Source organism: Formosa haliotis (assembly GCF_001685485.1).
Classification (GTDB): domain Bacteria; phylum Bacteroidota; class Bacteroidia; order Flavobacteriales; family Flavobacteriaceae; genus Formosa; species Formosa haliotis.
Genome location: NZ_BDEL01000001.1, coordinates 1,042,843 through 1,100,513 on the forward strand (window position 1 = coordinate 1,042,843; position 57,671 = coordinate 1,100,513).

Sequence of the window (57,671 nt, forward strand, 5' to 3'; positions counted from 1 at the left end):
GGTATTCTGGTTTTATGCATTTTTTTATGGCATTTAAAAACGTATTAAATGTTCATTTTCAGGAAGTTATAAATGTTGTTTATATCTTAAAATTGTTAATAAGTAACGGTAATTTGTTAAAAAACTTTGTATTGTGGTTTAAATGTTTGTACATTTGCAGTAACAGTACCCATTCTGCTTCCCGTAAGAACAGCAAGTGGGTCTTCTTTTTTTTAGGGCAATCCCTAACATACAGTACACCTCCTTCGCTTGGCTACCAGGCACGTTCGGGAGGTTTTTTCTTTTTTACTAAGCCGTATGCATTAATCCCTAACACTGCGTATTAATGGCAAAACCGGCTAAAACCATACAAGAGCAAATACAACTCCTCCAAGACAGAGGAATGCTGTTTCATAACGTGGCAGATGCCCCTCACTTTTTAGGTAATATAAGCTATTACCGCCTTAAAGGCTATTGGTGGGAAATGCAGTCCGATAAGGTCAATCATAAGTTCCATCCCAACAATTATTTCGAAGATATTATAGACCTCTATAATTTCGATAGGCACTTCCGTCTTATTGTGTTCAATGCCATAGAGCGTATAGAAATAGCCTTACGTACAAAGCTAATCTACCATATGTCTTTAGCCTATGGTCCGCATTGGCATAATGAAACCCAATATTTTGAGAAGTATAAAAATCATTTAGGGTTTAAGAGTAAATTAACCAGAGACCTTGCTAATAGCAGTGAAGAGTTCATTATTAAGCATTACGACAATCACGTTACAGAAAATCCAGAATCTTGGAAGGCTTTAGAAATTCTAACTTTAGGTTCACTTTCTAAACTATATCAGAACTTAAATCACCAACTACCCGAAAAGGCTAAAATCGCTACAGAATTTGGTCTAAATAATCAAAAGTATTTAGCCAGTTGGTTGTTAAGTACTACGTATATAAGAAACATAATTGCGCATCACGGTCGATTATGGAATCGGGTAATCATCAATAAATACGATTGGCCTAAAAGTACTAAAGATCCGCTTTTAAGCTATACACCTAACCAATACCAAAGAAGAAAAATATTTCCACTGGTATCAGCTATTCTATATATGAATAACAGAATTAGTCCAGGGCATCATATAAAAGATGAGCTGTTAGACTTGTTTCAACAATTCCCTAACACACCTTTGTATAAAATGGGCTTCCCTAAAAATTGGCAAAACGAACCACTATGGAAATAATAAGAACAATTAATAAACGAATACTATAAAGAATATGGCAGGCTTTTCAGAAATACCAGCAGTTGAGGTCCCAATGTCTAAATGGATAAGCGATTTAGGTTGGACATATAGAGACAACGATTTTTTAAAACGTTACAAACGTCCTTTGGCAAACCCCATTATCGATGAGATTTTAATTGATAAGATTGCCCAGATCAACAGCATTTCTAAAGCAGATGCTGCAAGAGTATTGCCTATTCTTACGCAACATTTCAACAATCCCAATGCCTTAGAAGCTAACGAGCTGTTTTTAGAACGTCTGGTAAAAGGGGTAAATGTTAGAATTGGAGAAGAAGATAAAACCATTCGTATTATCGATTTTAAAAAGCCCTGGAACAACGATTTTATAGTAACACGCCAATATTGGGTACAAGGGTTTGAGCTGGTTAAACCCGATATCGCTTTATTGATAAATGGTATTCCTATCATTTGCGTAGAAGCCAAACAAAGAGCCAAATCCAATTCTAATTATTTTAAAGGTATTCAAGATTTAAGCCTGTACGAAAGTAAAGTGCCTAAACTCTTTATTTCAAACTTTTTTGGTATTGCTGCCAATGGGAAGTTCTCTAAATATGGAGTATTGGGAGCTTCGGCATCCTACTTTTTTGAATGGAAAGATTTAAGTGTAGAATCACCTGAAAATAACCCGGCCATAAAAAATAAGGTCATTACAACGGTACAGAATGCCGATACGGGTTTGTTGGATATGGACATTCCTGCTTACGAGCAAATGAGACGTTCGGTATGCAGCTTATTACAACCTGAACGTATTTTGGATATGCTTCAAAACTTTATGGTATTTGAGCGTTCTCCAGAATCAGGCTTAGTTAAAAAAATAGCACGTTACCAACAGTACAGAGCAGCAAATAAAATTGTACGTAGAGCTGAAAAAGGAGATTTTAAACAAGGTGTGATTTGGCATACACAAGGTTCTGGTAAATCATTAACCATTCTCTTTACATCCTATAAATTACGCCACCATAAAAACTTAGGAGATCCGGTTGTTTACATCATTGTAGATAGAAAAGACCTTAGGGAGCAAATTGGTGACACTTTCGAAGAATCCGACTTTCCAAATACCTTTAAGCCCATAAATGCAGGGCAATTAAAACATAAAATAAAGTCTCAGACCAGTGAAGTAATTATCACTAACATCCAAAAGTTCCGCGAACTGGATGGCGTTACTGACCCACGTGAAAATGTATTTGTCCTAATTGACGAAGCACACCGTACACAATATGGTGATTTTCATTCCGAGCTTAAGGCAGCGCTTCCTAATGCAGGTCGCTACGCGTTTACAGGAACACCAATTCCAAAAACGATAAAGGAATTTGGTAAAATAAGTACTACCGAAGTAGAAAAATATTTAGACCGATATAGCATTCAAGATGCTATTGATGATGGAGCGACAAGAGAAATCATTTACACCTATGGTCCTACAGAATTACAAGTAGATAAAGACACTCTGAAAAAAGGTTGGGATGAACTCACAGAAAGCTTAGAAGATGATGAGAAGCAAGAGGTACAACGCAGAGTAAGACCTTGGAAAACAATTATAAAGAAACCCGAACGTATAGCTGAAATAGCCAAAGATATTACCAAAGATTTCAGAGAAAAGGTTGAGCCTAATGGGTTTAAAGCTCAGTTGGTTGGTATAGATAAAGAGGCTTGTGTTTTGTACTACAACGAACTGCTAAAGAATGGTTTCGACCCTTCTGAAGTTCAAGTTGTGTTTTCAAAAACTGCGAAGGAAAGTGAAGAGCGGTATAAACTTTTTAAAGACCACTATTTAAATGAAGGTGAATTAAAAAAGGTAATTAAGAAATTTAAAAAGCGTATAACTCCTGAAGAATTGCGCAATGGAAATAATCTTAAAATTTTAATTGTTTGCAATATGCTTCTTACGGGCTTCGATGCTCCTATTGAGCAGACAATGTATTTAGATAGTCCTTTAAAGGAACACACCTTATTACAGGCCATCGCACGTACTAATAGACCCTATGACGATAAAGTTTCTGGAGTAAGTAAAAATAATGGACGCATTGTAGATTATATTGGTATAGACCTCAATAAAGCTTTGAGTTACGACCCTACAGATGTTGGAACTTTTAAAGATGAAGAAGCTCTATTCAAAGATTTTCCTAAAGCTATTGATAAAGCAATGGGACACTTCGATGATATAACGCTTCAGGATACCTATGAGTGTTCCATAGCAATTGTTAGAAGGTTATCTGAAATAGACCATACCGAGTTTGAAAAAGAATTTAGAGCAGTTTATCAATTATATGAAGCCATTTCACCAAGTGCGTTATTAGTGCCTTATCGAGATCAATACAGGTGGTTGATTGCTATATATCAAGTTTACTTATCAGAATACAAACGTTTAGATTTTGATGCAGAGTTTTATGCAGCTAAAACAAGACAGTTAGTAAATGAAGCCACTGAAATTTTAGGCTTTAAAGGTCACTTGCCAGAAGTTAAGATTGACAGCAGCTACATTGATGTACTGAATGGCTCTAAACTTAATCCAGATGATAAGGCTGAGAAAATTATACGTGATATCGAAACGGTAATCCGTCAAAGTGAAGTAGCAAACCCTATTTATGTAGACTTCCTTAAACGTTTAGAAGAGATCATTAAACAAAAACAAAACAAGTCTAAAAAGATAGAGGATACTCTTAAAGATTTAGAAAAACTCTTTACTGAAGTAGAAGAAACCGAAAGCTTACCTGAAAAGATGGGCTTTACAGATATGGGTGAGTTCTATTTCTATCAGGAAATGAAAAACAAGTTTGGTGAAAGTCTCGAAGAAGAAACTGCAAAAGCATTAGCGATGAAACTTGGTAATATAATTAGAGAAAAACGCTATGTAGGTTGGGCTGATAGCGAGAGAGAAAAGAAGTCGATCAAGAATCATATTGAATTTTGGCTTTGTTCAGATGAATTTGAATCATTAGAACTATGTGATGACGATGCCTTGGTAGAGCAATTTTTAGAACATATGGTAAACCAGTATAAATTATAATGACCATTCCACAGGGATACATAATTGAAAGAAAACCAGTTCGTCACGCCAGAATTAATGTGAACGAAAAGCAGGAGGTAAAATTAATTATTCCTAATAGTTTTTCTGATGATGAAATTGAAAGGCTAATCGAACAAAAAGCAAATTGGATTAAAGAGAAACTGGCAGTATTTCAGGAAGAAGAAATGTTGTCTATCCACATTCCACCTGCTAATATTTTGTATTTGGGAGAGCCACACCCAAAACCTAAAAACAATTTAGAAAAGTGGTATCGTAAAGAGGCCAAAAATTACCTATCAAAAAGGATAGATTTCTTGGCTAAAAAACACAATTTTAAATTTAACAAACTATTTATTCGAGACTCTTTTAATAAGTGGGGTAATTGTTCAAAAGATAAGAACATTTCATTGAATTGGCGTTTAATTAAAGCTCCGGTTGAGGTAATCGACTACGTTATCTTACACGAGCTTTGTCATACGGTTATTTTGAAACACTCCCACGCATTTTGGCTTAAGCTCTCTACTATAAGTCCAACTTATGATGAACAGGCCAATTGGTTGAAGAAATATGGTAAATCTTTGTTTTAATAAAAATTTCAAGATCATTAATAGATGTAATATGAACCGATAAAACCAACTAAACCAATGCAAAATCACTGTTTCAACATCCTAACCTTTAACCATCCGCAGGAAGAACTAACACTCTACTTTACTAACGTAGAAGATGAATCTCTTACAAGAGTAAATTATAGGATTGTACCTGATGAGGTTATTGAGGAGTTTGGGGAACAGGAGCATTATTACACATCATTCACAAAAGAAGTAGAAGGTTTTTATCTAGTAACCAAAGCGGTAAATCCACGCTATGAGATTAAAGAAGATGAAAACGGAGGAGAACGTTCATACTTTATACATAATTCGGCTTTATCGGTTTCCATATTAAAACGATATTACAATTACTTAATACACGAATATTTCAAAGCTCAGGGCTTTTTGGTCAAACCTAATTTTATCAGCGATACAGAAATTTGGCTACCAAGTAAAAAATCAGATAGAACAGGTCAATTTAATTTATTCGACCGCTATTCACTAAAAGTACAATTCAAGACAGTAACCAAACAACTGGAGTTACTCGTAACCTATGAAGGTATTTCCAAAGTCTATAAACAATCAGTAGAAGTATTACAAGAGTCCGTTTCACCAACAGCGTTTAATTGGGTAATCTTTGATAATGGTCTGTATCGGTTTGATGAATTGCCAAATACAGGTAAAAGAGCTTACGACCAAGTGTTTCCTGTATGGAACTTCAATACGCGTGATGCTTTAGGAGAAACTACAGAAGCACCCGATAAATCCAACAAATACAAAAAGTTCAAAGATGCTATCGACTTATTTTATAATACCTATCTAAATACCGAAGATTTTAAAAAACTTATCCCTATCAATTCCAATGGTTTTATACCAGTAGAGGAAATCAAAATGGGGAGAGTTAAAAGCAATAGCAATCAATTATTGTTTGGAGAAGGTAATACCGACATTGTTCCAATGAACGGTATGAAAAATCACGGCCCTTTTGATTTTAGCGATACTTCCAATATTCATTTCTTTTTCATTTTTCATAAAGATGATTATCAAGTGGCTAAGAAAATGGACGGCTTCTTTAAAGGTACGGAAAGAGGATTTGGTGGCTTATCAAAATTCATTCATACGCCTTATCATACTGAAAAAGGCTTTAGTATAATGTTTGAGGATAAAGAAAATCCTTGGTCTGAAATCTACCATAAGGTAACAGAAAAGTACTTTGAACCCGATATTCAATACATAGCCATTTACATCAGTCCGTTTTCTAAAAACTCACCTGATAAGTCCAGGAGAAAGATTTATTACAGACTTAAAGAGTTGCTACTTAAAAAAGGAATTTCCTCTCAGGTGATAGATGCTGAAAAAGTAATGACCAACGACAAATATTACTTTAGCTTACCCAACATTGCTATAGCCATATTAGCCAAATTAAACGGTATTCCTTGGCGTTTGGATAACACGATAAAGAAAGAATTGGTTATTGGTGTAGGGGCGTTTAAAAACCCTGATTTCGATATTAAATACATAGGAAGTGCATTCAGTTTTTCTAACAACGGAAGATTTAACCGTTTTGAATGTTTCCAACAAGACCAAACAAAAGAATTGGCGGGTTCTATCATAAGAGCCGTTAAAGAATATGCAGCACTAAATCCTGAAATAAAACGCTTGGTAATTCATTTCTACAAGACAATGGGTAGAGCAGAATTAGAACCAATTGAAAATGGTTTGAAACGTTTAGGATTAAGCATTCCGGTATTCATTGTATCTATCAACAAAACAGAAACTTCTGATATTGTTGCGTTCGATTTAAACTGGAAGGACTTAATGCCATTAAGCGGAACATACATCAATATCGGTTACAACAAGTTTCTATTGTTCAACAACACAAGGTACAGCAATAACGGTTTCAATTTTCACGATGGCTACCCATTCCCGATAAAACTAAAAATCTACTGCACTCAAAAAGAATTGGTTGATGATTTTAAAACAGTAAGAGAACTCATAGACCAAGTATATCAATTTAGTAGAATGTATTGGAAATCGGTACGCCAACAGAATTTACCAGTTACCATTAAATACCCTGAAATGGTTGCAGAAATGCTTCCACACTTTGACGGTAACGAAATACCCGAATTTGGAAAAGATAACCTTTGGTTTTTGTAAGACGTAGCTATGGATTTAAAAGTATATAAAATTAACGGAACTAATAATCACCTTGATTATGATAAACTGATAAATAGTTTAGAAACTAAATTAGAGCCTACTTGTCATCAAGCAGAACTTATTGTTTTAAACAGATTTCCAGTTGCAGTTACGGCACAAACATCATTAGATTTTATCATTCTTATTAAAATTCCAGATATTCATAATAACTACTATCGCATAAAAGGAGATGATGGTTGGTTATACTTGAAAAATCAAATAATAGCCGTTTCAGTAATTGATGAGTTTGAAAATAGGGAAATAGATTATCAAGGGAATACTATAGAAATTGAAAACCAATTCTTTTCATTTCAAGAGGATGCCTCAAAGATTAAATGGGGTCTTACAAATTACTTAGCTGATAAGTGTGGCTTAGAAAGAAACTATATTACAATACATCCATTAATATGGATAAAGAATAAAAATTCGATTGTTATTGACAATGATGTTTATGTAGGAAAAGAACTAACCTACGACTCAATTGAAGCTGTAATCAGTAAGAACTACTATTATAAATGGCCAGGATATAGAAATTGGCAAAGCAATGATTATCTTTTTGAATACCATATTAAGCAAATATTTGAGCAAGCTTCAAAAGACAGTAAGGAAGGTTTTATTACTAAAAAGAAAATTGACAGAATACAACGTAAGTTTGGAGTCAAACAGGATGAATCCAACAGTATTATTGGTATTAAATTAGTTGAGGTAAAAGGAAAAGCAGGAACAGGAAAAACATCTGAGTTATTAAAATGGATGCTAAAAAATAGCCTCAAAGGCAGAAAAGGAGTATTTCTTACTTACAACCATTTATTAGTTTTTGATATAACAAGTCAAGTCAAAAGTTTTAGTAATCGCCAGAGTGATGATGTAAAAAAGGCATCAACGACAACATATACAATTCACGGTTATTTCTATAATGTTGCTAAAAAATTAGGAGTTCTTTTGCTAATGACAGAAGCTCGTATTAAAGAACTCACCGCAATATTAGATAATAGATGGATTGAAATAGAATCGTTTTTTAATAGAGAAAGAAAACCAACTGACACAAGTTTATCTTGGCTAAAGATGCGTGTTCAAAATAATTGGCAGGTAAACCAAGGCATTAAGAGAGAAGCAATACTCTTTATACAATATATTGAAAAACTTAGGTATTTACCCAATCAACAAGAAACAGCAAGATTGTTTAAACAATTTAGGGATGACAAAATTGACAAATTAGCTAATCTTGAAAGTTCAAATATATTTCTAAAAGATTATGCCGAAGTGTTAAAACGTATACGTCAAGCCACTTCAGATTTAGATGGGTTTTTAAAAGATTTGGATGTTGAAAGCAAGTATGATTTACTTCATATTACATTGGATTTAAATCCTAAAATTCTGGATAAAGATAGAAGTGGTAAAATAGATTTCGAAAAGTTAAAGACACGCTATAAAAAAAGTATTAGTGGTTTTAGAGCAGGAAGAATTGCATATATTGATGAGGCACAAGATTGTCATCCTTATGAACGTGATATATTTTTCAATTTGTTTGGCAGTAATAATTGTGTAATTGCTAATGGTGATAAAGAACAATTAATTAGATATTCAGAACTTTGCGATTGGCATATTTCTCAAGGTAAAAAAATTGATTATCACATCTATCCAAAACCGAGTAAGTCCTATCGTATGAAGCCTGCCATTGCAGCATTAGCAAATCATATTGCAGAATGGTATAATATAGATTTAAACATAGAGCCTTTAGAGACGGAAGACCACGGCCATATTTATATATCAAATACTAATAATGTTGATGAACAAGTTACTGCATTAGACGAACTGCATAAGATTGGGGAAAGACAAGGTTGTACTTCTTATGAATCACTTTTATTATTAAAGCCAGCTGACACAAGTACAAATAGTAATACAGGAAATGAAGAAATCAGCTTAACATCTTCTGTCAGAGTTAATGAGTATAATAATATTGTTAACGACTCTACGAATAAAAGAGTGAATTGGTCATTAGTATCAAAGGCCAAAGAGAAATTACCTGAAATTTATTTTTGGAACTCAACAGGAAATGTAGATAAACGTGAACTACCAGTTCCAGGTTCTTTATCAGTTCGTTCAATTTATTATGCATCTTGTAGAGGAATTGAAGCTTGGTCTGTTATGTGTTTTGGTTTAGATACTTTTTTGAAAATAAAGCCAATGAAGATGAAGCAGATAATTATTTATTAAATGATTTATTCGACCAAATAACACCTGAACAACGTAGAGAAAAATATGCAGCAACTTGGGTATTGATGGCAATAACAAGATGTATGGAGAATTGTTACATACAATTATTAAATCCTCAATGGACTTGCAACAAAAAACTGGACAATTAGTTGAATGACTATGCTGCTAGTTCATGATTATACATATCTAATTCAAATTCTCTAATACTTCTGTTTCCTAAAAAGGAATGTCTTCGTCTATTATTATACCATGTTTCTATCCATTCGAAGATAGATAACTCAGCTTCGGACCTTAGTTTATAGTTGTGTCTATATACCCATTCTACTTTTAATGATTTAAAAAAGGATTCTGCCACAGCGTTATCCCAACAGTTTCCTTTGCGACTCATAGATTGCTTGACTAACCCTTCATAGCTTTTAATAATAGAGGTAAACTTTTGGCTTGCATATTGTACACCTCTATCAGAATGAAAAATTAGAGGTTCTTGCAAGGTTGTGTTTTTAATAGCCATGTTCCAAGCTCTTACAATAGTGTTATCTGTAGTAAGATCTTTGCTTAAAGACCATCCAACCACTTTTCTATTAAATAAATCGATAATAACCGTAAGATACAGCCAACCTTGTTTGGTTTGAATATAAGTGAGGTCACTTACCCAAACTTGTTTTTCTCGATTAACATCAAAGCATTGGTTAAGCAAATTAGGAGCTATTGGATAATTATGATTACTATCTGTGGTTGTTTTAAATTTACGTTTTCGTTTAGCAAACAAATAATTAGCGCTCATAATACGGGCTACTCTAGGTTTAGACACCTTATAGCCTAATGCCTCCAATTCTGATTTTATCCTTGGAGAACCATAGCTTTGAAAACTCTTCTCAAATATGCTTCTAACAAGCGAGCTTATCTTTTGGTTTTCTATCCACAACTTACTTGGTCCTGATTGTAACCAGTGATAATAACCGCTTTTGCTTACCTTTAATACTTTGCACATCGCCTCAACAGGAAATTTTAATAGGTGTTGTTTTATAAACCTGTATTTTTCTTGTCGCTCACGGAGAAGATGCCAATCGCCTTTTTTAAGATATCACGCTCTAATTCGGCTTCTTTTAAAGCCTTTTTTAAACGATCTATCTCTTTCTCTTCATCTGTCATTTTAGGCTTACCCCGACCAGGAAAACTGTTTTTACCGTAATCTTTTAACTCTTTACGCCAACGATAAAGCACAGATGGAAATATGTCCAAGTCTTCACAGACTTGCTTTACATTGTCTTTGGCATAACTTAATTCTACTGCCTTTTGCTTAAACTCTAATGTGTAATGTTTCGGTTTACTTCTCATAATTGCTAAATTAATAACTAGAAAACAAATTCTCTCAACTTAGTGTCTAGTCTAATGTAGTAATTCCAGTCCAAAAAATTATGGAAATTGGACTGCTACATTCATTCATTTGGAACGCTGTATTTCAGCAAATACGGTTTTTGATGATATAGATGAAAAATTTGTGAACAATGTTCGTAAATACTTTCACACGAAAGCGCACACTAAAAGTGATTTACCGTTAGCCCTGAATTCTAAATATTCATACTTCAATAAATTTAAAGCTTCTTTAAGAGCAGCTTTTGAAGAAGGTTATCTAACTATTAATTATTCCGCTAAAGTAAAGTCATTCGAGCAAGCAGAAAGTCAAAGAGAATATCTTACATTCCAAGAAGTACAAAGTCTAGTCAGCACAAAGTGTAAATATGAAGTGTTAAAAAGGGCTTTTCTATTTTCTTGTCTGTCCGGTTTAAGATGGTCAGACATCAATGCCATGACCTGGTCTGAAGTACGTGACGAGGATGATACGAGCCGAATTAATTTTAGACAAAAGAAAACAGATAGCGTTGAATATCTATATATCTCGAAACAAGCTCGAGGATTGTTAGGAAACCGGTGTTCTCCTAACACTAGAGTATTTGTAGGTCTTAAGTATTCAGCTGTTTACAATAATGAGATAGTGAGATGGTGCAATCGATCAGGAATTTCTAAGCATATTACTTTTCATAGTGCAAGGCATACAAATGCCGTTTTATTATTAGAAAATGGAGCTGACATTTATACAGTATCTAAACGTTTGGGGCATAGAGAAATTAGAACTACAGCTATTTATGCAAAAATTGTAGATCAAAAAATGAAAGAAGCTTCAAACCTAATTCCTGAATTTAATGTAGAGTTCTAGAGTTGTGTTTATCATTTCTAGAAGAAATCCGGTCGATTTTATTTAAATTTTAACCCTAAAATACTGATTTCGTTGTTAATAACTTTTTTTCATCATATTTCTCTAAATATTTTTAATGGTAAAAACCCACATATAATATCAAATAAAATTTCCTCTAATTATATATACCTATATATACCGGTTTTTACCATAGTTGATTAAAAATCAGCAATTTGTTAAGAACTAATTTTCTTAACGAACCTCCTTTATTTGCTTGTTTTATACCTTTATTTCAATAATCTCATAAGAGAAAACAAGTGCGCTCTTGTTCATTTTATTAATTTTTAAAACAAAGAAAATGGACAATATTTTAATATTAGAACGATTAGCTCGTTTAGAGAAATTATTAGCAGGACATAAGGAGGTGTTAACCTTCGATGAAACCTGTGACTATACAGGCATATCTAGAAGCTATTTATATAAATTAACAGCATCTAGAAGAATTCCACACTCAAAACCCAATGGTAAGATGATTTTCTTCGAAAAGGATAAAATCGTAAAGTGGTTACTTCAAAATAAACGAAAGTCTAAACAGGATATTCACGAACAAGCGCTAGAATACGCACTTAAACGTAAACTAAAGTAATTTCTGGTTCATAAAACTATTATTCACGCTTAAAATACTTTAGGCCAAATATCTCTTATCATGATAAAGATACCATATGTTCGTGTGGGTACTTCCTATTACAAGATGGTTAAAGCACCCACTATTGCTGGTCATTTCAATGAATTTCTTGTGCATTGGAATATGGAAACCATAAAACAAGATCACGGAAAGAATTATTTAAGTAAAATCTCTAAATATGATGGTTTTACTTGTATTCCAAACCATATCGATTTTAAACCAGAATATTTAGGTTTCTATAACACCTATTCGCCTTTAAGTAATGCTCCAAAAGTTGGTGATTGTAGTGAGACACTCGATTTTCTGAAACATATTTTTGGAAATCATTTTTCTTTAGGCTTAGATTATCTGCAGCTCCTATATCAAAAACCTGTTCAAATCTTACCCATTTTATGTTTAGTCTCCAAAGAACGTGTTACTGGAAAAAGTACCTTTTTAAAATGGATGAAAGCCATCTTTGAAAACAATCTAACTTATTTAACTAACGATAGTTTTAGCAGCCAGTTTAATGCAGATTGGGCAAACAAATTATTGATTTGTATAGATGAAGTGCTATTCAATAAAGAAGAATTAACAGAGCGTATTAAATATTTAAGTACTACAAATATAAATAAGTTGGAAGCCAAAGGTAAAGACAAACGTGAAGTCGAGTTTTTTGGAAAGTTCATATTATGTAGTAATAATGAAACCAACTTTATAAAGATCGATGCCAATGAAACCCGATTCTGGGTTTTAAAAATTCCTGTTATTAAAAAGGAACGTATTGATTTACTAGAAGGTCTTATTGAAGAAATACCAGCCTTTCTAAATTTCCTAAATACTAGAGAACTAGAATCTCAAAATATCACTCGCATGTGGTTCACGCCAAGACAAATAAAAACTCCTGCTCTTTTAAGATTGGTTCAAAATAATAGAAATCGTGTAGAAAAGGAATTGGCCAGTATTCTGTTCGGAATTATAGAAAAGTTTGAGTTAGAAGAAATTCAATTGTGTCCAATGGATGCGTTAAGTGCTTTAAACAGAACACGAGTAAAAACCGACTTGACTCAACTTAGGCGATTACTGAAACACGATTGGAATTTAACCAATCAGCCGAACTCTAACAGCTATCAAAAATTTATGATTTTACAGGATGGTACTGAGATTTTAACCGAAAATAAGGGGCGCTATTTTACCATTACTAAAGAGTTTTTACTTGAAAATTTTGATGAAACGATGACAGGATTGTAAAACCCTAGTATTTACAAGGGTTAAGCTGTCATCAAAATACTCATCAAACGGTCATCAAAATAGAGAATGATGACAAAAACTAAAAATGAAAATATAAAAATGATGAAACGATGAATTATTGATGACTTGATATTTCTAGGTATAGATAGAGATTCAAGAGGTTGTCATCAATTCATCAAAAAAAATCTAAAAACATATTGCCTTATGAAAACAAAAAAATTACCTGTGAAACTGCCCGATCATTATCTATAATGGATGCCTTAGCAATGCTTGGCCACTTTCCTTCTCGAGAACGACAACAAGACGCCTGGTTTCTTAGTCCATTTCGTACAGAAACCCACGCCTCATTTAAGGTATCAAAACAATTAAACCGTTGGTATGATCACGGCATAGGTAAAGGCGGAAACATCATTGATTTGGTATGTGCCATTTTAAAAATTTCTGTAGCAGATGCCTTGCTTATCCTAGCCAAATTAAAAACAGTGAATTATGAAATAAGGCCACCAATCCATACTAATAAAAATCAGTCCTCTAAATTAAAAATTTTAGAAACAAAAGAGATTCAGCATGGAGCACTAATTACATATCTGAAGAAAAGGAAAATCCCCTACTCCTTGGCAAAACAGTATTGTAAAGAAGCGCATTTCCAATTCGGATCAAAACATTTATTTTCAATCGGTTTTGCAAATATTTCAGGTGGATGGGAATTACGTAATCCCTATTTTAAAAGTTGTGCTTCACCCAAAGATATTACGCTTTTAAAAAATGGAAACAATACTCTAATCGTAACTGAAGGAATGTTCGATTTTCTTTCCATTCTAACCGCATTTCCTGAATTGGAAACATCAAGAGATTTTGCTGTATTGAATTCCTTAAGTCTTATAAATAGAACCTGGAACATTTTAGAAAACTATGATACGATTGAACTTTATTTGGATCGTGATCAAGCAGGACGAAAAGCAACAGCTCTGTATTTAGAAAAACATTGTAATACAAATTGTATTGATAAATCGATTATTTATAGTGGTTTTAGCGACGTAAATGATTGGCTTGTAAAACGGAAACTTGAATTAAAGTAGAGCGTAAAGCAAGATGTGTGGCTGTAGCCACAATCTTGCTTTACTCCCGATGGTCGCAAAGAACTAAACAAGATGAAACGAACCTTAATAAGATTTAGATGTAGCGTTTACGAAAAGAAATTTTTAAACGCCAAAGCCAAACATGCAGGAATATCTTTAAGTGCGTTCTGCAGACGTACACTAATGGAAAAAGAGTTAACCCAGCGGATGACAGAAGATCATATAATGATCTATAAAATGCTAGTTACTTACCATAATAATTTCAAACGGATTGGGAATATGTATCGCGTTGCGAATCCAAAATTAGAAGAAGAAGTTTTGGTTGTGGCTAGAGAAATCCAGTCGCATTTAAAAAAATAACATCATGATAGGTAAAGGCACTGCTATATCGAGTACTAAGGCAGCTATTGGTTATGGAAACGATCATGAAAAGGGAGCGGAAACCGTATATAGTCATTTAATTACTGGAGAACATCCAGATGAAATCGCTAAAGAATTTAGAGCCATTCAGTCACTTAACGACAATTGTCAACGAAACACTTTTAGTTTTGTTTTGAGTCCGACTGTTGAAGACGGAAAAACATTAGACAATAAAGCGCTTGGACATATAGCCTCTAAATTTCTTGAAGATATGAAATTAGCAGACCGACAAGCCATTGCTTTTGTGCATCATGATAAAGCACATAAACATATTCATTTGTATGTTAATCGTATAGATTTAAATGGTAAGGCTTATAACGATAGTTTTATTGGAAAACGTAGCCAACTTGCTGCAGAGCGAGTCGCTAAGGATCTTGGATTACAAACCGTTAAAGATATTCGCCAGCAACGGCTTCTTCAATTAAAAAGTATTCGAACAGAAATCAAAACCATTCATTCTGAAGTCCTTTTGAAGCATAAGCCAAAGTCTATAGATTCTTATATGAAATTGATGCAGGAAAAAGAGGTTAAAGTCGTTCCGTATATTAATAAATCTAATCAATTACAAGGGTTCCGGTTTGAGTTTAAAGGGCATAATTTAAAAGCTAGTGAGGTGCATCGATCCTTATCTGGAGGGCGCCTTATACAAAGTTTGAATGCACAAACTTATAAGTCTATCCTCGACAAAAAGGACAATAGCATTCTCATTCAAGGAAGCAAATTGGCGCTATCTGGAAATTTATTGCAGAGCCTGACAAAGAAAGTATTAAAACAAGCGATTAAAAAGGTAATTGAAACAGGAATAGGGATATGACAAAACTAGAAATTATATCAGAATTATTGGTTGAAGAGTTACATGAATTCAAGAACCAAGCACAGCGTGTGGAACAGGCTTCAAAGACCTTAAAGGACGTTAGAATTAAAGCGGATAGTTCCGAAATCATAATGATTTTAAAGGAATTTCTAAAAAAACAGGAACACGTTCAAACCTTACAAAAAGAGCAACACAAAGAACTTTTGGAAAGACTAAAAAATGCAAGGATTATCCCAAATTGGTTATTAATTCTAGTTACTGTATTTTTTATTTCATTAGCTCTTATTATAGGCTATTTATTAATTATACTATTGAAAACAGAAGGGTTTGAATAGAACCGTTGATTACAATTTTCCATTAAATAAGACTGTAAGTTTAATGTTGCATCGTATACTTGCATTATTTGACGCAACATTAGCATCGATTAATTTTGATATGCAACGAATAAAGTTTATTTTCGTTGCAAATTTTGCATCGAATGAAAGCGTTTATACACCAAAAAGATAATTGGCCAGAATTTTCATGGGAAAGTAATGAATTTATAAGTCTGTTAAGTGAAGCTAGAAATCTTCAAGGTAGACTTTTAGGAAAAATGGAAACGTTAGGTTTCGATTTAAGGAATGAGGCTTTGCTTGAAACGCTGACTTTAGATGTTATAAAAACTTCAGAGATTGAAGGAGAAATTCTGAATCCAGACCAAGTACGTTCTTCAATTGCTCGTCGGTTAGGAATGGAAATCGTAGGATCAATTGAATCCGATAGACATATTGATGCTGTAGTAGAAATGATGCTTGATGCCACTCAACATTGTTTTGAACCACTAACAAAAGATAGACTATTTGATTGGCATGCGGCTTTATTTCCTACAGGTAGAAGTGGTATGTATAAAATCACCGTTGCAAACTGGAGGCAAGATACCACGGGGCCAATGCAAGTTGTATCTGGAGCTATGGGAAAAGAGAAAATTCATTTTCAAGCACCAGACTCTGATGTATTGGATGAAGAAATGACACGATTCCTTGATTGGTTTAATACCTCAAAAACTGATTTAGTTTTAAAGGCAGCAATTGCACACCTATGGTTTGTGACGATCCATCCTTTTGATGATGGAAACGGAAGAATAACCAGAGCATTAACAGATATGCTTTTGGCACAATCTGATAAAAGTACCCAGCGATTTTATAGTATGTCTGCACAAATACGATTAGAAAGAAAGCAATATTACAAGATACTTGAAGAAACACAGAAAGGTGATTTGGATATAACACCATGGATTATCTGGTTTTTAAATTGTTTAATTAACGCTTTAAAAGCTACAGATTCTGTATTGACACGAGTCTTGGCAAAAGCAGAGTTTTGGCAAAAGCATTTAAAAACTCCAATTAATGAAAGACAAAGAAAACTATTAAATAGATTAATGGATGGATTTAATGGGAAACTAACATCCTCCAAATGGGCTAAAATAGCAAAGTGCTCTAAAGATTCTGCCGTTCGTGATATTAATGATTTAATAGAAAAAGGTATTTTACAAAAGAAGCTGCAGGAGGAAGAAGCACTAATTATGAATTGATAGGCATGCCTTCTGAGAACAATCCGAAATAGGCTACTTAATACTTACTTTGATTATAATTAAAATGAATTACTAATTGTAATTTCGAAAGCGCCCAATGCTATTTCTATTTTACGTTAATCTGCCTGAACACTATAAAAATAGCACAGGATCCACGCGCAGTTAAGTTATGGGAGATTTGGGGTGATCCAAACTTAATAGAATGATTTAGTAAAAATTATTTAAAATTTTCAACCCCTTCCTCTAACCAAGCTTTATAGTCTGGTACATCTGGCAGATAGCCTACAGGCTCTACCAACTTGTCTTCGTTATGATCGATGATCACGTAAAATGGTTGGGAGTTCGACTTGTATTTTATGGTTTGTAATTCACTCCATTTTTGTCCGATATACTTTAACTGCTTGCCTGGTTTTAATTGCGACTCTGTAACTTCTTCGGGTTCTAATTCGCGCTTATCATCTACATACAACGAAATTAAAACCACATCGTTTTTAAGGATATTTAAAACACCTGGATCTGGCCATACATTTTGTTCCATTTTTCGGCAGTTTACACAGGCCCAACCTGTAAAATCTAACATCACCGGTTTTCCTACTTTTTTGGCATAGGCTAACCCCGTATCGTAATCGTTAAAGGCCATAATATCGTGTGGTGCTAATAAATGGGCGCCTTCTGGTAAATCGCCATGAGCCGCTGCACTACCGCCTGACCCTAACTTGGAGAATCCAACACCATAAGGAGATTCGCTGTATTCTAATGGCGGCGGAAAAGCACTAATTAAATTTAAAGGTGCTCCCCAAAGGCCTGGAATCATATAAATAGTAAAACTTAATACGATCAAGCCTAAACTTAACCGCCCTACCGAAATATGTGTTAATGGCGAATCGTGTGGCAATTGAATTTTTCCGAATAAATAAAAAGCTAAGGCTCCAAAAATGGCAATCCAAATCGCGATAAAGACCTCGCGCTCTAATATGTGAAGTTGTAATACTAAATCGGCCTGACTTAAAAATTTAAACGCTAAAGCCAACTCTAAAAATCCTAAAACAACTTTTACGGTGTTTAACCAACCTCCAGATTTTGGTAATGAATTTAACCATCCTGGAAAAGCAGCAAATAAGGCAAATGGTAACGCTATGGCTAGCGAGAAACCAAACATTCCTATAATTGGAGCAGAACCTCCTTTTGATGCCGATTCTACTAATAAGGTTCCTACAATAGGTCCGGTACAAGAGAACGACACAATAGCCAATGCTAAGGCCATAAAGAAAATCCCAACAAGTCCGCCACGGTCTGCTTGAGAATCGACTTTATTTGCCCATGAGTTTGGCAAAACAATTTCGAAAGCTCCCAAGAATGAAAAGGCAAAAACTACCAGTAGAATAAAGAAAATAACATTAAACCATACGTTGGTTGCCAAAGCATTTAAGGCACTTGCGCCAAAAATTCCGGTGACTGCTGTCCCTAATAACACATAAATTACAATAATGCTTATCCCGTAAATAATGGCATTCTTTATACCTGCGGCTTTAGTTTTACTTTGTTTGGTAAAAAAGCTCACCGTCATAGGAATCATAGGGAACACACAAGGTGTTAACAAGGCTGCAAAGCCCGATAAAAACGCAATAAAAAAGATAGACCAAAGTCCTTTGCTGGTGGCCGATTTCTCGGTTTTATCTATACTTTTCTCTAATGTTTCCGCTGGAATAACCTCAGATTTTGTTTCGGTAGCTAAGGCTTTTTTATCGCCAAGCTGAAACTCTAAATCTATTTCGGTAGGTGGTAAACATCGGGTATCATCGCAGACCATAAACTCCACAATACCGTTGATTGTTGCCGTGGCTTGCGACAGGTTAATATTTTGAACAAATGTCGCTTCGCCTTCAAAAAATTTAATTTCCATTTCGAATACCGGATCTTGAACGGTATGTCCTTCCCCTTCTTTTGTATTGCCGTTTATCGTGAAATTCTCTTCAGAATTATCGTAGATAAAAGTTGTAGGAATGGGTCCGCCATCGGGCACTGTTTGCGAATATAAATGCCAACCTGCGTCGATATGTGCTGTAGAAATTAGGTTGTATTCGGTATCGGATATTTTTTCTACCGAAGTGCTCCATTTTACGGGATCTAGAATTTGGGCGTTTACAAAACCTAAAGTTAAAAATGCTAAAGCAATTATTAATTTTTTCATGGAATGATTTCTTAATTATTTATATTAAATACTAAATTAACCTCTGTAGGTGGTAAACACCGACTATCATCACAGACCATAAATTCAACTGATGCGTTTAATATTAAAGGCTTAGGTTTTTTTAATTTAATGCGCTGCTTGAATTTTGCTTGCGTTTCAAAAAATTTAATTTTCATATTAAAAATTGGATCATTAATAATATGCCCTGGATCTTCATTCGTATTTCCCTTTTTCAAATAATTTGGATTACTATTAAATAAAAACGTTGTAGCAATCGGTCCGTTTTCTGGTACATTTTGAGAATATAAATGCCAGCCAGAATCAATACTAGCGATAGCAATTAATTCAAATTCAGTATTTGATATTTTCACTACTTCTGTAGACCATTTTACTGGTTCAAAAATTTGTGCATTCCCGATCGTTGTGATTATTAATAGAAGTAATATTATTAGTTTTTTCATGTTTTTTACGTTGATTTTTTGAGAAGGGTTGCTCGTAAAAACAACCCTTTTAAATCCTTCTAATTCGCACTATAATTACTTACTTGACTAATTCATTTAATTTAAAATAGGACAAATAAAGAGGGATTTCTTTTTTAAAAAAGGATTCTTCCTTTTCCTTTATAAAACCCGATTTAATTATTATTTATTTAAATCTATATACTTTTTGATGGAAGTATAAATCCATTTTATTTACATACTTCGAGCTTCTATAAGCTTAGTATATTGATATAATTAGGCTATAGACCTCTTTAAACAAAACCTAAAAAAGTACCTGCCAAACCATCAGTTGTTGAAAACAAACTTTAACTCCCCCAGTTAAGTCTGTTTATTTACAAGAAATTTGAGTAAACTCCTCGATTATACAATAGTTTTTGAAATATGTAACGTAATATTATATACTTAATTGATCAAATAATTCTATCAGTTCTTTTTCAGAAGGTCTAGGTGCATTGGCTTTTACAATGTTTCCTTCTGGATCTAACAGAATAAATTGAGGAATGCCCATAATTTTATAATCGCTAATAAACTTAGTATTGAAATCGTTGTCAGTAATTAACTGGATGCCTCCTAACTTTTCATCGGCAATCATTTTTTTCCATTTGGCTTTATCCTTCTGCTTATCTGTTGAAATACTAACAAACTGAATATTTTTGTCGTGATATTTCTCTTCTACCTCTTTTAAAAAGGAATCTCATATTTACAAGGTCCGCACCAAGTAGCCCAAACATCTATATATACATATTTACCTTTTAAATCGTTTAATGATGTGGTGCCTCCAGCATAATTCTCATAATTCTCAAATTTTGGAGAAGGTTGTCCGGCATCTAACACTTTTAAAGACTCGAACAATTCATTGATTCGAGCAATGTGACTTTGATTTGTTGATGCTTTTAAGAATTCTTTTAAATCTTTGTCTTTATCCTTAGACATTGGGAGCCTCATGGATATGCTTTTATACAACTCTCCATTTTTAATGATTTCACTTTTAATTTCAAAAAGCGCTTTAGCTTGAGCTTCAGGGTAAGGCAATGAATCTTTTTGATAAAACTCGTAGGCTCTTTTTTGAATGCTACCCCCAACAATACCTTGGTAATCTGAAGAATACAAATAATCTTCTCCATTATCCAAAGCCAATTCATTCAATTCTTTATTAAAATTGTCTGAAGCCTTAAATTCTCTGTTTTTACTTAAATACCCATACATTTTTTCATAACTTGCTTTCTTTGATAAGCGACCATAATTTATTGCACGTAGTTCCTTTGCTTTAATTTCTTCTGGAATTTCTTTTAAGGCCTTTAATTTACTTTCCAAATCATTCTGAAAGTCTGATATTTTAGCAACAAAAGCTGCCTCTTCAACATTAAAACTAGCCTCTCTATTCATCATAAAATCATATTCCTTATTTGCCTTATAAGCGTAATAATTATTTAATGCTGTATCATCGCCAGAAAACTGTAATGTTTCATAAAACTTTTTAGCATCTGCACTAAAATGGATTGTAGCGCCTTTTTCTAAATACGGTGCAATCCTACCTTGTTCAAAACGAATACCATACAAACCATTTTCAGGAATATAAAGTGTATCTGTAAATTTTCCGGTATCCATGACGTTAATGGTTTTTGTAAAACCATTTAAAGAAGAAATTTTTAATTCACCGCCATTTGTGTTGCTTATGGACCCCGAAAGGATAACATAATTTGCAGGTGCTTCTTGTTTGCATGCCCAAAGCACTACAAGTGCTAAAACTATTAATGTGTGTTTTTTCATTTTTAAATTATTTTAATTTAGAACTAAATCGATGGTCTTTATTTCTGGTGGAAAACATTTACGCAAATCGCAGGTTTGATAGTATATTCCACTACTTATAACATCTCCCTTTTTAAAATTATTCACAGAACAATATTGAACAAAAACAATAGTACCTTCATATATATAAATCCCTTCTTCATAAGGCGTACTATTGGGGCTCTCCCAATCTTTAATTTTAGTCACCCCGTTTGGAAGCGATAACCTCAAATCGGATGCTATATATGGTTGTGTTTCCGGCACATACGCATAAATATGCCAACCGTCCAAAAGCGTTGCCTTCATTATTACGGCCAATTGAGATTTATTATCGGACCAAACTAAATCTGCCTGTAATGCTAACGGATCCATATGGTTTGGTATAGCTTCACTAAATTGAACAGATGCTTGTTCAACTTTCTTTATTAAATCTGGCAAAATTGCAGTTTTTTGCGCCCAACCATTTCCAATGATTAAAAAGAACGTAACGATAATTAACCTATAGTTCATAGTATTGAATTGTTTTCGATTAATTAGATTTATTTGAAACAATATCCGCTTCATTTCTTGGTCTTACTTTCGGGTTTGCGTTTGCATCGTTTACCATCCAAACAAACCCACCAGATTCTGTAAAAAACATATTATTTTTATACGTATTAAACCATTTTCTCCATGCTTTAGGCGTGGTAAAATCTTCAAGGGTATATCGCATTAAGATTCTGTGTGCCTTTTCTGTTTCAACACCTTTTTCTAACATACTTATAGCTTTATCAAGTACGTTGATATCGGTATTTGCAATACCTAAACTTTTAATATCCTCATCAACTTTTAAGTCGTAAAATCCATTGGGTTCTGAAAAAAAGTAATCTCTGTTTTCGGTAAGATATTTTCTAATTGCTAGGGTATCTAATCCTGTTATTTCAGCCCAAGAATTTCTGCCAATATTCTTTTTTAAATAATCCTCTCTTGTACCAATAACTTGTGGTTTACTGTTTAGCAGCATTTTTTCATGCTTATTCAATTCTTCTCCGGCAGCTTGTTTTTCTTCTGCTGCTTTTTTAGCCTTCATGGTACTTTCATTAAAACCTTTATAAGCTTCAACATAAGCTAAATAAGATGGCTCGGTGGTATAATAAAGCATCTCATCTATATATTGTTTTGTAGCAATACGTTCATTGTATTTTCTAACAATCATTTTATCATCAGCATGTTTATTGGTATACACAATAGCGTTGGCAAACACTTTTTTTGCCTCTTCTGTCATATAATCTGGTGATCCAGCAAATCCCCATAAAAAGAAATTTCCATGTCTACCTAATGCGACTGCTGTTTTTTGTTTGGTACAAACACCACTAGAAATGATTTCGGCATTTGATGAATCCTCAAACCCCCAACCTCGGGCCACCATACCCACTCTAAATCCATTTCCATCTAGATAGCCTTCACTATCTACTTCCCACATTGGGATTTCTTTTGGCACATCAAAACCATCAAAAGCTTTTAAAACGCCATCTGGTGTTTCTCTGTTTTTTAAAGTGATTTCCGTTTTGAAAGGTCCTTTAAAAATTTCGTGTTCTGTTTTAATATGGTGGGCATGCCTATCTAAACACAAGCAATACCAATCGAGTTTAGAACCCAAACTACTTCCAATTACTGAAGAAGTGTGGCCTATAAAAATAGATGCGCTACTAAAATCATCACTAACATACTTAGCAGGTTCCATACTTAAATATTCTCCAGTAACAGAATCCGTATGAATAACACGCTCTTTGAGGGGCGAAGGAGCTTCGTCGAAAATTGTGACATTGTAATTTAACGACATGGCCTCTTTGTAATCTCTGGCATCTACTGTTTTTACGTTTGTAAAATAAGTTTCTAAAAGCTTTTTAAATGCAGGCATTCTTTTGCCATATTCCGCTTTAAAACGCTCGGGTGTCATGCCTCCTGTAACGGCCGTTGATTCTAAATTTTCAGGCATTGGTTTTTCTGAACTATACCCAACATAAAGCACACTAATATTTTGCTTTTCTTGACCATAGCTGATAACAGTTATAAATACTGCAACAACTAAACTGTAAAATTTATTATTTTTCATTTTGTTTTGTTTTTAGTAAAATATTAATGTCCAAAGAGTTCTTTTAACTTGGCGTCTAATTCTTCCTTCTTTGGGTTTCGAAGAATAATATTTTCATTGTCATCCATTAAAAACGTAGTTGGTAAAAAGGGTACACCATATTGTCTTGCAACAATACCCCATTGATGGTCTTCACCTGTGTCATTTAAATGCATCCAAGGTGTTTGATCTTCTTCAATAGCTTTTCGCCACTTATCTTCAGCATCTGCTGTTCCAATACCAACAATCTCGAATCCTTCTTTTCCATATTTTTTGTATAATTCTTTTAAATGTGGAAAGGATGCTCTACAAGGCACACACCAAGAGGCCCAAAAATCGACTAACTTATATTTTGCTTCAATGCCTTTCAAAGAAACTTCTTTACCGTTAACATCGTTTAAAGTAAAATCTGGTGCAGTGCTACCAACACCTAAATTTTTAAAAATATCATTATAGGTTTTTTCATAAAACTTAAACATGGCTGTATGTTTGGCATCCCCTTTAAAAATGGGATATATGGCCTTCATTTCTTCTTCAGACATGCGACTTTCGCTAAACTGAAATCCCAAAACCCAAGGACCCACTGGAGATTCTGGATGATCTTTTACATACTGAATCATAAAAGATCTTTGTTCATTTCGTTGCTGACTTGCCAAATCATCAAATTGAGCTCTCCATTCTTTAAATGCCTCTATTTTAGTTTCATCTTCAGACTTATAAGCAGCTTCCATCTTAGGTCTTATAGCTTGCAAAGGCGCAAACTTCTCCTGGTTCATGACACTGTCTATTTTCGCTTGTTGCAAGTCATAAACCTTCTGTAACGATGAACCTGTAACTTTTGCTTTAAGTCGACCACGATCTGAGTCTGCCGTATCAAATTCTAAAGTAATGGCACTGTTTTCTAAAAAGAATTCACTATTAAATTCATCACCTATTTTAATAAAAACACGGTCAGGATGCTCAACAATTCCTTTAAATGTAAAAGCACCATTTGTCATTTGTGTGCTGTCTATAATCTTAGGTTCTGCGCCTCTGTCTGTAAAATTGAATTCTATTAATTTTACAGTTGCTGGATCTAACCCTTTAACGGTTCCCGTAATGGTATATCCTTCAAAAGGCACTTCTTTTTTGCAGCTAGTAAATGCGAAAACAATCGCAACTAGAATCGTTATAATATTAAATTTTATTTTCATCGTGAATTAATTTTATTTGATTTATTAATATCCAAAAAGTTCTTTTAATTTATTTTCAAGCTCTTCCTTGGTTGGATTTCGTGCTATAATGGTTCTATTATTATCCAGCAAATAGGTTGTGGGTAAAAATGGGACACCATATGCTATTGCTACTGTTCCTTGAGCAGCATTTTCTTCCGTAACATCAAATACATGCTTCCAAACAGTTTGGTCCTTTTCAATGGCTATTCTCCAAGCTTCATCTTTGTCTCCAGTAGCTACGGCTATAATTTCAAATCCATCTTTCTTATATTTATCATATGTCTTTTTTAAACTCGGGAAAGAAGCTCTACAAGGTACACACCAACTCGCCCAAAAATCTACCAGAATATATTTGGCTTTTACTTCAGACAGGGTTAAATTTTCACCTTCAACTGTTTTTAATGTAAAGTCTTCAACAGTTGCTCCTATTGCAAATTTTTCAACATAATCTTCATACGTTTTTTTTATAAATCGAAATCGACCTGCCTTTTTTGCATCGCCTTCAAATAAAGTATAAACTTCCTTCATTTCATCTCTCGTCATTGTAATCTCACTAAAAGACATTCCTAATAAAGGTATCATTACTGGAGAGCTCGGGTTTTCCCTAATAAATTGTATTTTATAATTTTTCAGCTCTTCTTGTAATTCATTTTCTAATGGTTCTAACGCGTTCATTTTTGCTTTTACTTGCTCCATTAAAACAGAATCTTTCGACTTTTTAACTGCTATTACTTCTTCTCTGTAATTTTTAAAAGCTTCATATTTATCTTGATTACTGATACTATCTATTTTAGCACGTTGCAACTCATAAAGTTCTTGAGCTTTTGAACCTGAAACTGTAGGTTTAATGTACCCACTTCCCTTTTCAGCATTTGCAATATTTGCCTCTATGGTTATATCGCTATTTTCTAAAAGAAGTAGGTATTTAATCTTGGAGAAAAACTTACCTGAATCATATCAACATTATCCACTTTTCCTTTAAAGCTGAATTTGCCATTTTTAATTTCTGTGCTATCTAAAACAATAATGGAGTCGGTGAATAATACTCTTGGCTTAATAAGTTTTACCCATCCAGAATCTAGACCATTAACGGTTCCTGAAATGATATAACCGTCGGGCTTGTCTACTGATTTACAACTTGTAAAAATGAAACCTGTTACGATTAGTAATGCTAGAAATAGCTTTAAAAATTTCATTATTTTGATATTATTTGTTTAATAGTTTGTCCAATAGCGTAAATGCCTCTTCACTTCCTCCAACATATTTTCCAATTATAATGCCTTCAGGATCGATAATAAACTTTGTTGGAAATCCGTTTACGTTAAACTTTGAAACGAAATTATCTTCATTAATTCCCTTTTTTGATAATAATTGAATCCAATCGTAATTGTTCTTTGTTGTGAAATCAACAACCTTTTCTTTAGTATCTCCACTATCAATTCCAACCACGGCTAACTTATCTTTATACTTCTTACTATACTCCTTAACCGTTGGCATTTCTTTCATACATGGGCCACACCATATGCCCCAAAAGTCTATCATGACATATTTACCTCGTAATGATTTTAAATCAAATTCTGACCCATCTAAAGTTCTATTGGTAATAACTTCGGGAGCAAGATTACCAGCTTTTGTAGCCTCGGAACCTTTTAAACGCGTTGACACATTTATATAAAATGGGCTAGCCTTTAGTGTTTCATCAAAGCCATTTAAAAGCGCTAATGCTTCTGCATCCTCTACACTTTTTATTTGCACCATATTATCTAAATAAAATGCCGCCACTTCAGATGAAGGATTGTTTTTAATAAATGTCTTTTTAATTTCATCGATACGGTCTCCTATACTTAATACTTCAGCGTATAATGTTTTTATTTTAGGGTCTTCACGTTCCAATAATGATAACTGGTCCATTATTTCTTTAGATTCTTCATTATGCTTTTTAATGCTTTCATTAAAACGATTGATATCATCACATAACACGGTACCGGTTGGGATGGCATTAAATGTTTCGGTTACATCACCTTCAAACACAATGTTATCTCCAGGACGTGCTAAAAATTCCACATAACCACCTTTTACACCTTCACTTGGCTTTTTTGGTCTTGCTAGTAATGGCCAGATAGCAATGCGTTTGGTATTGGTTAATTTAGAAGCATAGGTAAAACTCCCTTCTTTTATATATAATGTATCCCAAACCCTATCTCCTGTTAGATCATCGGTATAATCGATAAACATGTAAGGAACATCTATTCCGTTAAGTGTTCCTGAAACTTTAAAACTATCGTTCGGAACAATTTCAATTTTTTGATTTGTTTTACATGATGTCAAAAAACCAAAAACGAGGGTTGCAATTAATATTTTTGAGTTTATTATCTTCATAGTTTTATTGTGCTAATAAATCTTCTAACAACTTAAATGCCTCTTCACCACTACCAACATATCTTTTAACAATATTTCCTCTAGGATCAATTATAAATTTTGTTGGAAAACCTTGTACATTAAACCTATTAACAAAGTTATCTGGTGTATTGGCTTTATCACTCATCAATTGTTTCCAAGCGTATCCGTTTTCATCAACAAATTTTTGAATTTTCTCTTTAGAATCTCCAGAGTTTATACCAAGTACTACTAACTTGTCCTTATACTTTTCTTGAAATGCTTTTACCTCTGGCATTTCTTTTACACATGGTCCGCACCATATACCCCAGAAATCTATAAGCACATACTTCCCTCTTAAAGATTTGATATCAAATTCTTTACCATCTAAAGTAGCCATGGTTTTAACCGATGGCACTTGTGAACCTTCTTTTGTTCCCCTTATGCCCTCAATTCGAGTAGCTACATTTTTATAATCTTCAAATTCTGATAATTCTGTAGACATTCCGTTAAATAATTCTTCTGCTTTTTGATTGTCAATTTGAGTGCGTAAAAGCAAATCATTTAAATACCAAGCAGCCGCTAATGATTTTGGATTTGCTTTAATATGAGCCATTATTTCTTCGGTATTATCTTTAAATATTTCCTCAGCTTTTGCATCATTGGCTTTCATTTTTAACGAATCAGTCTCATAGGTGTTTTGTACCGCTAGATTTCCCATTTTGTTGTAATTTGGGAATGTAATTTTATTGGCCGCCGCCAAACCATTATTAAACTCATCTCCACTAGGGTATGCATTCATAAAATCGGTAGCCTCTCCAGAAATTGAAACGTTGGCACCTGGATAAGCATAAAACATTAAATAGGCACATTTAACCGGAAAAAAACCTCTACCAACTTTTGGAACTTTATAAAGTTTTTTGTCTTCACCTGTAAATGAAGGGTATGCTCTAATTAAAGTTAATTTAGAGATAGTACCTGTAAATTTGAACTTTCCATCTACAACAATAATAGAATCTGGCTTCGTTTCCCTTGTATATTCTTTATCTGGATGTCTGAAATACAAATTACCTGTAAGCCCTTTAATTTCTCCAATAAGAGTAAATTGCTTGGTTTGGGTTTCTTGAGCTTCAAGAGTCTCAAAACCTAGTAAGGTGAATATTATTAAGCTAATTATTTGAATTAGATTTTTCATCATTGATTTTGTTTTTATATTATAAAGTGAAAATTTGTTCTTATCAGCGTTGAAAACGTACTTTTTGAAATACAAAGAGCACCTCTTATTAAGAATTAATAATAAAAGAAAGGATAAACAAACCTAACTATCAGTCAGTTAGGCTTGTTTTATATTCAAATTAGAGAAATAACTACCTAGTAGTGATTCTGTTCTAGAACTCCCTCGGATGCAATTATATCAGCTGTTGGAAGCGGAAATGCATAACGCCTAGAATTTTCTTCTAAAGAGTAAATTTGAGGCGTTTCTGAACCTAAAATTGTGCTAGAATTATACGGATAAAATGTTCTAGTAACAGTTACATTGTCTGATGAGTCTTCATTATTGTTGTACCTCCTAATATCATACCACCTATGAACAAATGGCATTTCCCTACGACGTTCTTCTAAAACTTTTGACAATGCATCAGCCTGTGAAACCGCACTAAGTTCTATAATACTTGTTGGTGCATTGGCATCAATTCTAGCTGCACGTAACTGGTTAACCGTTTGAATACCTTCGTTAAAATTTCCAAGCCTAATTTGGCATTCAGCCTTAATTAATATCATTTCAGGTACTGATGGTCCACTTGGGAGGTCACTTTTAAAGAAAAAGATGTAACCCGGATAACTATAAGGTGGATTTACTGCTCCTCTGTCGTATGAATAATTTTCAACCATATGATATTTATATCTCAGGTCGTATGTTTTATCATATAAATCCAATAACTCTTGAGAAGGCCAATATTTCCAACCGTCGTTTTTTAACATTCTAAAATAATATAATTCTCCAAAGGCCAGCCTATCTTCCACTACACTCTGTTGATCGTGTGTGTAGGGATATTCTATTTTTACCTGTTCTGGATTAGGATTAAAAATTGTAACTTCATTAGGAATAGTTGAGAAACTCATCTCGGTATTATAGTTTCTCAATTGAGCATATTCATTCAAGGCATCTTGTGCGAAAGATTGCGCTGTAACATAGTCATTTAATGCTAAGTAATAACGAGCTGCAAATCCATTTACAGCGGCCGTACTAGCTCTCCAGGAATTATTAAAATCATTAATCTTAGAAAACGAACGCGTTAACTCCAAAGCTTGCATTAAATCTTCTTCAATAAAAGCATAGGTTTCTTGTAAGGTAGATCTTGATACACTTTCTTCGAAACTTGTAGTTTTTTTTAAGGGCAACCCTAACTCCGACTTATTAGTTTCTGTATATGGTAAGCAATATACAGTTGCCAATTTAAAATAACTATAAGCACGTATAAAATGACATTCTGCTTTAATTTGATTTTTTTCTTCTAATGTTCCTTCAACGCTTTCAATAGTTTTCAAAACTAAATTTGCTGTAAAAACTTTTTGCCATTCAACTGGCCAATATATCCTGCTATTCAACTCAGCTAAGTATTCAGAATCCCATACTCCAAAAGCTAAGGCATTAACTTCATAAGTGGAATTCGCTGCATCATATAGGTCTGTTTCAAAACCATAATCATCTGTACTAAAAATTAGTTCATTTGATGATTCTGGATAAAACATATTATAATTATCAAGTAAAGCCTCTAATTGATCCAAAGTTTCAGGTACAATAGCTGTTGTTTTTGACGGGCTTTCGTCTAAAAAATCATTACAGCTAGTTAATATGCATGTGCATAATAAAAGTGTTATATATTTCAAATAGTTCATAGTTTTTTAGTTTTAAAAATTAAACTGCATTCCAAATGTAAATGATGTTTGAGGGCTAATGGTCCCTTTTGGAAATTCAGGATCCTCTCCAAAATCATTAAATAGAACAACTCCAAAATTATTAGCCTGACCATAAATATTTATAGCAGTTAAACCTAATTTATTAGTAATATCAAAAGGAAGTGTATACGTTAAATTAACCTCCTGAAATCTAATATGGGATGCATCTTCTGTCAAATATGATAAATATGGATAAAAACGATCGTAGAAATAATAACGAGGCTGATTATCTGGTATTGGTAATATTTCATTTGGATTTCCATTTGCTACTTCTGAATATTGAGAATTAACCATAGTATTACCCGAAGTAACTGGGCTATAATTAAAACTTTGCCTTCTAAATACATGTCCAAATTTTGCGGTTATTATAAAAGAAAAATCAAAATTATATATTTTAAAAGCGTTTCTCATTCCAAAAGTTGTTGGAGCCACAAGAGTTCCTTGATTTTCCATATAGTTAATAGCATTCCCTGAAGGATAACTTAGAATTGTTATCTTTTCGCCATTTTCACCATATACAGACGGCTGCATAACGGGATTTTCTGTAGACCCTACATTAATCATACCCCCATAAACATATGACCAAAGGGTATTGGCATCATACCCTTCAACATAAGATGTTGTAGGACCACTATATAAATCATAAGACTGATAGTTCGACTTAAAAAAATTGGTGATTTCATTATTATTATGAGCAAAATTTATCGCTCCAGACCAAACTATATTATTTTTATAAATTGGTAATGTTGTTCCCAATTGTACTTCTACACCTTTATTTAACATTTCTCCATTGTTAAATTTTTGAGATGTTGTACCATTTACGGCTGAGATAGATTGATCTACAATCAAATCATAACCTTTTTTATCATAAACATCTACAGTTCCAGTTAGTTTTCCTTGAAATATTGAAAAATCAACACCTAAATTGAAAGTTTCCGTTTTTTCCCATCTTAAAGTGGGATTTCCAAAACTACCAATAGTAGCAGTATTTTGTCCAGTTACTTGGTCTAGAGTAGATGACAAATTAATTAATGGATTAAAAGAAGTAGACCTATCTATATTTCCATTCTTACCATAAGTGATTCTTAATCCCAACCTATCCATCCAATTCAAATTACTCATAAATTTTTCTTTCCCAATTTGCCACCCTAAACCAACAGACCAAAAAGGATTATAACGAAAACTTGGATCATCTGAAATTATATTCGAAGCATCTGTTCTATAACTACCAGTTACAGAGTACTTATCATTAAAGGTATAGGCCAAATTCCCATACAAAGAAAAAAATCGACTAGTAGTTTCACTAAACTCATATTCAGGACTTAAATTAAATCGATAAAAATATTGGGCATAACTTGCCGGGAATGAATTCCACAAGTAAGAAGTATATACATCTCCTAACAATTCATTATTAGCGAGTGTGTCATCATTATAACCAAAAGCATTAGGAGAACCAGTATATTCAATAACACGATCCGATATTTCAGAACCTGCTACAAAATCAACAGCATGTATATCATTAAATGTACGATTGAAATTTAATTGGTTTCTAAAATTATAAGCTATTGTTTTAATTGAATTTTGTTCTAAAATACCTCCGGAAGGGACGAGTTGAGTTGGTACTCCTCCAGAGTTCCATTCAGGCCCTGAAGTTTCATTAACAAATTGACGTACATCAAAGGTATTTTCATTGAAGTAGTTTCTGTTATTTGTGTTGAACATTTCATACTGAATTTTTGAATCAACACTCAACCCTTTCATAATTTCGAATGTTAACCCTGTTTGAATACGTACATTTAATTCCTCAGAATTTAAATCCCTATTTTCAATTTCAGAAATAGGGTTATATGACCAATCTGAGTATGGAAATAAATCAACTGGTACATGCCGGTCTAAATTTGGTCTATAATATTTTAAATAGGACATGTCGGCCAGAGTTCCATCATCATTCACTAACATATCCCAAGGGGCTAAGGATTTTATTGTATTCAACATATCTCCGCCAGAATTATTAGTAGCATCGTTATATTGCATCATAGCCGCAAAATTAAAGTCTAGTTTTTTAGCCAGTTTAACATTCGAGTTATAGTTCACCAAATATTTCTTCACCTCATCTCCTTGGAAGAAACTTTTGTTATCCTCAAAAAGTAATGATAAATTATTCTTCATTTTTTCGCTACCTCCAGAAATACTAATATTATATTGTGTAGTAATTGGAGCTTGTAATAAATTATCCTCTATTTGACCTTTATTATCTAGACCAATTAATCTATTAAGTGTATTATCTCTTTCTCCAGCAGAAATCATCTCTAAACGAGCTTCATTCATTGCTACTATGGCTTGAGAATAAGGATTTAAGTAGTTGCTTGAATTACCCGGAGGGCTTGCAATTAATCCACCAAAAAAATCTGTATCAAAAGCTTTTTGTTCATATTCAAGCACTTCATTTGCTGAAGCTCTAGAAACCACATAATCCAAATCCAACTTATCTGAAAATTTGGTAAATGATGAGATAGAAACAGACATTTTTCCTTCTTTAGCTCTTTTAGTTGTAATAACAATAACACCATTTGCAGATTTTGCTCCCCAAATGGAAGCAGCAGCAGCATCCTTTAAAACGGTAATACTTTCCACATCATTTGGATTGATAGTATTAAAATTTCCTTCAATAGGAAATCCATCTAAAACTATTAATGGTTGCTGATCCGCAAATAGACTAGTTCTTCCTCTAATTTCGAAATCTATTGTTCCATCTGCGTTAGGTGTACTTTGAAGCCCTGCAACCATTCCAACGATACGTTCTGAAATATTTGAAGATGGCTTTTCCAATTGATTTTTGGTAATAGACTCATAAGCTCCGGTAGCTCTTTCTTTTGAAATTTTTTGATATCCACTTGAAACCAAAACAACCTCCTCCAATTTTGATATTTCCTCCTTTAACTCAACATTCAGAATGCTTTGATTAGAATAAACAAATTCTTGGCTTGCAAAACCAACATAATTAAAACTAATTTTGTCTCCTATCTTAACCTTAATATTATAATTGCCATCTATATCAGTAGTTGCACCTCTTTCATTTATATTAACTAGTATAGTAACACCAGCAAGAGGCATACCTAAATGATCAGTTACTTTGCCTTTTAATATTTGTTGAGGAGTATCACTTGACGTTTTATACTGTATTATAATAGTGTTGTTTGAGGATAATCTAACATCAAAATTCCCCCCTTTAATACTATTTACTAATAAGTCATTTGCTTTAGTTACTCCTTTTTTCACATTTACCATTGGAAGGTTTTCAAAAATGCCTTCCTCATAGATAAATTTGTAATCGGTCTGAGACATTATTAAATCAAAAACCTGATCAACTGTTAAGGTTTTGTCAACATCAATAACAATTTTTGCATTTTGAGATAAAATGTTTCCTGGTGTTAAACTAAATGCTGTAAAACAGCATAAAAACACAAAAGTTTTCATAATGTTTAGTAATAATTTTTTCCTGAAAAGAAAAAGTGTAGTGGTTAATTTAATTTCCATAAATTTGAACATTGTTGGTTAGTAATAGTTTCTATTAATCGATAATCACATAATTGGGAACAATAATTAAACTTTGGCCGGTCTTATATTTGTTCCCTTTTTTTATTTTAGTATTATAACTTCTTCATTTATTTCATAGGATTTAAGTGAGCCTGAACTCTTAAGGATTAATAAAATTTCTTCTATATTTTGGTTCTTCCCTAAAACACCTTTAAACTTTTTCCTTTTTAAATCTTGATTTTCAAAGATTACATCAATATCATACCATCTTGAAAGCACTTTCATAACCTCCATCAATGATTTATTTCTAAAAGAAAAAACACCATCCTTCCAGGACGTTTCACTATAAACATCAACTCTTTCAAAATTTATCAAATTATCCTCATTACTTAATACAGCTTGATAATTAGGCAACAAAGGATAAGATTTGGTATCTAAGTTAATAGCTACCTTACCGTGAACCAAGGTTGTGTAAGTCTTACTTTCATCTTTATACGATTTAACATTAAACTCAGTACCGAATACTTCTATTACTTGTAACTTAACTCTAACTTTAAACTTAGCTCCTCCATTTTTCACACTAGGAGATACTTCAAAATATGCCTCACCATACACCAATTCCACTTCCCTTACTTTACCTTCAATAAAATTTACAGGATATTTAAGTTGAGATTCCGAATTCAACCAAACCTCAGTATTATCTGAAAGCACTAAGTGGTACTGGCCTCCTCTTGGTATTGTCAAATAATTATATTCAATATCCTTCGTATTCCCATCCGAATTTTATACCTAATTTCTTTACCAGAACCCGAAATACTATTATTTTGAAAGTTGGATAAACTATCTAAAATGACTTGAGAACCGTCAGCTAGAGTTAATGTAGCCTGATTTGTTCCTGGACTTATAGATACTCCGGTATTCTCCTCAAAAGTATCTTTTGTTAAAAAGAAAAAACTAGTTGTAAGTATTACCAAAACTGCAGCTGCGTATTTAACAAATTTTCTTTTATAAAAAGGAATCACCTTAACAGGTTTCCTTTTATTAATATGTATAGCAGAATTCACTTTTCCGTAAGCAGCATCAACATCGTTTTTTAAAGTTGCTAAATTTAAGTCATGATAGTCCACAATGTATTGTTCAAACTTATGCTGGTTTTCCGATTTCTCTAACCATTTATAAAGTAACTTAAGTTCGTCTTCGGTAATAGAATTTGCTATAAACTTCTCTATTATATTTTTCACAATTCAACAGTTATTTTCTTGTTTTCATATACTATTACTCCCAATACAAATAAAACCCTTAAAAAAATTTACACTTTTTTTAAAAGCACTGAGAATAAAACAAAACACCAAACGTATTACTTTTAATAATCAGAGCTACAAATAGCTTTTAATTATTAAATTATTAATTTCAGTAACAAGAAATTTTGAATGTATTATTTTTTAGGGCATTTTAGAATTTTCTAATTAGGTTAAAAAAAAATATAACTAGTTTTATAAACTCCTAAGAATTAATTATGAATATACAAATAGCAATAAAGGGTTTAAAAGACGGTGATGAAAAAGCCTTTAAATTTCTATTTGATCAATATTATAACAGACTAGTCGCCTACATTACTACCTATACCCATGACAAAATGAGCTCTGAAGACATCGTTCAGCAATCTTTTATTGACTTATGGAATAACAAAGAAAAATTAGATGAAAACAAATCACTAAAAAGCTACTTATATGCTATTGCTTATAACCGATTTATTGACAGTGTAAATAAAGATAAGAGACAAAATCATCTATTAGAACTAGTTTATGAAAATGCATTAAGAGACATAATAAATGAAGATAATGAAGCACTAGAAAAAAGGATAAAAAAAATGAACCAAATCATAGAATCCTTACCTCCAAAATGCAGGGAAACACTTGAGATGAATAAAATCAAAGGGTATAAATACAAAGAAATAGCAGAAATAATGGGAGTCTCCATAAAAACGGTTGAATCTCAAATGAGCTTAGCATTTAAAAAAATACGCAAAGGTTTTGGAAAGGAAAATATTCAGGTCCTTTTTATTAATTTTTATAGAATACTTAAGTTTAATTAGTTTTCTTGGTAGACAAAAGTATGTGCAAAAGCAGCTTTATAAAATGAAAACTTACATCCTATAAATCCCACTCAGCCCATTCCAACTACATTCCGCGAAAAGCTTCATTTCGGGAAAAGCGCTTCTTTACAAAGTCTTGAACCTCTCTAAAAAGAGAAGTTCGCTTAATTCCAACTTCCATTAAAATAGTACTAATTCATATAGGAAATCCTAACAACTAAAACAGTTTTATTGAAAGAACTAAAATTCATCATTTACTCATAATTCTAAAAAATTAATTTTGTAGAGGGAATATATTTATTCATAAAAATTAGATTTAAACTCACCTTTTACCGTATAAATAAATGTTTTATAGGTTTAAAGGAGTTATGCTTCATATTATAAACATACGATTAACCATCAATACACAAATAATAACAATCTGTTTTTTGGGGTGTGGAATATTGCAAGAATTAAAATCTACAATGGAGTTTTCTGAGCAACTTCACTATGTAAGGTTAATTTATGAAACTTTTTATTATTACGGTAATCCGTAATATTTTCTTACAAGAAAGTAATATCTTTAGGGATTAAATAAACGACATCCCTTTTCCTTCTCTAGATATAGTGAGATTTAGTGTGGTTAAAAGGAGTTAGCGGTAATTTCAGTAAACCACCGAAATTAGAAACATAACTTGCTTGAAAAATATTACTTTTACTAAATAATAGGATTTAGAATTATCATATGAAAAAACTAGAGTTATCAGAAGTTAAAAAATACGTAGAAGACAATATTGGTGATTTCCACAAAAAAGAGTTGATAAACTTGACCAACTACAATTAAAGACTGTTTTGAGGAAGAAAAATCCATATTTATTCAAGGCAAAGAATATAATGACAGCTCAGGAGTTAATTCAAGGAGTTGTTGATGCTTTTATTTCATCTAGCGAAGAAGGAATATTTGGTAATTGGTTAGAAGGACTGGCAGTATTTGTTAATGGAAAAGTTTACGATGGAAGAAAATCTGGGATTCCTGGGGTTGATTTAGAATTTGACAATAATAATGTACGATATATAGTTTCGATAAAGTCTGGTCCAGCTTGGGGTAATGATAGCCAAATCAAAAAAATGGTTGACAATTTTAATTCTGCAAGAAAGGTACTTAGGACATCTGGCTCTAATGTAAATGTTATGGCTATAAATGGTTGCTGTTATGGAAGAACAACACCTAAGAATAATTACAAGCAAAAAGGGGATTATTATAAGTATTGCGGTCAAGTATTTTGGAGTTTTATATCAGGAAACAATAATTTGTACAAAGAAATTGTAGAACCTCTTGGTTATTTAGCACAAGAAAAAAATGAAGACTATATAAAATCATATACTCAAAAAATCAACCTTTTTACAAAAGAACTAGCGAATGACTTTTTTAAGGATAATGGAGAGATTGATTGGGATAAACTATTAGAATTCAATTCAAAAGGAAATATTTAAAATTTTGCTTTAATTTATACTATAATACATCTATCTTTGGTACTTTGTAATATTTCGCAAACGAAAGTATGTTAAGTACCAATGATAAGTGTAAAAACAGCATCAGAAAGATTAAATATTTCCCCGCAACAAGTCAGAAATCTATGTAGGTCTGGTAAGTTAAAGAGTGAAAAGTTAGGCAATGCATGGGTTATTGAAGAATCAAATTTGGAATACTACTTCGACACTACCTGCTCTGGAGTAGCTGAAGACCAAGCAAAATATGAAACTAAGAAACAATCAAAAGATACTCCAATAGCATTAAGTTTCTTTAGTGGAGCTATGGGGTTGGATATTGGCTTAGAAAAAGCTGGTTTTAAAACAATATTTGCAAGTGAGATTAATAATGCTTGCCGAAAAACTATCTTAAAGAATAATCCTGAGATTAACCTAATTGGAGATATTTTAGATTACTCTCCACAAGAGATTAAAAAGATATCTGGATTAACCGAAAATGATGATATTGATTTAATTGTAGGTGGACCACCTTGTCAAGCATTTAGCACAGCAGGTAAAAGAAAGGGCTTTGAGGATAAGAGAGGGAATGTATTTTTAACATTTATTGATATTATTATAGCTTTAAGACCTAAATATGCAGTAATTGAAAATGTTAGAGGTTTATTGTCAGCTCCTTTAAAACATAGACCACATAAATCAAGAGGAGATGAGTTTGAAGAGCTAACTGCTGATGAACTGCCAGGGGGAGCGCTTAATCATATAATTAATAAACTAAGAGAAAGTGGATATGCTACATCCTTTAATCTATATAACTCTGCTAATTTTGGTACTCCCCAAAAGAGAGAAAGAATTGTAATTATTTGTTCACGAAATGGAGAAAAACCTCCGTTTTTAGAACCAACACACTCTGAGCATGGAATAAATAATCTTCCAAAATGGAGGACATTTAAAGATGCTGTATCTAGGTTATCAGATTCTAATCATGATTACATCAACTTTCCTGAAAAAAGGTTGAAGTATTATCGTATGATTAATGAAGGTAAAAACTGGCGTAGTTTGCCAATAGAAACACAAAAAGAAGCTATGGGGGCATCTTTCTATTCAGGTGGTGGAAAAACTGGATTTTTAAGACGGTTGGCTTGGGATAAACCAAGTCCAACATTATTAACACATCCAGCTATGCCTGCAACAGACCTTTGTCATCCAATAGAGAACCGACCTTTGAGTATTCAAGAATACAAAGCAATACAAGAGTTTCCCGAAGATTGGCAGATAGAAGGGAGTATTCTTGAACAATATAAACAAATCGGCAATGCTGTTCCTGTTGGGTTAGGCTTTGCTGTTGGCAAACTTTTAGTGAAACTAATTAGAGGACAAAAGATAGAAAATTTCAAAGATTTTAAGTTCTCGCGATACTTGAATACTGATGATAAAAGCTGGCAACAAAATTTTAACAAGCAACGAAAGAAAACAAATTCATATACATTGGAATTGTAGTAAGTTGCTGTTAATAAGAAAAACTACCGCTAATAATGTGTCATAAGTAATGTGGGGAACGTAGTGTTTATAAGAGTTTGTATGTTTTTTTTAGCCCCGCCAAAACTACGATTTGACAGGATAAATAAAAATTGAAAGTTAACTGTAAAATCGTAGTTTTGGCTACTTAGGTATTTGAGACAGTTGTGGGTTAAATCCCGCACTACTCATACACGAGCCGTCAGACTGTCTAATAACTATTGCTTTTTTAGTTACATTTTCAAGAAGTTCTCAAGTAATTTCCAGGTGATTTTTGTATCTTTTAGTTATGAAATTCATACCTGGAAAAGACCGAAAACAGACCTGCCTTTTTCCTGTTTCTCTTGATGATTAAATAGATTCCGAGAATAACGTAAGGTCTATAGATCAATTTCCTATAGTTGTTGCTGAAGCTAAAACCCCCATTCGTCCAGCGATAAGTTGGTTAGATAGTGCACATGAAGTTCATGATATTTATGAAAATACAATATGTACCACACACCTATCAGTACCATGGGTACGGATAGCAAAGAAGATTTTGAAAACATCTTTGAAGATATGGATTTAAACTCTACCAAATTAAGAAAAAGCCCTGCACTCGTAACAAGATTATCGCTAAAATACTCACGCATTTTAAACTAAGTTTAAGATGACAAAAAGAATATTGTAAATGGAATTAGGTCTGGAAATTATTTTTTCTATAATAGGTACGATAATAATAATTGTTCTAATAGGTATTATTGATGTTAAAGAAAAACGTATTAAAGTTTTAGAAAAAGCTTTAAAATCAGCACATACGGAACTAGAAAGGGGTTTTAAACCTAGAAAACCTTCAAATGTTGGTTCAAATAATAGCCCTAAAGACTTCATTGTACCCGAAACTAAACCACTTTCAACATCTAAAACAACAGCAAAAAGAGAAATAAATTTTGCTAATCTTAAAAAAAGTGAAGCCACCTATTTTATAAATAATGATCAAGATGAATATTTCCTAACTGTGGAAAATACACGGTTCTCCAATATTAATAAGGCTAAACCCGTATGGTGGTTCGATATTCCACCTGAATTGTTTAAAAATGATCTACACTTAATTTTAAATACGAAGAGCAAAATGTATTGGTTGCGAATTCCCAGAGGCACTTTTGATTTACCCCAACAACATTTTTATATTAGACAAGACAATAACAAAGTACAGCTAAGGATCTCAACTGAACGAGGTAATTATTTCATGAGAGACATAGCGCCTATGAGCCGTGGTGTCGGTTTTGAGAAGTATATTGTTAAAGAATATAGGTAAATTCCTATTAGGATATAACCCAATAAAATTAATCTGGCTAAAAATCAAATATGATGTCTAATGGCAAAATATCTAATTTAAAATGGTTATACATAAGTGTTAATCTAAGAGTTGCTGTATTAGAATAAAATACATAATTTTAGATGTTTTTATTGTAATAATTTCATAAGTGATGTCAGATAAAAAAGGCCTTACAATAAAGCAGGTTTACGATTTAGTTTGGTCGAAACCTCTTATTACTGTAGCTAGGGAACTCAATATTGATGCCTATACCTTACGTAAAATATGCAAGCAACATAACGTTCCCATGCCAAAATCTGGCTATTGGCAAAAACTGAAACATAATAAAGAGGTTTCTAAAGAAGTGCTTTCTTCAGAAATAGAAAAGGACCCAACTCTAATCATTAAATTAAATGAAAATGGTCATCTTATCTATAAGCAACAAACCAAGGAAGCAGATAAAATAAAAACTGAAATAGAAAGTATAGGGAAGTTAACAGTCCCTGAAAAACTCTCAAATCCACACAAGTACATTAAAGCCACTCGGGAAAACCATAAGGCTATTAAAATCAGAAACCGTACCAGAAATTGGGACATAAAAATAGATGAAACCAATGTATTGAGTGTTAGTGTATCAGATGAATTGTTTCCAAGAGCATTAAGGTTTATGGATACATTGATAAAAGTAATGGAAATACGGGGATATGGTATTACAGCATCTCGAAAAACAACCATAGTGTTAAAGACGCAATCCTACAATATACGTTTAATTGAAAAGCATAAGAGGGTAAAACGGGAAACAAATAACAGTTGGCCTGAATTCGATCTGGTGCCAACAGGAAACTTGTGTTTAAAAATCGATAGATCATATCCTATAAAAGAATGGGGAGATACTAAAACAACAGTTTTAGAAGATAAAATAGCAGACATTTTAGCCTGGATAGAGTTAAAAGCGGAAGAGGATAGAAAACAACAAATAGCTAATAGAATTTGGTGGGCTGAACAAGAGAAAATTCGTAAAAGAAAGAAGCCATACAAGAACAAAAAGAGCGAGAACTTTTAAAATTTAAAGCATTACTAGCAATGGCAACCCGTTGGCAGAAAGCAGAATATTTACGTAATTTTAATAAGGCATTAGAAAGTCATGATGTTAAGCTTCAGTTTGAAAATGAAGTAATAGAAGACCCTGTACAATGGGTAAAAGACATAGCAGATTGGTACGATCCTTTAATTGAAAAAGAAAATCCCTTAATGGAAGGTATCGATAAAGAGACCTTAACTTTTAACAAAAAATAAGGCTATAGTAGTAACATTATATCTTTAAGTTCTAATTGGATATATGAACTTAAACCAGATGAAATAGGTTGCTATAAAATTCTAAAAGTTGCAAGCAGAAAAATGCCTCTAGACAATTCATTAAACTTCCAAGATATTGTTCCTAAAATAGTAGGATATTCTGGTGCAGAAATTGTTTTCGTTGTTAAAGAAGCTGCAATAAATGCACTTAAACGATCTGTAAATGTTAAAGATATTATCATAGAAAACTATCGGATAGATATTGACCTTAATAAATTAAAAATAACAAAAAATGAATTTACTTTGGTAATTGAAAAACTAAAAGAGAATACATTATAATAGGCGAAAAGTCAGAAATAAAACGATGCACAACAAATTACTATACTAAAAATCAAAAGTAAATATTACACTTATACACCTTACAAAGGTAAATTTTACCTATATTTACTCTCGTTAATAAAACGTGAGTAAATATTACCCTTGTTCAAAATGACAGATTTTAATAGAGATACGCCTTACAATACCTTACCACTATTGCCTCCCAATAAAATGTTGGAAACAACAAAAGTGTTGCGTAAAACTATTGATGCCAGTAGAGCATTAGCACAGCTTAATGGTATGCTCACTAATTTGCCAAACCCAACATTATTTTTAGACACTATTCATTTACAAGAGGCAAAAGCAAGTTCCGAAATAGAAAACATTATTACAACTAACGATGATTTATACAAATCTTTAGTTGCCGATAAAAAGTTTGATAACCCTGCAACAAAGGAAGTACTAAGTTATAAAGAAGCGCTTTGGAAGGGTTTATACGATATAGAAAAACGCCCGTTTATAAGTACAAATTTATGCATAGACATAGTGCAACGCATAAAAAAGAATACGGCAGGAATAAGAACCACTCCTGGTACTGCTCTAAAAAATGCTAAAGGGGAAACGATTTATACACCACCGACAGGAGAAACTGTTATAAGGGAGAAATTAGCCAATTTAGAAACGTTTATTAATGAAAATGATACCATAGACCCATTAATAAAAATGGCGTTAATGCATTATCAATTTGAAGCCATACACCCGTTTAGTGATGGTAATGGAAGAACAGGACGCATCTTGTTATTACTCTATTTAAAACTAGAAAAACTATTAGACACACCTGCTATTTATTTAAGCGAGTATATTATAAAAAACAAAGCAGATTATTATAATAAATTACGTGAAGTCACCGAAAATAATGATTGGGAATCGTGGATATTATATATGTTAGAAATGGTAGAATATACCGCTAAAAAAGGTTTAAAGCGTTTAAAAGTTGTTACCGAGTTAATGGAGCAAATGACATCTGAAATTAAAGAAAAATTGCCTAAAGCATATACTAAAGAACTTGTAGAAATACTTTTCAGGTTACCTTATACCAAAAGACAATTTTTAATTGATGAAAAATTAGGAACCCCTAAAACAGTAGGTAATTATTTAATGGACTTAGAAGCTGCAGGCTTTTTAATGTCCGAAAAAGTTGGTAAAGAAAAACTATACCTCAATCATAGATTAATGGCTGTATTAGAGCAGGCTTAATTTATATTAGAAAAAAAATAAAACACCATTAAATTTAAACTATGAACTTCATTAAGAATAAAGTATTTCAAATTACATGTTTGTTTTTTTTTGTCCTAGAATTAAACGCTCAAATCATTGAAACAAAGTTAGCACCAGGGGTCGATGAAACGAATACTGAATTTATGGAAATCTTTGATTTATGGAAATCTTATTTGAAAAATAGCCCTGATAAAATTTATGATAATCCTTATTGGAATTTAAAAGAAAAAGAGAGTTACAAATCTTATGATTTGTTAAATTCTCATGGATTTTTATCTCCTTCATTATATGGGTTAAATGTTAAGAATGTCGTGCTTTATATTCAAAAAGAAAAAAATTTTCATGTAATTGTATCAGAATATTATTGGCTGAATCAAGAAGAAATGTACCCTCTAGCCATTACTAAAGTCATTGCTAAAAAAATGATTTAGGTGAATTCAAGTTACATAATTGGTTGCCTTATTACACGAGAAATTGGAAAACAAATAAATCGGGTCTTATTACTTATGTTTATCCATCATCTTATGAGCTAAATATGGATGAAGTGAAAAATGCTAATAAATTTGTAGATAATCTAAATAGGTTGTTTGATTTGGCAGAAGAGCAAATTATATACTATATAAACGAAAATTGTGATAATATTTTTTATTCACAAGGGTATGAGTTTGTGATGTCCATGGGGCGTGAACCAAATCGTTGCGGATTCTTCGATAGTATAAACAACATTGTTTATACTATCGAAGAATCAGGAGCATTCCATAAGCATGAATTAATTCATTTAATAAATAAAAAATTTCCAAAAGCAAACCCTATTTTGCTAAGTGGTTTAAGTATCTATACAGACAGTCCTAATTGTTTATTAGGGAAGCCTTTTATTTATCATGTTGGAAAAGTTCAAGAAATAATTGAAAACAACCCGAACATTGATTTATCAAATTGGTGGGATGTCAAACGTGTAGACAGTATAACGGAACCATTATATGTTACGGGTGCAATATTGTGTGATATTATTTTAGAATTTGGAGGAATAGAATTTTTCAAAGATGCATTACAAAGTGGCTATGAGGACCAAGACCTGTTAAATTTCTTTGATACAAAAATGGGGTTAACAAAGAAAGATTTAAACATTGAAATGAAAAAACGAATTTATGAAATTTCTGAAATGGAAAAAATGACTTTTTTAATTAAATTATAATATTAGGATACAATGACTACCCCCTAATTATAAACAACCAGATGGTAAAGATTGTAGCCCAACTTGTATAAAGATAATTGCAAAATATTATGATAAAACTATCAGCTTATCTTCTCTAAGGATACTTAATGAAACCCAAAAAGTGGGTAGTAGTTTACTTAATCTTAGTAAAGCAATTAAAGAGATAGGTTTTCGAAGTCTAGGTGTAAAAATAAATTTAAAAGAATTATTTCCAATTCGTTATTTTGACACACATATACCCCACATTTACAAAAGCAACCAAGCAGTCATGGTTTCTAATCTCTTAATATTTATATTTGGTGATATTAAAAGATTTTGAAGGTAATTAAAATTAAATTTCTTTTACTTGACTTTTTTGTAATTAAATTTTCACTTTCTGTACTACGCATGTACCACACACCCACCTAAACCCTTGCTATACCTGAATAGTTAATTACTGTATCGGGAAATAAATCCTACTTTGCTATCCTTTGCTTAATTTATAGTAAATTGTTGCTAAATTTCTTACTTATAAAAAAGGCAAGGTATTACTGTTGAAAAACAGCAATAAACTATTTCCTCCTGTTTATAAAGTTTAGGAGTTTTTATTAAATTTCAGGCTTTTGAACCCTAATTTCTTATGAAAAACATACTTCTTTTGTTTGTTGTTGTGCTCTCTTATACTCAAGCATATACACAGCACAGTCAGCTTTCTATCCTAGAACATAACTGGAAACACTATATTCTAAATGAATCTGTAAATGAAGATATGGTACCTTACTTTTTCAACTTAAGTCCTGTTGGTACTTGGAGCGATTTAGATTATACAAACAGACAACGCGGGCAATGGCCATTAAGAAGTCATTTACTCAGAACCGTAGAAATGGCAAAGGCATATAACCAAAAGGATAATCAATTTTACAGGAATACCGACTTAAAAAAAGCTATACTACAAGCTTACAATTATTGGGTTAACGAGGATATTATAAACCCTAATTGGTGGTATCCTCAAATTGGTGTACCACAAAACATTGGTCTTATCATGCTACTAATGGAGAATGAAATCGATACCGAACCATGGCAAAAAGGTATAGCTATTATGGATCGTGTTGAATTTGGAGAACTTACAGGTCAAAACCTGGTTTGGGTATCATCAAATATTGTGTTACGTTGTATTCTTAAAAACGACACAACGCTCTTAGAACCGGCAACTGCTAAAATTCGTAATGAAATGAAAATGGTCAATAATGCTGAAGGACTTCAACCCGATTATTCCTTTCATCAGCATGGACGCCAATTACAATTTGGAAATTACGGACTCCACTTTCTGGAAGATCAAGTAAAATGGATGTTTATATTAAAAGGCTCACAATACGACTATACGCCTGAACAAATAGAATTAATGCGTAATTATTTCGCTCAAGGACAACGATGGGTAATTTGGAAAGGCATGTATGACATAAACAGTAGCGGTCGACAATTGTTTCCAGACGAGCAGATTAAAAAATACAACCGAGTAAAGAAAGCGGCCATCGAAATGGGAAAAATTGATCCTGAATATTTGTCTTTATACCAATCTATAAGTACAGAAAATGCCTTAGCGGGTGTAAAATATTTTCCGTATTCAGAATTAACTATCAACCGAACGTCATCATATTTTTCATCTATTAGAATGTGTTCTAGCCGAATAAAGGGTTCTGAATCTGGCAACGGCGAAAATTTAAATGGATACTATCTTGCAGATGGCGCCATGTATGTTATGAAAACAGGCGAAGAATATCTTAACATTTTTCCGTATTGGGATTGGCGTAAAATACCAGGTACCACCGCTATTCAAGATACGGTCAAGCTACTTGAATTAGGTTGGGAAAGCTATAATATGGCAAGTGATTTTGTGGGTGGGCTAACTTTTGAAGCTAATGCCATAACCAGCATGCAATATAATCGCGATGGTGTAACCGCCAATAAATCGTATTTTATATTTCCTGAGTTTACGGTATGTCTAGGTTCGGGGATTAATGGAGCACCCAATCAACATTTAGAAACAACTATAGAACAAAATTTTAGTACAAGTCTAATAGCCAAGAATAGCACCTTGTTACAGACCAACAACACTACACACACTAAAAGTCTTTGGCACAATAATTCGGGATATATCATAAATCAAGGGCAGAATATTGTTGCCTGTGTAAAACAAAAAGAAGCCAATTGGACTCCCGTGGTGTCTTGGATTTCCAAAGAAGAATCCGCTAAACCCGTATTCACTTTAGGCATAGATCATGGAAAACATGTGAAAAACGACAGTTATGCCTACGCAGTATTTCCGGCTGTAAAGGAAGAGGATTTTACTACAATTCAGCAACATCCCCCTTACACAATCTTATCGAATACCACAGCTAAACAAGTGGTTCAATTCGGACCATATACTTCCGTAGTTTTTCATAAGCCTGGAAGCATAAACCTATCAGATTCTTTAAGGGTATCCTCTACTGTTCCTGCTATTTTATTATGCAAATTGGATGAAAACGGATTAGATATTTCTATGTGCGATCCTACTCAAAAATTAGACATGGGACAAATCGAAGTTTCTAGAACAACTAATACTAAAACCAAAACATCAACTCATAAAGTTGTTTTTCCAACAGGCACAGAAAAAGGAACTGCTGTTGTATTGAGTAAAATTTAAATCTGTATTTCTTTTCAAATACATGTTTTTCAACAAAAATTAAATAAGGTAAAGGAAAAAACACCTCCCTACATATATAATGCGCTTACTAAAGATAACTTAGAAAAAACCCAAACCGGTACCAATTAAAATAGCAGTGGTTTAAAAGCTTATACCATCCCCTACGCCTTACAACAGAATCTTGTTTTAGTTTGCTCTATACTCGCTAATTTTGTATTTTACAAAGGAAAACACAAAGTATAAAAACTGTTTTAGCCAATACCAACCATGCTCCATCTTAAACCAGAAAAAAATATAGCTTTTAATAGCGGTTAAATAAAAAACTGAATTATGAAAACAATGACCTGTAGGCAATTAGGTGGCGCTTGTAACATAGCTTTTCAAGCAGAAACGTTTCAAGAGATGGCTGAAAAAAGTCAGAAGCACGGAAGAGCGATGTTGGAACTTGGTGACAAACCTCATATAGATGCCATGGAAACCATGAGAAAAAAATCTGAAAACGAAATGAACACTTAGATGCAGGAGAAAAAAGACATGTTTTTAGCATTACCAGAAGACGACTAAAACAGTCCTTTAATAAAAATAGTAAGCCATTTACCTGCTTAGGTCCTAAATCTAATAAAAAGCGACGCTTTAAAAATTAATCTTAATGAATTCACTTTTTTATCGAAAATCGATTATTGCAATAACGGGGCTTTTCCTTTGTGTGTTTTTAATTGTACACCTCTCTGCAAATTGTATTTTATTATTACCCGAAGGTATTGCTAGAGATTTATACAATTCCTATTCTACAACCTTACGAGAAAGTACCTTTATAAAAATTATAGCTTATGCTTTATATGTGTCTATAATTTTTCATGCGTTTTATGCCTTATTAATAACCATACGAAATAGTAAAGCGAAACCTCAAAAATATGTAGTTAATAACAGCAATGCCAATAGCAGTTGGGCCTCTCAAAATATGGGCTTACTTGGTATCGCTATATTGCTATTTATCATCGTGCATTTAGCAAATTTCTGGGCGCGTATTAAACTGGGTATGGGAGAAGAAGTTTCGCTAGATCCTATGGGCAATAAAGATGTTTACGAGGTAACCTATACATTATTTCATAACATCTACTTTGTATTGTTCTATTCGTTACTTGCAATTCCGCTTGCCTTGCATTTACATCATGGTTTACAAAGTGCCTTTAAAACCTTAGGATTTTACAATAAAACAGGTTTAAAAATTCTAGCAAAAGTCTCCTTAATTTATGCTGTAATAATGGGAGTTGGTTTTGGTATTATTCCTTTAGTAATGTATTTCAAATAATAAAAAGATGACATTAGATTCAAAAATTCCAGAAGGAAAACTCGAAGATAAATGGCGTAACTATCAAGTTCGGTCGCAATTAATTAATCCTGCCAACAAGAAAAAACTTAATATAATTGTTGTAGGCTCTGGATTAGCTGGAGGTGCAGCAGCAGCTACACTTGCCGAATCAGGTTACGATGTTAAGTGTTTTTGTTATCAAGATTCTGCTAGACGTGCTCATTCTGTTGCGGCACAAGGCGGAATAAACGCTGCTAAAAACTATCAACATGATGGCGATAGTATTTACCGATTATTTTACGATACATTAAAAGGAGGTGATTTTAGATCGCGGGAAGCTAACACCTACCGCTTGGCAGAATTATCTGCTCCGCTTATAGATCATTTTGTGCAACAAGGGGTTCCATTTGCCCGAGAATATGGTGGCACCTTAGTGAATCGCAGTTTTGGTGGTGTACAAGTACAACGTACCTTTTATGCCCGCGGACAAACCGGTCAGCAATTACTTTTAGCCACCTATTCGCAATTATATAAAATGGTTCAGGCAAAAAAAGTAGAGATGTTTCCGCGTAGCGAAATGTTAGATTTAGTTGTTATTGATGGTAAAGCAAAAGGCATCATTGTAAGAGATTTAGTTACAGGCGAACTAAAACGGTATGCAGCAGACGCTGTTGTTTTAGCAACTGGAGGTTATTCTCGCGTATTTAGACTGTCTACTTTAGCTATTGGTTGCAATGGGAGTGCCTTATGGAAAGCGCATAAAAAAGGAGCTTTGTTTGCCGCACCAAGTTTTACCCAAATTCATCCTACAGCGTTACCACAAACTAGCGACGCCCAATCTAAACTAACGCTAATGTCTGAATCGCTTCGTAATGATGGTCGTATATGGGTGCCTAAACAGCAAGCCGACAAACGAAAAGCGCATGACATTCCCGAAGAAGAACGCGACTATTATTTAGAACGACGCTATCCGAGTTATGGCAATTTAGCTCCTAGAGATATTGCTTCTCGGGCCGCTAAAGAACGAATAGATGCAGGGTTTGGCGTAGGAAATTTAAAAAACGCGGTGTATCTAGATTTCAAATATGCCATTAACAAATTTGGATTAGAAACCATAAAGGATCGCTATGGCAACTTGTTTTCCATGTATAAAAAAATTACAGGAATTGATGCTTATAAAGAACCCATGCAAATTTCGCCCGCAGCTCATTTCTCTATGGGCGGTCTGTGGGTAGATTATGAATTAATGACAACCATTCCCGGTTTATACGCTATAGGCGAGTGTAATTTCTCGGACCATGGCGCAAATCGATTAGGCGCAAATTCTTTATTACAAGCAAGCATAGACGGGTATTTTATTTTACCAAATACCATAAATAATTATTTAGCAACAGAAGTTCAAAAAGAAACTCCTACTATAAATCATCCTGAATTTATCAAATCAGAAGCAGACACAAAGGCACACATCGACCGAATTCTTGCTATAAATGGCAGCAAGACTGTCGATCATTTTCATAGGGTGCTTGGTAAAGTTATGTGGCAAGAATGTGCTATGAGCCGAAATAAACTCGGTTTAGAAAAAGCAATTTCCGAAATTAAAACAATAAAAGATGAATTCTGGAACGATGTTAAAGTCACAGGAACCGATAAAGAATTAAATACCGAACTTGAAAAAGCATTGCGAGTTGCCGATTTTATAGAATTAGGAATTTTAATGTGTAAAGATGCTTTAGAGCGCGAGGAGTCTTGTGGTGCTCATTTTCGTGAAGAGTATCAGACCGAGGATGGAGAAGCCGTTCGGAAAGACGAGCATTTTTCTTATGTATCTGTTTGGCAATACGATAAAGGCGATTTTAAATTGCATAAAGAAATTTTAGAATTTGAATTTGTGAAACCTACGGTAAGAAGTTATAAGTAAAACACTATGAAAGTAACATTTAAAATCTGGAGACAGGAAGGTCCGAAAGATCAAGGAGAACTAAAAAATTATGAGGTGGATGGTTTAACAGAAGACATGTCTTTTTTAGAAGCTTTAGATCATTTAAATGAATTGTTAGTTCTTAAAAACGAGAAAGTCATTGCCTTCGAACATGATTGCCGAGAGGGAATTTGTGGGCAATGTGGGGTATTTATTAATGGTCGTGCTCATGGTCCGCATGACGCTATTACCACCTGCCAATTACACATGCGTAGTTTTAAAGACGGAGACACCATTATTGTAGAACCTTGGCGTGCCTCATCTTTTCCTATTATAAAAGATTTAATAGTCGATCGTTCAGCTTTTGACAGAATTATTGAACAAGGTGCTTTTATAAGTTCTAAAACCGGAACAGCCCCAGAGGCTAATGCCATTCCTATTCCCAAAGATATTGCAGACAAAGCTATGGATGCTGCTGCCTGTATTGGTTGCGGAGCTTGTGTAGCAACTTGCAAAAATTCATCGGCTGCTTTATTTACTTCGGCAAAAATTAACCATTTAAACAATTTACCTCAGGGGAAAGCAGAACAGCACCGACGTGTGGTTGCCATGACAGCCCAAATGGAATTGGAAGGTTTTGGAAGCTGTACGTTTACCGGTGCTTGCGAAGTGGAATGCCCGGAAGGGATTTCTATAGTAAACATTGCAGAAATGAATACTCGTATTTTTAAATCTAAAATTTTTGGGTAACCTAAGGAGACAGTAAATCGAAACACCAAAATAAGACCTCTAGAACTCTGATTCTGATAATATTTTTTAGTCTATTTTATAGAAATTATATTTCTTTTGATCGGATATTTTCATAACTTTATTAATTAGACCGTTAATTTTCAACCCTTTTATACGTGTTTAACTTTTACGAATCACCTTATTCACCAATGAAAAAAATTACAATTTATAGACCAGAAGAACGATTTAATACAAATTGTACCTATGACATATTAGTTGGAAATAAGGTGCTAACGACTATTAAAAACGGAGAAGAAAAAATTATTGAAATCCCTGATGGACTTGAGAATGAAACTTTAAAAGCAAAAATTCAATGGTGTGGAAGTAAATCATTAGAGCTTAAAAATATTTCCGAAAACCAAAAAATTAGTATTAGCGGAAATGAATTTCTAAATAAACAAATGCCTTTGTCTGGAGCACTAATTCCGCTTATTGGATTAATGGTTTTTAATTTGAAAATTTTTCCTAAAAATATAGGGATTGCTTTTTTTATTGTTTTTTTGATTGGAATTATTGGAACCATAACCGTTTGGAGAAATAAATGGCTGCATATTAAAATAGAAGAAAAACTTTTCCCGCTTTAAAACAGAATCAGCCTTAATCACTTTCGAATGAACTGCGATCATTCCCAAGTTTATTTGAGATATAAAGTTATAATTTTCATTATCGTGAATTACACTTAATAATGTATTAAACCTACTTCTACCCCATTTTAATCGCATAAAACCTGCTTAAAAAAGTCAATTTCTAATGGCTTAAATACCAAACAAAATTCTGAATTAATCCTTTGGTTTAGGATTATACATCACAATAATCTGAACTACTATAGCCAAGAAAACCAACATAAAAATCTCGATTTGTGTAAACAATTGCACCGAATCTAGAGCACGTTTACTAATAGACATTTGTCTGCTTCCTTCGTTAAGCTGAATTTTAGACAAATCGTCTAGGTTGGCCTTTAAATCTTCTATAGTACCGATAACAGGAGTACGATTACTAAAACCAGAGCTTAAATATTGGGTTTCGGCATCTTTTAATCCGGAAAGATTACTTTTTAAATCCTCGAAAACTACTTCTTCTTCCGGAGTTAGTTTGGTTTGCTCAAACCGCATCACTAAAGATTGTAAATGCGTGTTGACATTTGCATTATGGCTACTAAAAAAAGTGGAATCGGATACAGTTAGGGCCAATTCTTTTTGATGTACAGACTTTAGCATTTCAAAAATTAAATCATTGGCAATTAAGCGATCTTCGTAAATGGTTACAACAGAATCGCGAACACGAATAAAATTATTTCTATCGATTAGATTCGTAGCCATGATTAAAATAAAAATCATCAGAATTCCGAGTATCCATTTTAACTTATTTAAGAATGCCATAATTACCAATTTTAAGCGGTTTAAACCATGGTTAAATATACTAAAAATGCTTACAATACAAAGGGGATATATTATTGTATACTAAGGATTTCTCAACAAAATACTATAAAAATTATCTGATTAATTATTATTTACTAGTTTAGGCGCTTCAAGTTGTACTCTTTCTCATTTTCTAGATGGAAATGGAGTCTCAAAATAAAAAGAAAAACACTAAGGTACAACGCGTAAGTTTTCAATAAAAATTCTTAAAAATAGTATGGAAAAAATTGCTGTAATTGGTGGCTTAGGAGCTTTGTCTGGAGCCGATTTATTTTTTAAACTACTTAAAAACAAATCCGCTTTAAAAAATCAGAAGCATTATCATTTCATTTTTGAACAACAACCTTACAGCCAAATTGAATCTGCCTTATTTGAAGCTCAGGATATAAAATCCAGAAAATTTTATACGTTTAATTTATGTAAAAATTTTGAGCAGAAACAAGTTTCTAAAATTCTTATGCCTTGTTTTGCAAGCCATTCCTTTATAGAAGAATTACAAAAGGAAACATCCATTACTATTGTCAATATTTTTGATGCCATAACCCATTATCTCCATTCTAATTTTGAAAAAGGAACAAAAATAGGTGTGCTTACGTCTAGTTTTGTAAAAGAATCGTCCTTATTAAAACACTATTTTCAGGACTACGAATTAATATATCCTACCAATCAAAGTCAATTAATGCAGGCCATTTATGGAGAATCGGGAATAAAAAACGGCTACTTAGATGGCTTGCCATTAGAGTATGTTTACGAGGCTTGCATGGAGTTAAAAACAAAAGGTTGCGAAGTTATTTTGCCATGTATCACCGAAATCTCATTACTGGTAAATCAGTTACAAACCAGAGGAATTTCGATAATCGACGTGAATGAGGTGTATGCAGATTACGCTTTGGCTAAAGGACATAGCGAGCCCGTTAAGCCCTTTAAATTGGGAATTGTTGGAGGTGTTGGTCCTTCGGCAACGGTCGATTTTATGAATAAGATTATTCTAAGTACGCCAGCAGAAAAAGATCAGGATCATATAAAAATGATTGTTGAACAAAACCCGCAGATTCCTGATAGAACAGCAAATCTCATTCAAAACGACACCGACCCCACCCTCGCCTTATTTTCAACTTGCAAAAAACTAGAAGCGGCGGGCTCTCATGCTATCGCTATACCGTGTAATACCGCGCATGCCTTTTTAACAGAAATCCAAGAGCATCTTAATGTACCCATTGTGAATATGATAACCACCACTGCGGAATACATTTTAGAACATTTTGGAAAAGACTCTAAGGTTGGATTATTGGCTACCAGTGGCACCATACAAAGTAAGGTTTATTTTCAGGTTCTTACCCATTACGGACTTCAGGTTGTGATTCCAGATGAAACCCATCAAAACTATGTGATGGACAGTATTTACGGTAAATTTGGTGTTAAAGCTGGATATACGCAGGGGCACTGCAAAACACAAATTCTTAAAGGCGTGACCTACCTGATAAAAAAGGAAGCTCAAGTTATTATTTTGGGGTGTACAGAATTACCGCTCATGTTCCCTCAACCACAAGAAGAGAAGCATAGCCACACCAAGGTTGAGTTGATTGATCCTACTTTAATTTTAGCAAAACACATCGTGAGTTTAGCGAAATCAGCTATTTAAAGCTCTCCTTAAAACAGGTCAACAAAATTTACTAAAACACGCTTTCAATAGGTTTAGAAAACATCCGCATACACACTAAAATTGGAGTTAAACCAAAAACACAGATAAGCTTAACGCCCCATGAGCGCCAATAACTAACGATTGCTCGATATCTGCAGTTTTTGATGGGCCAGAAATAAAAACACCAAAATCGGTATCTTCAACATTTAGTTTTTGGTAGGCTTGATGCATAAACGGCATAAGGTGTTCTTGATGCACCACTAAAACCAAATGTTTGGTTATAAAAGGTAGTACACGCATAGGTAGCAAGTTGTCTTTAACCCAAACGGCGCCATTTTCGGCAACACCTAAATCGCTTTCTAAGACCAAAACATCTAAATCTTCTAAATCTTTTGGATTGGTCAATGTTTCAAAATCGACCGTATTAAACTGGCCGGTATAATCAAGGGCCGAATATTTTACTTTGGCTTCTGGAAACAAAGTACCCACATGATTCATTACCTTGTCTTTGGAATCCACTTTCACCACTTGTCCGCCAGCTGTTTCTACTTTTAAAACAAATTCATCTACCAAAGCTCTAGAATCCTCAAATACCTCTAAATCGATAGTCGGTATACTTAATAGTTCTGGTTTATTGCTTTTTATGCTTGCTAATATGTCATTTCTACTACTCATCTTTTTTTCTTTTTTTGTACCATTCATCAAAACTTTCTTCAGGTCCCGATGGTAAATCGCGTGCATTTCCCCATACATTAGGTTTCGAATTAATTACACCTTTAGGCAGATTTCTTAAGGACCAACGCGCTGCCTTTCCCACTTTTTCGAACGTGGCAGGTTTGGCGAACATCGTACCCATAAATTTCATAGATGATTTTTTCACAAAAGGTTGCGGCACTTCTTTCGTTATAATTTGTCGCCATTTATAGAGTTGTGTATGAATGTCTATTTTCACCGGACATACATCCGAACACGATCCGCATAAGGTGGAAGCAAATGGTAAAGTACTGTGCTTGGTTAAATCTTTTCCGGGTGATAAGATCGAACCTATAGGACCAGGAATCGTGGCATCGTAACTATGTCCGCCACTACGTCTGTAAATCGGGCAGGTATTCATACAAGCACCACAACGAATACATTGCAGAGAAGCTCTAAAATCTGGACGACTTAACTGCTCGGTTCTGCCGTTATCAACAATAACGATATGCATTTTAGCACCTTCACGAGGCTTTCTAAAATGAGATGAAAAAGTTGTAATGTGTTGTCCAGTAGCGCTGCGCCCCAATAATCTAAGAAAAACACCTAAGTGTTCTTGTTTTGGAATAATTTTTTCTATCCCCATACAGGCGATGTGAACAGGAGCTAAATGTGCGCCCATATCGGCATTACCTTCATTGGTACAAACCACAAAACCACCTGTATCTGCAATCGCAAAATTAACCCCTGTAATGGCCGCATCTGCATTTACAAATTTTTCTCTAAGGTGTTTTCTAGCTTCTCCGGTTAAGTATTGCGGATCGCCAGCACAGGGCTTCGTACCCAAATGCTCTTGAAACAATGCGTCGACATCTTCCTTAGTTTTATGAATCGCGGGTAGTACGATATGGCTTGGCGGTTCTTTAGCTAATTGCACGATGCGTTCCCCTAAATCCGTATCGATAACTTCTATACCATCGGCTTCTAGAAAAGGGTTTAAATGACATTCTTCGGTGAGCATCGATTTACTTTTCACCACTTTTTTAGCATTGTGCGCTTTTAAAATACTGTGTACTATTTTATTATGCTCATCGGCATTTTTAGCCCAATGCACCTGCACACCGTTTTTTAATGCGTTTTCTTCAAACTGAATTAAATAATTATCAAGATTAGACAAGGTATGCGCCTTAATCCCTTGTCCTAAATTACGTAAAGCCTCCCACCCTGTAACAGAATGAGCAGCCTTATCGCGTTTATGACGTACAAACCAAAGGGCTTTGTCGTGCCAATTAACTTTCTTTTCGTCTTTATTAAATATAGCTGCCGCTTGTGAATGACTCATGTTTTAATTCAATTTACACTGTTTAAAATTTCGGCGATATGCAACACTTTTAAAGGTTGTTTGTTTCGTGTTATCAACCCTTCCAAATGCATTAAGCAAGACGTATCTGTAGCGGTAATAACTTCTGCCCCGTGATCTAAATGATCTTGAACGCGATCTTTACCCATTTTTACAGATATCGCTTCTTCGGCCACCGCAAAGGTTCCTCCAAATCCGCAACATTCATCTTCACGGCTTAGTTTAATAATTTCTGTGCCCGTCACTTCGGCTAACAACTCACCGATATACGAATATTCTGGAGTTACTTTTTCTGAACACGATCCTAAACGCAATCCTCGTAATCCATGGCAACTTTTATGAATACCCACTTTATACGGAAAACTTGCACCAACATCTTTAATTTTTAACACATTGAGGATAAAATCGCATAGTTCGTAAACATTGTTTCTAACATTAATAACATCTTCGGTTTGCGGAATCACATCAAAATGCTTTTTAACGTGATAGGCACAACTTCCAGAAGGGGTTACAATATAATCGAAGGTCTTAAAATTGTTTACAAAATGTGTACAAGCGCCTACAGATTCGTTTTCGTAACCCGAATTAGCCATAGGCTGACCACAACAGGTTTGCCCTGAAGGATACACCACATCCACATTTAGTTTTTCCAACAATTCTAAGGTTGCTTTTCCTACTTGTGGATACAATTGATTGATATAACAAGGGATAAATAATCCTACTTTCATTTTTTAAAGTTTAGCGAGTTTTAGATAGCAACTTATTAAAAGCCATTTCGGAGGCTTCATTACATGACATCCTTTGCTCCAATTTCAAGGCATTTATTAAGGCGTTCCATTCATTATAAAATCCTTTTTTTGATGCTTCAAACCCTAATTCTTCAATTCGTTTTCCATTAATCTCCATAATCATATATACCAGATATTAATCGTTATACACTTTCATAGTTCTATACCCGTAAATAGCAATCACGCAAAAGCATAAAAATGGTAAAATAAAAGACACATTAACTGCTGCAAAGCCGCCTATAGTGCCTTTATCGATAATAGTTCCTTGTAAGATAGGCATTAAAGCACCACCTACAATAGCCATTACTAACCCTGCCGCACCCAGTGTAGAATCTTCTTCACTAAGTCCTTTAAGCGCAATTCCGTAAATGGTTGGGAACATTAACGACATGAACGCCGACGTGGCTACAAGACAATATAAACCTAACATTCCTTCTATTAAAATAACACCAGAAATAGTAATCATAGCTCCAATAGCAAATATGGTAAGTAGCTTTTTAGAATCTATAAAACGCATTAAATACGTACTAATAAATCGGCTTGTTAAAAAGATAACCATGGCCACTATATTATAATTTTGAGCTGTTGCTTTAGATATTCCTAAATTATCGGCATATTGAATTATAAACGTCCAACACATAAT

The 57,671-nt window shown here is 33.4% G+C and carries 52 protein-coding genes and 2 pseudogenes (1 of these 54 running past the window's edge); 32 read left to right on the top strand and 22 right to left on the bottom strand.

The annotated features are described in order from the left end of the window. Positions 1–325: 325 nt before the first annotated feature. Genes A9D35_RS04400 through A9D35_RS04420 form a run of 5 tightly spaced genes read left to right on the top strand, consistent with a single transcriptional unit; the run spans position 326 to position 9,283 of the window. The gene (locus tag A9D35_RS04400; protein ID WP_066219541.1) at positions 326–1,219 is read left to right on the top strand and encodes an Abi family protein; all 894 of its coding nucleotides are present in this window, start codon (positions 326–328) and stop codon (positions 1,217–1,219) included. Positions 1,220–1,253: 34 nt separating this feature from the next. Further along, positions 1,254–4,283, top strand: a complete 3,030-nt coding sequence (locus tag A9D35_RS04405; protein ID WP_066219543.1) for a type I restriction endonuclease subunit R — start codon at positions 1,254–1,256, stop codon at positions 4,281–4,283. Further along, positions 4,283–4,870, top strand: a complete 588-nt coding sequence (locus A9D35_RS04410) for a M48 family metallopeptidase (protein WP_066219546.1) — start codon at positions 4,283–4,285, stop codon at positions 4,868–4,870. The genes A9D35_RS04405 and A9D35_RS04410 overlap by 1 nt, the downstream gene beginning before the upstream one ends. A gap of 57 nt (positions 4,871–4,927) precedes the next feature. Further along, positions 4,928–7,027: a Piwi domain-containing protein gene (locus tag A9D35_RS04415; protein WP_066219549.1), complete on the top strand. Its 2,100-nt coding sequence runs from the start codon at positions 4,928–4,930 to the stop codon at positions 7,025–7,027. A 9-nt stretch (positions 7,028–7,036) separates the two neighbouring features. Then, entirely contained in the window at positions 7,037–9,283 is a 2,247-nt protein-coding gene (locus tag A9D35_RS04420; protein WP_066219552.1) for an AAA family ATPase, read from the top strand. Positions 9,284–9,440: 157 nt separating this feature from the next. On the opposite strand, the gene A9D35_RS04425 is transcribed toward A9D35_RS04420, so the two are convergent. Next, positions 9,441–10,621, bottom strand: a protein-coding gene (locus A9D35_RS04425) for an IS3 family transposase (RefSeq protein ID WP_141675471.1) whose coding sequence is annotated in 2 segments (ribosomal slippage) — positions 9,441–10,366 and positions 10,366–10,621 — 1,182 coding nt in all. Because the reading frame shifts where the segments join, the coding sequence is not laid out codon by codon here. A gap of 73 nt (positions 10,622–10,694) precedes the next feature. Between A9D35_RS04425 and A9D35_RS19620 the strand changes: the two are divergent. The 9 genes and pseudogenes from A9D35_RS19620 to A9D35_RS04475 all read left to right on the top strand — a co-directional run. Further along, a pseudogene (locus A9D35_RS19620) lies at positions 10,695–10,928 on the top strand (phage integrase SAM-like domain-containing protein); the annotation flags it as partial. Further along, positions 10,923–11,501 carry a site-specific integrase gene (locus A9D35_RS04435; RefSeq protein ID WP_369692196.1) on the top strand — a complete coding sequence of 193 codons (579 nt, stop codon included), beginning with the start codon at positions 10,923–10,925 and terminating at the stop codon, positions 11,499–11,501. The pseudogene A9D35_RS19620 and the gene A9D35_RS04435, both read left to right, overlap by 6 nt. Positions 11,502–11,838: 337 nt before the next feature. After that, entirely contained in the window at positions 11,839–12,126 is a 288-nt protein-coding gene (locus A9D35_RS04440; protein WP_066219561.1) for a helix-turn-helix transcriptional regulator, read from the top strand. Between the two features lie 60 nt (positions 12,127–12,186). Beyond that, on the top strand, positions 12,187–13,395 hold the full coding sequence (locus tag A9D35_RS04445; protein ID WP_066219563.1) for a primase-helicase family protein: 1,209 nt from the start codon (positions 12,187–12,189) through the stop codon (positions 13,393–13,395). A 161-nt stretch (positions 13,396–13,556) separates the two neighbouring features. Further along, positions 13,557–14,474 (top strand): DUF8464 domain-containing protein, encoded by a 918-nt coding sequence (locus tag A9D35_RS04450; protein WP_235817849.1) that lies wholly within the window; start codon positions 13,557–13,559, stop codon positions 14,472–14,474. 72 nt (positions 14,475–14,546) lie between these two features. Then, on the top strand, positions 14,547–14,834 hold the full coding sequence (mbpA, locus tag A9D35_RS04455; protein ID WP_066219570.1) for a mobilization protein MbpA: 288 nt from the start codon (positions 14,547–14,549) through the stop codon (positions 14,832–14,834). Positions 14,835–14,838: 4 nt separating this feature from the next. Next, positions 14,839–15,708 (top strand): relaxase/mobilization nuclease domain-containing protein, encoded by an 870-nt coding sequence (locus tag A9D35_RS04460; RefSeq protein WP_066219573.1) that lies wholly within the window; start codon positions 14,839–14,841, stop codon positions 15,706–15,708. After that, a complete protein-coding gene (locus A9D35_RS04465) occupies positions 15,705–16,043 on the top strand; it encodes a DUF6730 family protein (RefSeq protein ID WP_066219575.1) in 339 nt (112 codons plus the stop codon). The genes A9D35_RS04460 and A9D35_RS04465 overlap by 4 nt, the downstream gene beginning before the upstream one ends. A 143-nt stretch (positions 16,044–16,186) precedes the next feature. Further along, complete coding sequence (locus A9D35_RS04475; protein ID WP_235817850.1) at positions 16,187–17,278, top strand: Fic family protein; 1,092 nt, start codon at positions 16,187–16,189, stop codon at positions 17,276–17,278. Between the two features lie 217 nt (positions 17,279–17,495). Here the strand turns inward: A9D35_RS04475 and A9D35_RS04480 are convergent, their stop codons facing one another. The 15 genes from A9D35_RS04480 to A9D35_RS04545 all read right to left on the bottom strand — a co-directional run bounded on the left by A9D35_RS04480 (position 17,496) and on the right by A9D35_RS04545 (position 35,199). After that, positions 17,496–19,469 carry a protein-disulfide reductase DsbD family protein gene (locus tag A9D35_RS04480; protein ID WP_066219581.1) on the bottom strand — a complete coding sequence of 658 codons (1,974 nt, stop codon included), beginning with the start codon at positions 19,467–19,469 and terminating at the stop codon, positions 17,496–17,498. 11 nt (positions 19,470–19,480) lie between these two features. Further along, positions 19,481–19,930: a protein-disulfide reductase DsbD domain-containing protein gene (locus A9D35_RS04485; protein WP_066219584.1), complete on the bottom strand. Its 450-nt coding sequence runs from the start codon at positions 19,928–19,930 to the stop codon at positions 19,481–19,483. 433 nt (positions 19,931–20,363) lie between these two features. Continuing rightward, a complete protein-coding gene (locus A9D35_RS19110) occupies positions 20,364–20,618 on the bottom strand; it encodes a TlpA family protein disulfide reductase (protein ID WP_369692198.1) in 255 nt (84 codons plus the stop codon). A gap of 32 nt (positions 20,619–20,650) precedes the next feature. Further along, positions 20,651–21,739: a TlpA family protein disulfide reductase gene (locus tag A9D35_RS19115; protein ID WP_235817851.1), complete on the bottom strand. Its 1,089-nt coding sequence runs from the start codon at positions 21,737–21,739 to the stop codon at positions 20,651–20,653. Between the two features lie 12 nt (positions 21,740–21,751). Beyond that, complete coding sequence (locus A9D35_RS04495) at positions 21,752–22,267, bottom strand: protein-disulfide reductase DsbD domain-containing protein (protein WP_159427038.1); 516 nt, start codon at positions 22,265–22,267, stop codon at positions 21,752–21,754. 19 nt (positions 22,268–22,286) lie between these two features. Then, a complete protein-coding gene (locus A9D35_RS04500; protein WP_066219589.1) occupies positions 22,287–23,852 on the bottom strand; it encodes a hypothetical protein in 1,566 nt (521 codons plus the stop codon). Between the two features lie 23 nt (positions 23,853–23,875). Then, on the bottom strand, positions 23,876–25,063 hold the full coding sequence (locus A9D35_RS04505) for a TlpA disulfide reductase family protein (RefSeq protein WP_066219593.1): 1,188 nt from the start codon (positions 25,061–25,063) through the stop codon (positions 23,876–23,878). A gap of 24 nt (positions 25,064–25,087) precedes the next feature. Further along, positions 25,088–25,888, bottom strand: a complete 801-nt coding sequence (locus A9D35_RS04510) for a TlpA family protein disulfide reductase (RefSeq protein ID WP_066219597.1) — start codon at positions 25,886–25,888, stop codon at positions 25,088–25,090. Positions 25,889–25,992: 104 nt separating this feature from the next. After that, positions 25,993–26,280, bottom strand: coding sequence for a DUF4369 domain-containing protein (locus A9D35_RS04515; protein WP_066219599.1), 288 nt, complete (start codon positions 26,278–26,280; stop codon positions 25,993–25,995). A gap of 10 nt (positions 26,281–26,290) precedes the next feature. Continuing rightward, the gene (locus A9D35_RS04520; protein ID WP_066219601.1) at positions 26,291–27,463 is read right to left on the bottom strand and encodes a TlpA family protein disulfide reductase; all 1,173 of its coding nucleotides are present in this window, start codon (positions 27,461–27,463) and stop codon (positions 26,291–26,293) included. A 4-nt stretch (positions 27,464–27,467) separates the two neighbouring features. Further along, on the bottom strand, positions 27,468–28,658 hold the full coding sequence (locus A9D35_RS04525) for a TlpA disulfide reductase family protein (RefSeq protein WP_083191606.1): 1,191 nt from the start codon (positions 28,656–28,658) through the stop codon (positions 27,468–27,470). A gap of 173 nt (positions 28,659–28,831) precedes the next feature. Further along, positions 28,832–30,361, bottom strand: coding sequence for a RagB/SusD family nutrient uptake outer membrane protein (locus tag A9D35_RS04530; protein WP_066219607.1), 1,530 nt, complete (start codon positions 30,359–30,361; stop codon positions 28,832–28,834). A gap of 12 nt (positions 30,362–30,373) precedes the next feature. After that, a complete protein-coding gene (locus tag A9D35_RS04535) occupies positions 30,374–33,958 on the bottom strand; it encodes a SusC/RagA family TonB-linked outer membrane protein (RefSeq protein ID WP_066219609.1) in 3,585 nt (1,194 codons plus the stop codon). A gap of 102 nt (positions 33,959–34,060) precedes the next feature. Continuing rightward, entirely contained in the window at positions 34,061–34,702 is a 642-nt protein-coding gene (locus A9D35_RS04540) for a FecR family protein (RefSeq protein WP_066219612.1), read from the bottom strand. Continuing rightward, positions 34,699–35,199 (bottom strand): FecR family protein, encoded by a 501-nt coding sequence (locus A9D35_RS04545; RefSeq protein ID WP_066219614.1) that lies wholly within the window; start codon positions 35,197–35,199, stop codon positions 34,699–34,701. The genes A9D35_RS04540 and A9D35_RS04545 overlap by 4 nt, the downstream gene beginning before the upstream one ends. 275 nt (positions 35,200–35,474) lie before the next feature. Here A9D35_RS04545 and A9D35_RS04550 point away from each other — a divergent pair, with 275 nt between their 5' ends. The 17 genes and pseudogenes from A9D35_RS04550 (at position 35,475) to A9D35_RS04630 (ending at position 51,711) form a co-directional block, all read left to right on the top strand. Continuing rightward, positions 35,475–36,053, top strand: a complete 579-nt coding sequence (locus A9D35_RS04550; protein WP_066219617.1) for an RNA polymerase sigma factor — start codon at positions 35,475–35,477, stop codon at positions 36,051–36,053. 831 nt (positions 36,054–36,884) lie between these two features. Then, positions 36,885–37,526: a PmeII family type II restriction endonuclease gene (locus A9D35_RS04555; RefSeq protein WP_218017753.1), complete on the top strand. Its 642-nt coding sequence runs from the start codon at positions 36,885–36,887 to the stop codon at positions 37,524–37,526. An 81-nt stretch (positions 37,527–37,607) separates the two neighbouring features. Next, positions 37,608–39,020, top strand: coding sequence for a DNA cytosine methyltransferase (locus tag A9D35_RS04560; protein ID WP_066219620.1), 1,413 nt, complete (start codon positions 37,608–37,610; stop codon positions 39,018–39,020). A 688-nt stretch (positions 39,021–39,708) separates the two neighbouring features. After that, entirely contained in the window at positions 39,709–40,335 is a 627-nt protein-coding gene (locus A9D35_RS04565; RefSeq protein ID WP_066219623.1) for a hypothetical protein, read from the top strand. A gap of 172 nt (positions 40,336–40,507) precedes the next feature. Next, entirely contained in the window at positions 40,508–41,398 is an 891-nt protein-coding gene (locus A9D35_RS04570; RefSeq protein ID WP_066219626.1) for a hypothetical protein, read from the top strand. 20 nt (positions 41,399–41,418) lie between these two features. Continuing rightward, positions 41,419–41,631, top strand: a complete 213-nt coding sequence (locus A9D35_RS04575) for a hypothetical protein (RefSeq protein WP_066219628.1) — start codon at positions 41,419–41,421, stop codon at positions 41,629–41,631. A 102-nt stretch (positions 41,632–41,733) separates the two neighbouring features. Continuing rightward, positions 41,734–41,970: a hypothetical protein gene (locus tag A9D35_RS04580; protein WP_066219631.1), complete on the top strand. Its 237-nt coding sequence runs from the start codon at positions 41,734–41,736 to the stop codon at positions 41,968–41,970. Positions 41,971–42,120: 150 nt separating this feature from the next. After that, positions 42,121–43,206 (top strand): Fic family protein, encoded by a 1,086-nt coding sequence (locus tag A9D35_RS04585; RefSeq protein WP_066219633.1) that lies wholly within the window; start codon positions 42,121–42,123, stop codon positions 43,204–43,206. Positions 43,207–43,247: 41 nt separating this feature from the next. Continuing rightward, positions 43,248–43,658: a hypothetical protein gene (locus A9D35_RS04590; protein ID WP_066219635.1), complete on the top strand. Its 411-nt coding sequence runs from the start codon at positions 43,248–43,250 to the stop codon at positions 43,656–43,658. 104 nt (positions 43,659–43,762) lie between these two features. Next, complete coding sequence (locus A9D35_RS04595; RefSeq protein WP_141675472.1) at positions 43,763–44,422, top strand: hypothetical protein; 660 nt, start codon at positions 43,763–43,765, stop codon at positions 44,420–44,422. Between the two features lie 43 nt (positions 44,423–44,465). Beyond that, positions 44,466–44,762 (top strand): annotated as a pseudogene (locus tag A9D35_RS04600) (cysteine peptidase family C39 domain-containing protein); the annotation flags it as partial. A gap of 300 nt (positions 44,763–45,062) precedes the next feature. Beyond that, entirely contained in the window at positions 45,063–47,108 is a 2,046-nt protein-coding gene (locus tag A9D35_RS04605) for a polysaccharide lyase family 8 super-sandwich domain-containing protein (protein ID WP_066219645.1), read from the top strand. A gap of 330 nt (positions 47,109–47,438) precedes the next feature. Next, the gene (locus A9D35_RS04610) at positions 47,439–47,624 is read left to right on the top strand and encodes a hypothetical protein (RefSeq protein ID WP_066219649.1); all 186 of its coding nucleotides are present in this window, start codon (positions 47,439–47,441) and stop codon (positions 47,622–47,624) included. A 133-nt stretch (positions 47,625–47,757) separates the two neighbouring features. Beyond that, positions 47,758–48,420 carry a succinate dehydrogenase cytochrome b subunit gene (locus A9D35_RS04615; RefSeq protein WP_066219651.1) on the top strand — a complete coding sequence of 221 codons (663 nt, stop codon included), beginning with the start codon at positions 47,758–47,760 and terminating at the stop codon, positions 48,418–48,420. 7 nt (positions 48,421–48,427) lie between these two features. Beyond that, positions 48,428–50,338, top strand: a complete 1,911-nt coding sequence (locus tag A9D35_RS04620) for a fumarate reductase/succinate dehydrogenase flavoprotein subunit (protein ID WP_066219653.1) — start codon at positions 48,428–48,430, stop codon at positions 50,336–50,338. A 6-nt stretch (positions 50,339–50,344) separates the two neighbouring features. Further along, positions 50,345–51,088: a succinate dehydrogenase/fumarate reductase iron-sulfur subunit gene (locus A9D35_RS04625; RefSeq protein ID WP_066219656.1), complete on the top strand. Its 744-nt coding sequence runs from the start codon at positions 50,345–50,347 to the stop codon at positions 51,086–51,088. A 188-nt stretch (positions 51,089–51,276) separates the two neighbouring features. Beyond that, positions 51,277–51,711, top strand: a complete 435-nt coding sequence (locus A9D35_RS04630; protein WP_066219658.1) for a hypothetical protein — start codon at positions 51,277–51,279, stop codon at positions 51,709–51,711. A gap of 195 nt (positions 51,712–51,906) precedes the next feature. On the opposite strand, the gene A9D35_RS04635 is transcribed toward A9D35_RS04630, so the two are convergent. Next, complete coding sequence (locus tag A9D35_RS04635) at positions 51,907–52,506, bottom strand: MCP four helix bundle domain-containing protein (RefSeq protein ID WP_066219661.1); 600 nt, start codon at positions 52,504–52,506, stop codon at positions 51,907–51,909. A gap of 256 nt (positions 52,507–52,762) precedes the next feature. Between A9D35_RS04635 and cuyB the strand changes: the two genes are divergently transcribed. Next, positions 52,763–54,187, top strand: a complete 1,425-nt coding sequence (gene cuyB, locus A9D35_RS04640) for a cysteate racemase (RefSeq protein ID WP_066219665.1) — start codon at positions 52,763–52,765, stop codon at positions 54,185–54,187. 87 nt (positions 54,188–54,274) lie between these two features. Here cuyB and A9D35_RS04645 read toward each other — a convergent pair whose 3' ends face one another. The 5 genes in view from A9D35_RS04645 to fucP are tightly spaced (at most 12 nt apart) and all read right to left on the bottom strand, a layout consistent with a single transcriptional unit that may run on beyond the window. Further along, a complete protein-coding gene (locus A9D35_RS04645; RefSeq protein ID WP_066225769.1) occupies positions 54,275–54,862 on the bottom strand; it encodes a LutC/YkgG family protein in 588 nt (195 codons plus the stop codon). Then, complete coding sequence (locus tag A9D35_RS04650; RefSeq protein WP_066219668.1) at positions 54,855–56,222, bottom strand: lactate utilization protein B; 1,368 nt, start codon at positions 56,220–56,222, stop codon at positions 54,855–54,857. The genes A9D35_RS04645 and A9D35_RS04650 overlap by 8 nt, the downstream gene beginning before the upstream one ends. A gap of 8 nt (positions 56,223–56,230) precedes the next feature. Then, positions 56,231–56,968: a (Fe-S)-binding protein gene (locus tag A9D35_RS04655; protein WP_066219671.1), complete on the bottom strand. Its 738-nt coding sequence runs from the start codon at positions 56,966–56,968 to the stop codon at positions 56,231–56,233. Positions 56,969–56,978: 10 nt separating this feature from the next. Then, complete coding sequence (locus A9D35_RS18660; RefSeq protein ID WP_159427039.1) at positions 56,979–57,152, bottom strand: hypothetical protein; 174 nt, start codon at positions 57,150–57,152, stop codon at positions 56,979–56,981. 12 nt (positions 57,153–57,164) lie between these two features. Further along, a protein-coding gene (gene fucP / locus A9D35_RS04660) for an L-fucose:H+ symporter permease (protein ID WP_066219678.1) crosses the window boundary here: on the bottom strand, positions 57,165–57,671 show its end. 795 nt of this gene lie beyond the right edge of the window; only the last 507 of its 1,302 coding nucleotides appear in the window; the start codon falls outside the window, past its right edge — the gene reads right to left on this strand; the stop codon is at positions 57,165–57,167.

What these genes read in the sequence shown, in the direction of transcription:
- A9D35_RS04400 (WP_066219541.1), top strand. Translation starts at nt 326, where the DNA reads ATGGCAAAACCGGCTAAAACCATACAAGAGCAAATACAACTCCTCCAA.
- A9D35_RS04405 (WP_066219543.1), top strand. Translation starts at nt 1,254, where the DNA reads ATGGCAGGCTTTTCAGAAATACCAGCAGTTGAGGTCCCAATGTCTAAA.
- A9D35_RS04410 (WP_066219546.1), top strand. Translation starts at nt 4,283, where the DNA reads ATGACCATTCCACAGGGATACATAATTGAAAGAAAACCAGTTCGTCAC.
- A9D35_RS04415 (WP_066219549.1), top strand. Translation starts at nt 4,928, where the DNA reads ATGCAAAATCACTGTTTCAACATCCTAACCTTTAACCATCCGCAGGAA.
- A9D35_RS04420 (WP_066219552.1), top strand. Translation starts at nt 7,037, where the DNA reads ATGGATTTAAAAGTATATAAAATTAACGGAACTAATAATCACCTTGAT.
- A9D35_RS04440 (WP_066219561.1), top strand. Translation starts at nt 11,839, where the DNA reads ATGGACAATATTTTAATATTAGAACGATTAGCTCGTTTAGAGAAATTA.
- A9D35_RS04445 (WP_066219563.1), top strand. Translation starts at nt 12,187, where the DNA reads ATGATAAAGATACCATATGTTCGTGTGGGTACTTCCTATTACAAGATG.
- mbpA (WP_066219570.1), top strand. Translation starts at nt 14,547, where the DNA reads ATGAAACGAACCTTAATAAGATTTAGATGTAGCGTTTACGAAAAGAAA.
- A9D35_RS04460 (WP_066219573.1), top strand. Translation starts at nt 14,839, where the DNA reads ATGATAGGTAAAGGCACTGCTATATCGAGTACTAAGGCAGCTATTGGT.
- A9D35_RS04465 (WP_066219575.1), top strand. Translation starts at nt 15,705, where the DNA reads ATGACAAAACTAGAAATTATATCAGAATTATTGGTTGAAGAGTTACAT.
- A9D35_RS04475 (WP_235817850.1), top strand. Translation starts at nt 16,187, where the DNA reads ATGAAAGCGTTTATACACCAAAAAGATAATTGGCCAGAATTTTCATGG.
- A9D35_RS04480 (WP_066219581.1), bottom strand. Translation starts at nt 19,469, where the DNA reads ATGAAAAAATTAATAATTGCTTTAGCATTTTTAACTTTAGGTTTTGTA.
- A9D35_RS04485 (WP_066219584.1), bottom strand. Translation starts at nt 19,930, where the DNA reads ATGAAAAAACTAATAATATTACTTCTATTAATAATCACAACGATCGGG.
- A9D35_RS19115 (WP_235817851.1), bottom strand. Translation starts at nt 21,739, where the DNA reads ATGAAAAAACACACATTAATAGTTTTAGCACTTGTAGTGCTTTGGGCA.
- A9D35_RS04495 (WP_159427038.1), bottom strand. Translation starts at nt 22,267, where the DNA reads ATGAACTATAGGTTAATTATCGTTACGTTCTTTTTAATCATTGGAAAT.
- A9D35_RS04500 (WP_066219589.1), bottom strand. Translation starts at nt 23,852, where the DNA reads ATGAAAAATAATAAATTTTACAGTTTAGTTGTTGCAGTATTTATAACT.
- A9D35_RS04505 (WP_066219593.1), bottom strand. Translation starts at nt 25,063, where the DNA reads ATGAAAATAAAATTTAATATTATAACGATTCTAGTTGCGATTGTTTTC.
- A9D35_RS04515 (WP_066219599.1), bottom strand. Translation starts at nt 26,280, where the DNA reads ATGAAATTTTTAAAGCTATTTCTAGCATTACTAATCGTAACAGGTTTC.
- A9D35_RS04520 (WP_066219601.1), bottom strand. Translation starts at nt 27,463, where the DNA reads ATGAAGATAATAAACTCAAAAATATTAATTGCAACCCTCGTTTTTGGT.
- A9D35_RS04525 (WP_083191606.1), bottom strand. Translation starts at nt 28,658, where the DNA reads ATGATGAAAAATCTAATTCAAATAATTAGCTTAATAATATTCACCTTA.
- A9D35_RS04530 (WP_066219607.1), bottom strand. Translation starts at nt 30,361, where the DNA reads ATGAACTATTTGAAATATATAACACTTTTATTATGCACATGCATATTA.
- A9D35_RS04535 (WP_066219609.1), bottom strand. Translation starts at nt 33,958, where the DNA reads ATGGAAATTAAATTAACCACTACACTTTTTCTTTTCAGGAAAAAATTA.
- A9D35_RS04550 (WP_066219617.1), top strand. Translation starts at nt 35,475, where the DNA reads ATGAATATACAAATAGCAATAAAGGGTTTAAAAGACGGTGATGAAAAA.
- A9D35_RS04560 (WP_066219620.1), top strand. Translation starts at nt 37,608, where the DNA reads ATGATAAGTGTAAAAACAGCATCAGAAAGATTAAATATTTCCCCGCAA.
- A9D35_RS04565 (WP_066219623.1), top strand. Translation starts at nt 39,709, where the DNA reads ATGGAATTAGGTCTGGAAATTATTTTTTCTATAATAGGTACGATAATA.
- A9D35_RS04570 (WP_066219626.1), top strand. Translation starts at nt 40,508, where the DNA reads ATGTCAGATAAAAAAGGCCTTACAATAAAGCAGGTTTACGATTTAGTT.
- A9D35_RS04575 (WP_066219628.1), top strand. Translation starts at nt 41,419, where the DNA reads ATGGCAACCCGTTGGCAGAAAGCAGAATATTTACGTAATTTTAATAAG.
- A9D35_RS04580 (WP_066219631.1), top strand. Translation starts at nt 41,734, where the DNA reads ATGCCTCTAGACAATTCATTAAACTTCCAAGATATTGTTCCTAAAATA.
- A9D35_RS04585 (WP_066219633.1), top strand. Translation starts at nt 42,121, where the DNA reads ATGACAGATTTTAATAGAGATACGCCTTACAATACCTTACCACTATTG.
- A9D35_RS04590 (WP_066219635.1), top strand. Translation starts at nt 43,248, where the DNA reads ATGAACTTCATTAAGAATAAAGTATTTCAAATTACATGTTTGTTTTTT.
- A9D35_RS04595 (WP_141675472.1), top strand. Translation starts at nt 43,763, where the DNA reads ATGGATGAAGTGAAAAATGCTAATAAATTTGTAGATAATCTAAATAGG.
- A9D35_RS04605 (WP_066219645.1), top strand. Translation starts at nt 45,063, where the DNA reads ATGAAAAACATACTTCTTTTGTTTGTTGTTGTGCTCTCTTATACTCAA.
- A9D35_RS04610 (WP_066219649.1), top strand. Translation starts at nt 47,439, where the DNA reads ATGAAAACAATGACCTGTAGGCAATTAGGTGGCGCTTGTAACATAGCT.
- A9D35_RS04615 (WP_066219651.1), top strand. Translation starts at nt 47,758, where the DNA reads ATGAATTCACTTTTTTATCGAAAATCGATTATTGCAATAACGGGGCTT.
- A9D35_RS04620 (WP_066219653.1), top strand. Translation starts at nt 48,428, where the DNA reads ATGACATTAGATTCAAAAATTCCAGAAGGAAAACTCGAAGATAAATGG.
- A9D35_RS04625 (WP_066219656.1), top strand. Translation starts at nt 50,345, where the DNA reads ATGAAAGTAACATTTAAAATCTGGAGACAGGAAGGTCCGAAAGATCAA.
- A9D35_RS04630 (WP_066219658.1), top strand. Translation starts at nt 51,277, where the DNA reads ATGAAAAAAATTACAATTTATAGACCAGAAGAACGATTTAATACAAAT.
- A9D35_RS04635 (WP_066219661.1), bottom strand. Translation starts at nt 52,506, where the DNA reads ATGGCATTCTTAAATAAGTTAAAATGGATACTCGGAATTCTGATGATT.
- cuyB (WP_066219665.1), top strand. Translation starts at nt 52,763, where the DNA reads ATGGAAAAAATTGCTGTAATTGGTGGCTTAGGAGCTTTGTCTGGAGCC.
- A9D35_RS04645 (WP_066225769.1), bottom strand. Translation starts at nt 54,862, where the DNA reads ATGAGTAGTAGAAATGACATATTAGCAAGCATAAAAAGCAATAAACCA.
- A9D35_RS04650 (WP_066219668.1), bottom strand. Translation starts at nt 56,222, where the DNA reads ATGAGTCATTCACAAGCGGCAGCTATATTTAATAAAGACGAAAAGAAA.
- A9D35_RS04655 (WP_066219671.1), bottom strand. Translation starts at nt 56,968, where the DNA reads ATGAAAGTAGGATTATTTATCCCTTGTTATATCAATCAATTGTATCCA.
- A9D35_RS18660 (WP_159427039.1), bottom strand. Translation starts at nt 57,152, where the DNA reads ATGATTATGGAGATTAATGGAAAACGAATTGAAGAATTAGGGTTTGAA.